The organism is Mycobacterium sp. IS-1496, assembly GCF_001499995.1.
Classification (GTDB): Bacteria; Actinomycetota; Actinomycetes; order Mycobacteriales; family Mycobacteriaceae; genus Mycobacterium.
Window position 1 is genome coordinate 1 of sequence record NZ_LQIU01000032.1, and the last position, 50076, is coordinate 50076.

General features: G+C 69.9%; 45 protein-coding genes. 16 read left to right on the forward strand and 29 right to left on the reverse strand.

What is annotated here, in order from left to right; all coding sequences use genetic code 11:
* On the forward strand, positions 1–105 hold a 105-nt coding region (locus AU195_RS26485; protein WP_502687354.1), incomplete at its 5' end, for a hypothetical protein.
* Positions 106–162: 57 nt separating this feature from the next.
* On the opposite strand, the gene AU195_RS16625 is transcribed toward AU195_RS26485, so the two are convergent.
* From AU195_RS16625 to AU195_RS16670, 10 genes are read right to left on the reverse strand one after another with little or no spacing between them, the layout of a single operon-like run.
* Positions 163–1074, reverse strand: coding sequence for an LLM class F420-dependent oxidoreductase (locus AU195_RS16625; RefSeq protein ID WP_059160165.1), 912 nt, complete (start codon positions 1072–1074; stop codon positions 163–165).
* A 29-nt stretch (positions 1075–1103) separates the two neighbouring features.
* Positions 1104–1946, reverse strand: coding sequence for an alpha/beta fold hydrolase (locus tag AU195_RS16630; RefSeq protein WP_059160205.1), 843 nt, complete (start codon positions 1944–1946; stop codon positions 1104–1106).
* A gap of 5 nt (positions 1947–1951) precedes the next feature.
* Entirely contained in the window at positions 1952–3220 is a 1269-nt protein-coding gene (locus tag AU195_RS16635) for a vWA domain-containing protein (RefSeq protein ID WP_059160166.1), read from the reverse strand.
* Positions 3220–3897: an SRPBCC family protein gene (locus AU195_RS16640; protein ID WP_059160167.1), complete on the reverse strand. Its 678-nt coding sequence runs from the start codon at positions 3895–3897 to the stop codon at positions 3220–3222. The genes AU195_RS16635 and AU195_RS16640 overlap by 1 nt, the downstream gene beginning before the upstream one ends.
* 16 nt (positions 3898–3913) lie before the next feature.
* On the reverse strand, positions 3914–4804 hold the full coding sequence (locus AU195_RS16645; protein ID WP_082703089.1) for an AAA family ATPase: 891 nt from the start codon (positions 4802–4804) through the stop codon (positions 3914–3916).
* Positions 4791–5561 carry an XdhC family protein gene (locus AU195_RS16650; protein ID WP_059160168.1) on the reverse strand — a complete coding sequence of 257 codons (771 nt, stop codon included), beginning with the start codon at positions 5559–5561 and terminating at the stop codon, positions 4791–4793. Before AU195_RS16650 ends, AU195_RS16645 begins: the two co-directional genes overlap by 14 nt.
* A gap of 2 nt (positions 5562–5563) precedes the next feature.
* A complete protein-coding gene (locus tag AU195_RS16655) occupies positions 5564–7954 on the reverse strand; it encodes an aerobic carbon-monoxide dehydrogenase large subunit (RefSeq protein ID WP_059160169.1) in 2391 nt (796 codons plus the stop codon).
* Positions 7951–8526, reverse strand: coding sequence for a (2Fe-2S)-binding protein (locus tag AU195_RS16660; protein WP_059160170.1), 576 nt, complete (start codon positions 8524–8526; stop codon positions 7951–7953). The genes AU195_RS16655 and AU195_RS16660 overlap by 4 nt, the downstream gene beginning before the upstream one ends.
* 2 nt (positions 8527–8528) lie before the next feature.
* On the reverse strand, positions 8529–9404 hold the full coding sequence (locus tag AU195_RS16665) for an FAD binding domain-containing protein (RefSeq protein ID WP_059160171.1): 876 nt from the start codon (positions 9402–9404) through the stop codon (positions 8529–8531).
* 59 nt (positions 9405–9463) lie between these two features.
* The gene (locus tag AU195_RS16670) at positions 9464–10624 is read right to left on the reverse strand and encodes an XdhC family protein (RefSeq protein ID WP_059160172.1); all 1161 of its coding nucleotides are present in this window, start codon (positions 10622–10624) and stop codon (positions 9464–9466) included.
* Positions 10625–10659: 35 nt separating this feature from the next.
* Between AU195_RS16670 and AU195_RS16675 the strand changes: the two genes are divergently transcribed.
* On the forward strand, positions 10660–11616 hold the full coding sequence (locus AU195_RS16675; RefSeq protein WP_059160173.1) for a LysR family transcriptional regulator: 957 nt from the start codon (positions 10660–10662) through the stop codon (positions 11614–11616).
* Between the two features lie 5 nt (positions 11617–11621).
* Here the strand turns inward: AU195_RS16675 and nhaA are convergent, their stop codons facing one another.
* A complete protein-coding gene (nhaA, locus tag AU195_RS16680) occupies positions 11622–13463 on the reverse strand; it encodes a Na+/H+ antiporter NhaA (RefSeq protein ID WP_059160174.1) in 1842 nt (613 codons plus the stop codon).
* On the reverse strand, positions 13460–14623 hold the full coding sequence (locus AU195_RS16685; RefSeq protein WP_059160175.1) for a glycoside hydrolase family 76 protein: 1164 nt from the start codon (positions 14621–14623) through the stop codon (positions 13460–13462). The genes nhaA and AU195_RS16685 overlap by 4 nt, the downstream gene beginning before the upstream one ends.
* Positions 14624–14714: 91 nt before the next feature.
* Between AU195_RS16685 and AU195_RS16690 the strand changes: the two genes are divergently transcribed.
* The gene (locus AU195_RS16690; RefSeq protein ID WP_059160176.1) at positions 14715–15257 is read left to right on the forward strand and encodes a TetR/AcrR family transcriptional regulator; all 543 of its coding nucleotides are present in this window, start codon (positions 14715–14717) and stop codon (positions 15255–15257) included.
* Positions 15254–16822 carry an MFS transporter gene (locus tag AU195_RS16695; protein WP_059160177.1) on the forward strand — a complete coding sequence of 523 codons (1569 nt, stop codon included), beginning with the start codon at positions 15254–15256 and terminating at the stop codon, positions 16820–16822. Before AU195_RS16690 ends, AU195_RS16695 begins: the two co-directional genes overlap by 4 nt.
* Here the strand turns inward: AU195_RS16695 and AU195_RS16700 are convergent.
* The 5 genes from AU195_RS16700 to clpB form a co-directional block, all read right to left on the reverse strand.
* Entirely contained in the window at positions 16724–17380 is a 657-nt protein-coding gene (locus AU195_RS16700) for a TrmH family RNA methyltransferase (protein WP_059160178.1), read from the reverse strand. The genes AU195_RS16695 and AU195_RS16700 overlap by 99 nt on opposite strands.
* Positions 17373–18269 carry a hypothetical protein gene (locus AU195_RS16705; RefSeq protein WP_059160179.1) on the reverse strand — a complete coding sequence of 299 codons (897 nt, stop codon included), beginning with the start codon at positions 18267–18269 and terminating at the stop codon, positions 17373–17375. The genes AU195_RS16700 and AU195_RS16705 overlap by 8 nt, the downstream gene beginning before the upstream one ends.
* Positions 18270–18275: 6 nt before the next feature.
* Positions 18276–19052, reverse strand: coding sequence for an SDR family NAD(P)-dependent oxidoreductase (locus tag AU195_RS16710; RefSeq protein WP_059160180.1), 777 nt, complete (start codon positions 19050–19052; stop codon positions 18276–18278).
* A 15-nt stretch (positions 19053–19067) separates the two neighbouring features.
* A complete protein-coding gene (ttfA, locus tag AU195_RS16715) occupies positions 19068–19934 on the reverse strand; it encodes a trehalose monomycolate transport factor TtfA (protein WP_059160181.1) in 867 nt (288 codons plus the stop codon).
* 197 nt (positions 19935–20131) lie between these two features.
* The gene (gene clpB / locus AU195_RS16720; protein ID WP_059160182.1) at positions 20132–22678 is read right to left on the reverse strand and encodes an ATP-dependent chaperone ClpB; all 2547 of its coding nucleotides are present in this window, start codon (positions 22676–22678) and stop codon (positions 20132–20134) included.
* Positions 22679–22839: 161 nt separating this feature from the next.
* Between clpB and AU195_RS16725 the strand changes: the two genes are divergently transcribed.
* Both AU195_RS16725 and AU195_RS16730 read left to right on the forward strand, forming a co-directional pair.
* Positions 22840–23463: a CYTH domain-containing protein gene (locus AU195_RS16725; RefSeq protein ID WP_059160183.1), complete on the forward strand. Its 624-nt coding sequence runs from the start codon at positions 22840–22842 to the stop codon at positions 23461–23463.
* 31 nt (positions 23464–23494) lie between these two features.
* Positions 23495–24160, forward strand: a complete 666-nt coding sequence (locus tag AU195_RS16730) for a GAP family protein (protein WP_059160184.1) — start codon at positions 23495–23497, stop codon at positions 24158–24160.
* Here the strand turns inward: AU195_RS16730 and AU195_RS16735 are convergent.
* On the reverse strand, positions 24117–24785 hold the full coding sequence (locus AU195_RS16735; RefSeq protein ID WP_059160185.1) for a TetR/AcrR family transcriptional regulator: 669 nt from the start codon (positions 24783–24785) through the stop codon (positions 24117–24119). The two genes, AU195_RS16730 and AU195_RS16735, sit on opposite strands and share 44 nt — an antisense overlap.
* 97 nt (positions 24786–24882) lie before the next feature.
* On the opposite strand from AU195_RS16735, the gene AU195_RS16740 reads away from it, so the two are divergent.
* Genes AU195_RS16740 through AU195_RS16750 form a run of 3 tightly spaced genes read left to right on the forward strand, consistent with a single transcriptional unit; the run spans position 24883 to position 28014 of the window.
* Positions 24883–25881: a hypothetical protein gene (locus AU195_RS16740; RefSeq protein ID WP_059160186.1), complete on the forward strand. Its 999-nt coding sequence runs from the start codon at positions 24883–24885 to the stop codon at positions 25879–25881.
* 16 nt (positions 25882–25897) lie between these two features.
* The gene (locus AU195_RS16745) at positions 25898–27064 is read left to right on the forward strand and encodes an FAD-binding oxidoreductase (protein ID WP_059160187.1); all 1167 of its coding nucleotides are present in this window, start codon (positions 25898–25900) and stop codon (positions 27062–27064) included.
* Positions 27065–27111: 47 nt separating this feature from the next.
* On the forward strand, positions 27112–28014 hold the full coding sequence (locus tag AU195_RS16750; protein WP_059160188.1) for an aldose 1-epimerase: 903 nt from the start codon (positions 27112–27114) through the stop codon (positions 28012–28014).
* On the opposite strand, the gene AU195_RS16755 is transcribed toward AU195_RS16750, so the two are convergent.
* The 5 genes from AU195_RS16755 to AU195_RS16775 form a co-directional block, all read right to left on the reverse strand.
* Positions 28011–28400: a heat shock protein transcriptional repressor HspR gene (locus AU195_RS16755; protein ID WP_059160189.1), complete on the reverse strand. Its 390-nt coding sequence runs from the start codon at positions 28398–28400 to the stop codon at positions 28011–28013. The genes AU195_RS16750 and AU195_RS16755 overlap by 4 nt on opposite strands.
* Positions 28401–28402: 2 nt before the next feature.
* Positions 28403–29581 carry a molecular chaperone DnaJ gene (dnaJ, locus tag AU195_RS16760; RefSeq protein WP_059160190.1) on the reverse strand — a complete coding sequence of 393 codons (1179 nt, stop codon included), beginning with the start codon at positions 29579–29581 and terminating at the stop codon, positions 28403–28405.
* A gap of 32 nt (positions 29582–29613) precedes the next feature.
* The gene (grpE, locus tag AU195_RS16765) at positions 29614–30258 is read right to left on the reverse strand and encodes a nucleotide exchange factor GrpE (protein ID WP_059160191.1); all 645 of its coding nucleotides are present in this window, start codon (positions 30256–30258) and stop codon (positions 29614–29616) included.
* On the reverse strand, positions 30255–32123 hold the full coding sequence (gene dnaK / locus AU195_RS16770) for a molecular chaperone DnaK (RefSeq protein WP_059160192.1): 1869 nt from the start codon (positions 32121–32123) through the stop codon (positions 30255–30257). Before dnaK ends, grpE begins: the two co-directional genes overlap by 4 nt.
* A gap of 175 nt (positions 32124–32298) precedes the next feature.
* On the reverse strand, positions 32299–35460 hold the full coding sequence (locus AU195_RS16775; protein WP_082703091.1) for an ATP-binding protein: 3162 nt from the start codon (positions 35458–35460) through the stop codon (positions 32299–32301).
* Positions 35461–35576: 116 nt separating this feature from the next.
* Between AU195_RS16775 and AU195_RS16780 the strand changes: the two genes are divergently transcribed.
* Positions 35577–36131: a hypothetical protein gene (locus AU195_RS16780; RefSeq protein WP_059160193.1), complete on the forward strand. Its 555-nt coding sequence runs from the start codon at positions 35577–35579 to the stop codon at positions 36129–36131.
* 52 nt (positions 36132–36183) lie between these two features.
* Positions 36184–37593: a glucose-6-phosphate dehydrogenase gene (gene zwf / locus AU195_RS16785; protein ID WP_059160194.1), complete on the forward strand. Its 1410-nt coding sequence runs from the start codon at positions 36184–36186 to the stop codon at positions 37591–37593.
* Positions 37594–37605: 12 nt separating this feature from the next.
* On the opposite strand, the gene AU195_RS16790 is transcribed toward zwf, so the two are convergent.
* A complete protein-coding gene (locus AU195_RS16790) occupies positions 37606–38067 on the reverse strand; it encodes a lipoprotein LpqH (RefSeq protein ID WP_059160195.1) in 462 nt (153 codons plus the stop codon).
* Between the two features lie 152 nt (positions 38068–38219).
* Here AU195_RS16790 and AU195_RS16795 point away from each other — a divergent pair, with 152 nt between their 5' ends.
* The 4 genes from AU195_RS16795 to AU195_RS16810 are packed head-to-tail and all read left to right on the forward strand — an operon-like array spanning position 38220 to position 40839.
* Positions 38220–38840 carry a TIGR03085 family metal-binding protein gene (locus AU195_RS16795; RefSeq protein WP_059160196.1) on the forward strand — a complete coding sequence of 207 codons (621 nt, stop codon included), beginning with the start codon at positions 38220–38222 and terminating at the stop codon, positions 38838–38840.
* 10 nt (positions 38841–38850) lie between these two features.
* Positions 38851–39780, forward strand: coding sequence for an LLM class F420-dependent oxidoreductase (locus AU195_RS16800; RefSeq protein WP_059160208.1), 930 nt, complete (start codon positions 38851–38853; stop codon positions 39778–39780).
* Positions 39781–39820: 40 nt separating this feature from the next.
* Positions 39821–40297, forward strand: a complete 477-nt coding sequence (locus tag AU195_RS16805; RefSeq protein ID WP_059160197.1) for a hypothetical protein — start codon at positions 39821–39823, stop codon at positions 40295–40297.
* 26 nt (positions 40298–40323) lie between these two features.
* Entirely contained in the window at positions 40324–40839 is a 516-nt protein-coding gene (locus tag AU195_RS16810; protein WP_059160198.1) for a hypothetical protein, read from the forward strand.
* Between the two features lies 1 nt (position 40840).
* Here the strand turns inward: AU195_RS16810 and AU195_RS16815 are convergent, their stop codons facing one another.
* The 5 genes from AU195_RS16815 to AU195_RS16835 form a co-directional block, all read right to left on the reverse strand.
* Positions 40841–42706, reverse strand: coding sequence for an Hsp70 family protein (locus AU195_RS16815; RefSeq protein ID WP_059160199.1), 1866 nt, complete (start codon positions 42704–42706; stop codon positions 40841–40843).
* 30 nt (positions 42707–42736) lie between these two features.
* On the reverse strand, positions 42737–44239 hold the full coding sequence (locus tag AU195_RS16820) for a dynamin family protein (protein ID WP_059160200.1): 1503 nt from the start codon (positions 44237–44239) through the stop codon (positions 42737–42739).
* Positions 44240–44306: 67 nt separating this feature from the next.
* The gene (gene iniA / locus AU195_RS16825) at positions 44307–46157 is read right to left on the reverse strand and encodes an isoniazid-induced dynamin-like GTPase IniA (protein ID WP_059160201.1); all 1851 of its coding nucleotides are present in this window, start codon (positions 46155–46157) and stop codon (positions 44307–44309) included.
* A gap of 95 nt (positions 46158–46252) precedes the next feature.
* Positions 46253–47302, reverse strand: a complete 1050-nt coding sequence (locus tag AU195_RS16830; RefSeq protein WP_059160202.1) for an IniB N-terminal domain-containing protein — start codon at positions 47300–47302, stop codon at positions 46253–46255.
* A gap of 269 nt (positions 47303–47571) precedes the next feature.
* Positions 47572–48084, reverse strand: coding sequence for an Rv0340 family IniB-related protein (locus AU195_RS16835; protein WP_059160203.1), 513 nt, complete (start codon positions 48082–48084; stop codon positions 47572–47574).
* Positions 48085–48342: 258 nt separating this feature from the next.
* Here AU195_RS16835 and AU195_RS16840 point away from each other — a divergent pair.
* The coding region (locus tag AU195_RS16840; protein WP_059160204.1) for an Hsp70 family protein at positions 48343–50076 on the forward strand (1734 nt) is incomplete at its 3' end.

Here is a 50076-nt window from a genome sequence, read left to right on the forward strand (position 1 = left end):
AATCAGCCCCCACCCACGGTCGCCCCCTACCGAGGTCCCACCGGGGAACGCGCCGACTGGTGGTGGTACCCGCCATATCAACCCCCACCACCAACCCACAACTGAGCTGAAAGTAGTTGACGCTCAGCGGCATTCGCTGCTACCGCATCACCGCTGCGCTGCCTACTTCTTGAGCCCCAGCGCATCGGCGAGTTCGCGTAGCGCCGGCCGCGGATCGGCCATCGGGTTGTCGCCGAGCACCTGCAGCACCACGTGGTCGGCGCCGGCGTCGAGATGCGCCGTCACCGAGGCGGCGGCCTCGTCGACCGACCCCATGCCGACGATCCCGCGGGCAAGCCGGTCCGACCCGCCGCGCACCAGGTCCGATTCGTCGAACCCTTGGCGCAACCACGAATTACGGTAGTTCGGCAAGCCGCTGTAGACGTCGAGGTGCTGGTGCGCGCGACGCAACTGGTCGGCATCGTCCCCGCCGATCGCGACAGCCTGCTCTGACACGATCCACTTGTCGGGCCCGAGGATGTCGCGAGTGGTGCGGGTCTGCTCGGGCGTGACGAGGTATGGGTGGGCGCCGTCGGCGTGCGTGCCGGACAGTTCGATCATCTTGGGGCCGAGCGCGGCGAGCAGCGGGGCCGGCCGCGGCGCGCCGGGCTCGATCGCCTCTGTTACCGCGGCCATCTTCTCGAGGTAGGTGCGCATGGTCGCCAGCGGTTTCGCGTACGTCCCGCCCATACCGTGCTCGACCAGCGGGGCGTGGCTCACGCCGAGCCCGAGCACGAAGCGGTTCGGATGCAGCGCACCCAGCGTGCGGCCGCCGGTCTCGGCCGCCGAGGGCAGCCGGATGTGGATGTTCGCGATGCCGGTGCCGATCACCAGGCGGTCGGTCGCGGCCAGGAACGCCGCCGACTGGGTCAGGCACTCCTTGCCCGTCACCTCGGGGATGAACAGCGAGCCGAAGCCGAGCGCCTCGATCTCGCGCGCGACGTCCTGCGCGTCGGTGATCGACCAGGTCTCGCTGGCCCACCAGACACCGATGCGCGCGGGGAATTCGATGGTCGGCCTGCTGGATTCGCTCACCGACCCAACCTAACCGGACCGCGAGGAGGTCAGGCGGTCGGGTGGGCGGCGAACCACTCCAGCATCAGCCCGGCGAGCTCGTCGGGGCGTTCCTCGGGGATCCAGTGCGAGGCACCGGACATGACCTCGAAGCGGTACTCCCCGGAGACGTAGTTGGCGGTGTCGTAGGCGCCCTTGGCCAGCAGCGCCGGGTCGTTGTCGCTCCAGACGAACATCGTCGGGACGGTGATCTTGCCGCCGGTGGCGCGCGGATCCATCAGCGGCATCCCCCGGTACCAGTTGATGCCCGCGGTCAACGCGCCCGGTTCGAGCATCGCGGCGATGTCGCGTTCGGCGCGTTCTGGGGTCTGTCGGAAGCGGGTCAGCCAGCCCTTCGCCAACTTGCCGCCCTGCCCGAGCAGTACCCGCTCCGGCAGCCAGGGCAGCTGGAAGAAGTACATGTACCAGGACGCCAGACCCTGTCTGCTGGTGGGAATCGCCTTGAGGAACGCCCCCGGATGCGGCACGGACACGGGAACCACGGTGGCGAGCCGCTCGGGCATCTCCGCGGCGACGCTCCATGCGACCGCGGCGCCCCAGTCGTGGCCGACGAGGTGGACGCGCTGCGCCCCGCTGGCGTCGATCAGCGCGCCGACGTCGGCGACCAGTTCGGGGATGCGGTAGTCACGGCGCCGCCTCGGCCGCGCGCCGGGCGAGTATCCCCGCTGGTTCGGCGCCAGGCACCGGTAGCCCTGCGCGGTGAGCCGCTCGATGATCGCGTCCCAGCTGCTGTTGCGCTGCGGGAATCCGTGCAGCAGCACCACCACCGGACCGTCGGCCGGTCCCTCGTCCCGAACGTCGAACACCAGCCCGTCGCGCCGAAATTGATCCATGGCGCTCAGCATGGCATCCGGTGCCGGGCAGCGGGCCGACTTCGCCCCCGCATCCCCGCCCCGGATCGGTCGCCGGATGGCGAGGATTCGCCGAGCACCTCGAACAGGTCCCGAAGCGCGCTGATCGAATGGGCCGGCATGAACTCATCGCAGAACGGCAGCGCCGCGGCCATCGAGCCGGCCAGCGGACGATAATCGGCGTGGGCGGCGCGCGGATTGAGCCACACCACGCGATACGCCCGGCGACGAACCCGGGCCAGCGCACGCACGAGGACGTCCGGAGCGTCACTGTCCCACCCGTCCGAAGCGATGATCACCACCGCCCCGCGCAGGACGGCGCCGTGGGGACCCGACACCAGTTCGCCGATACTGCGCCCGACGTGCGTGCCGCCGTAGCGGTCGGCCACCGTCTCGTTGGCCCGGGCCAACGCCAGCTCCGGCGACCGGTGGGACAGGACCGCGGTGAGCCGGGTCAGTGAGGTCGAGAACGCGAACACCTCGGGTCGGAGGCGGTCCCGTCGCATCATCACCGCCCGCATGAGGTGGAGGTAGACCGTCGCGTAGGCCTGCATCGAGCGGCTGACGTCGCAGATCAACACGATGCGGCGGTCGCGGTGCCGTCGACGGGTGCGGGTGAGCCGGATGGTCTCCCACCCGGTGCTGCGGGACGCCCGCACGGTGCGACGGAGGTCGATGCGATCGCCGCGCGGGTGCGCTCGACGGCGCAGGGTGCGGCGGCGCGGCCAGTAGGGCGAGGCGTCCTCCAGCCATTGGCCGAGCAACCGTAGATCCTCGGGTTCGAACCGGTCGAACGGCTCGTCGGCGCGCGCGATGATCCGGCTGGGCAGCACGTCGGGCAGCGTGATCGCGCCCTCCGATCCGGCGGCCGCGCGGATGTTCGACGGCCGGGTGATCCACGGCAGGCCGTCGACATCCTGGGGCGCACCCTGCCCGGGCCGGGCTGCCGGACTGGACGTGACCGGGTCGGTGGACCGGTGTTTCATCCCGGGCGGGTCGAGGCCCAGCACGGCCTCTGCGAACACCGCCTCGAAGACGCGGTCGAACGTCTCGAGATCGTCGGCGCGGTTCACCAGGGTCAGGCGCGCGGCCCAGTACAACTCGGTGCGCCGGCCGGGCCGCAGCGCCCGCATCGCGTGCACGAATTCCGCCGGCCCGCTGGCCGATACCACCACCCCGCCGCCGCGCAGCCTCGCGACCAGGGCGACGGCGAACGCCGCCAGATCGACTCCGCGCAGCAGCAGGGGTGCGCTCATCACCGACGTCGGCGCCGCGTCACCACCAGCAGCACCAGGAGCAGCAGCAGCGCGCCGACGGCGGGCGGACCGTACTTCTTGACAGCACCGCCACCGGCGAGGTCGAGCAGGTCGATCGGAGGCGCCTCGACCGCCTCGACCGGCGCGGCCGGCGCCACCGGCTGCCCGGGCGCGTCGCCGTCGGCGGCGCCCGTGGGGGCAGCGACCGCCTGGCCGGCGGCGGGCGGTGTCGCCTCGCCCGCCAGCTTGGCTTCCAGCGATTCGACGAACTGGCCGAGCAGCTTCTCCGACACCTGCTGCAGCATGCCGCTGCCGAACTGCGCGAGCTTGCCGACGATCTTCAGGTCCGTGTCGACGGTGACTCGGGTGTGATCGCCTGCGGGGTGCAGTTGCGCGGTGACCGTGGCGGCGGCGTTTCCCGTGCCGCGCGCTTCCTTGCCGCGACCGTCGATGACGGCGCGATGCTCGGCCCGGTTCTGCTCGACGAAGTGCACCTTCCCGTTGAACTCACTGGTCACCGGTCCCACCTTGACCTTGACCTTGCCCATCACGTCGTCACCGTCGCGCCCGGTCATCGACGCTCCCGGCATCAGCGGGATGACCTGCTCGAGGTCGGTCAGCACATCCCAGGCCCGCTCGATCGGCGCACTCACCGTGAACTCGTTGGCGATCTTCATCGACTTCCTTCCTGCCTCATGTCCAACTGTGGTCGACGAGCGCATCGCGCAGAACGGCACGATCGTCGGGCGTCTTGGCCAGGGCGCTGAAGCCGGCCAGCACGGTGTCGGTGGACTCGACGAGTTCGGCCACCCCCAAGGTGACCAGGGCGGCCACCCAGTCGATGGTCTCCGCGATCCCCGGAGGCTTGTCCAGGTCGAGATCCCTTGCGACACCGACGAATTGCGCAGCCTGCTCGATGAGCGCGGTGGTCGCGCCCGGCACGGTCCGACGGAGGATGGCCACGGCCCGTTCCGGCTGCGGATAGTCGATCCAGTGGTACAGACAGCGCCGCCGCAGAGCGTCGTGCAGATCGCGGCTGCGGTTGGAGGTGAGCACGGCTATCGGCGGCGCAGCGGCGACGAAAGTGCCGATCTCGGGAACCGTCACGCTCGCCTCGCCCAGGAACTCGAGCAGAAGTGCCTCGAATTCGTCGTCGGCACGGTCGATCTCGTCGATCAGCAGCACCGGCGGTGTCGGGCCGGAATGCCGCACGCACCGCAGGATGGGCCGGTCAGCGAGATACTTCTCGGTGTACAGGTCGGATTCGGTGATCTTCTCGCCGCGCGCCTCGGCCAGGCGGATGCTCAGCAGCTGCCGCTGATAGTTCCAGTCGTAGAGCGCTTCTCCCGCGGTCAGCCCCTCGTAGCACTGCAGCCGGATCAGGGGTGCGCCGACCACGTCGGCGAGGGTCTTGGCCGCCGTGGTCTTCCCCACCCCCGGCTCACCCTCGAGCAGCAGCGGGCGGCCGAGCGTCGTCGCCAGATAGATCGCGGAGGCGGTACCGGTGTCGAGGAGGTGGTCCCGCCGGTCGAAACGGGCGATGACGTCGGCGACGTCGGCGAAGGGTGGGTCAGTGGCAGTGATGATGGTCCTCCGCTGCGCCCACCTCGGCCACCCGCGGCGCCGCTGTGTCGACGTGGATGGCCGCGATCAGTTCCGCCGCAATGGACACCGCGATCTCGGCCGGGGTGCGCGCGCCGATCGGCAGACCGACCGGGGTGTGCACCCGCGCCCGCTCGACGTCCGTCAGGCGCAGGCCGTCGAGCACCGCGGCACCGCGCACCCGGCTGGCCACCAGCCCGATGTAGCCGACACCGGCATCGAGTGCGGCACGGATCATCTCGGCCTCCGGTCCGCCGTGGCTGGCGATCACGACCGCGGTGGTGTCGGCCAGCTCACCGGCCGAGCGGGTCACCTCGTACCCGAGGACGGCGCACACCTCGGCCAGCGCCTCGGCGATCGGCGTGGCGCCACAGATCCGCACCAGCGGAGCAGGCACCTGCGGGACCAGGAAGATCTCCAGGGCTCCACCGGACAGGCACGGGTTGACCACGACACACGCGCCGGGGGCATCGGGGAAGTGCACGTCTCCGTCGGGCAGCACGCGCAGCAGTACGCTCTGGTTCGACTGCAGCGCCCCGAGCGCCGCCTTGCGCACCGAGTTCTTCGCGCACTCACCGCCGACGAAACCCTCGATGGTGCCGTCGGACAACAGGATCGCCTCGTCGCCGGGGTGCGCCGACGTCGGCTGCTGGGCCCGCACCACGGTGGCGCGGACGAACGGGGTGCGCGTACGCAGCAGCTGCTGCGCGCGGTCGTGCATCGTCGTTGCGGATCTCATGATCAGATGGGCGGAGTCGGCCGGCCCTGCATGGCCTCCCACACCCGCGACGGGGTCAGCGGCATGTCGGCGTGGCGAACACCGAACGGCGCCAACGCATCGACGACCGCGTTGACCACCGCGGGTGGGGAACCGACCGTGGCGGACTCACCGATCCCCTTGGCGCCGATCGGGTGGTGCGGGGACGGGGTGACGGTGTGACCGGTCTCCAGGTTCGGCACCTCGAGGGCGGTGGGGATCAGATAGTCCATCAACGACCCACCGAGGCAGTTGCCCTCTTCGTCGAACGCGATCATCTCCATGAGCGCCATCCCGATCCCGTCGACGATGCCGCCGTGCACCTGACCTTCGATGATCATCGGATTGATCCGCGTGCCGCAGTCGTCGACGGCGAGGAAGCGCCGCACCTTGACGACCGCGGTGCCCGGATCGACGTCGACCACGCAGAAGTAGGCACCGTACGGGTACGTGAGATTCTCGGGGTTGTAGCAGATCTGGGCGTCCAGCCCACCCTCGATGCCCTCCGGCAGGTCGCCGGCGCCGTGCGCGCGCATCGCGATGTCCTGGATGGTCACCGACGCCGCCGGGTCGCCCTTGACGTGGAAGGCGCCCTTGTCCCACTCGAGGTCTGCGACCGACGCCTCCAGCATCCCCGAGGCGATGATCTTCGCCTTGTCCCGGACCTTGCGCGCCACCAGCGCGGCCGCCGCGCCCGACACCGGGGTCGACCGGCTGCCGTAGGTGCCCAATCCGAACGGGGTCTGGTCGGTGTCGCCGTGCACCACCTCGATGTCGTCGGGCGGGATGCCCAGTTCCTCGGCGACGATCTGGGCGAACGTCGTCTCGTGGCCCTGCCCCTGGGTCTGTACCGAAAGCCGGACCACGGCCTTGCCGGTCGGATGTACCCGTAGCTCACAGCCGTCGGCCATGCCGAGGCCCAGGATGTCCATGTCCTTGCGCGGGCCGGCGCCGACGGCTTCGGTGAAGAACGCCATCCCGATGCCCATCAGTTCGCCGCGCTGACGTTTCTCCGCCTGTTCGGCCCGCAGCTGCTCGTAGCCGATCATCTCCATGGCCTTGCGCATGGTGGTCTCGTAGTCGCCGGAATCGTAGGTCCAGCCGGTCTTCGACCGGTACGGGAACTGCTCGGGCTTGAGCAGGTTCTGCAGCCGTAACGTGGCGGGGTCCATCTTCAGCTCGTAGGCCAGGCAATCGACCAGCCGCTCAACGAAATACACCGCCTCGGTGATGCGGAACGAGCACGCGTAGGCCACCCCGCCGGGTGCCTTGTTGGTGTAGACGGCGGTCATGTGGCAGTACGCGGCCTCGATGTCGTAGCTTCCGGTGAACACTCCGAAGAAACCCGCCGGATACTTCGTCGGCGCCGCAACACCGTTGAACGCGCCGTGGTCGGCGAGCACGTTCGAGCGGATGGCCAGGATCCTGCCGTCGCGGGTGGCGGCGATCTCGCCGACCATGATGTAGTCGCGGGCGAATCCGGTCGAGGTGAGGTTCTCGCTGCGGTCCTCCATCCACTTGACCGGCTTACCGAGCAGCAGCGAACCCACGATGGCGCAGACGTATCCGGGATAGATCGGCACCTTGTTGCCGAAGCCGCCGCCGATGTCGGGCGAGATCACCCGGATCTTGTGCTCGGGCAGCCCGGCGACCAGGGCGTACAGAGTGCGGTGCGCGTGCGGCGCCTGGGTGGTCGACCACAGCGTGAGCTTCCCGCTGACCGGGTCGAGGTCGGCGACCGCCCCGCAGGTCTCCATCGGCGCGGGATGCACCCGCGGGTAGACGATCTCCTGTTTGACCACGACGTCGGCCTTGTCGAACGCCGCGTCGGTGGCGGCGGCGTCGCCGGTCTCCCAGTCGAAGCAGTGGTTGTCGGTCTTGCCGTCGAGGTCGGTGCGGATCACCTCCGCATCGGGATCCAGCGCCCGACGGACGTCGATCACCGGGTCGAGGGGTTCGTAGTCGACGTCGATCAGCTCGACCCCGTCCCGGGCCGAGTAGCGGTCCTCGGCGACGACGAAGGCCACCTCCTGGCCCTGGAACCGCACCTTGTCCGTGGCGAGTACGGCCTGCACGTCGTTGGACAGGGTCGGCATCCACGCCAGGCCCTTCTCCGCCAGGTCCGCCCCGGTGACGACCGCCTTGACCTTCGGATGCGCCTGCGCGGCCGAGGTGTCGATGCTCGCGATGCGCGCGTGCGCGTACGGGGAGCGAAGGATCGCCAGGTGCAGCATGCCGGGCAGCTGGACGTCGTCGACGTAATTGCCGCGCCCGCGGATGAAACGCGGATCCTCCTTGCGCAGCATCCGGCCGTATCCGCACGGCTTCCTGTCGTTGTCCGCCTGCGCCTCGGGGCGCTCCTCCACCGCCGTCATGATGGGCTTCCTGTCTCGATGAGATGGTCACCGGCCACCGGGCCGAAGGTGTCGTCGGTCTGCGCCTGCGGCGCGAATTCGTCTGCGGACGGGGCCGGTTCGACGACCCGGCCGCGCGCGTGCTCGGCGGCCCACTGCACCGACCGCACGATCGTGGTGTATCCCGTGCACCGGCAGATCTGCCCGGAGATCGCTTCGCGGATCTCGTGCTCGGTGGGATCGGGGTTGCGGTCCAGCAGGGCGCGGGCGGTGATCATCATGCCCGGGGTGCAGAATCCGCACTGCAGGCCGTGGCACTGCATGAACCCTTCCTGCACCGGGTCGAGCGTCCCGTCGACCTCGAGTCCCTCGACCGTGCGGACGTCGTGGCCGCCGGCCATCACGGCCAGCATCGTGCACGACTTCACGGGTTCGCCGTCGACCAGCACCACGCAGGTCCCACAGTTGCTGGTGTCACAGCCCCAGTGAGTTCCGGTGAGCCGCAACTGATCCCGCAGGAAGTGCACCAGCAGCATCCGCGGTTCGATGTCGGCGCCCACCTGCTCGCCGTTCACGGTCATGGTCACCTGCATGCTCAGGCCCTCTCTCGGATGCGCTGTACCGCGGTGCGCAGGTTGCGGACGGTCAGTTCGGAGGCGAGGTGGCGCTTGTACTCGGCGCTGCCCCGCACGTCCGAGTCGGGTGCGCACGCCTCGGCGGCCCGGCGGCCCACCTCGGCGAACGTGTCCTCGCCTGCGGTCCGCCCGACCAGTGCCGCACCGACGGCGGCCAGCGCCTCGGCATCGGGGTTCACCGCGGTGAGGCCGATGCGGGCGGCGGTGATGGTGTCACCGTCCAGCGTGACCATCGCCCCTGCGGCCGTGACCGCCCAATCACCCACCCGACGTTCGACTTTCGTGTAGGCGCTGGAGGTGTTCGGTGTCAGCGGTACACGCACCTCGATCAGGATCTCGTTGTGCGCCAACGACGTCTCATACGGCCCTTCGAGGAAGTCGTCGATCGGTATCTCGCGCTGGCCGGACGGCCCGCGGGCCACGCAGACCGCACCGAGGGTCTGACAGACGGTGGTGAGGTCTTCGGCCGGGTCGGCCTGACACAGCGACCCGCCCAGCGTGCCGCGGTTGCGGACCACCGGGTCGGCGATCATGCGTTCGGCGTCGGCGAAGATCGGGCACGCCTCGGCCAGCTCAATTGATTCGAGGACCTGCCTGTGACGCGTCATCGCACCGATGTGCACGGCCTTCGCGCCGACGGTGATGTAGCCCAGTTCGCGGGTCAGGTCGTTGATGTCGACCAGGTACTCCGGATTGGCGATGCGCAACTTCATCATCGGCAGCAGGCTGTGCCCGCCCGCGACGATCATCGCGCCGTCCCCGAGCCGGTCCAGCAGGCCGATCGCGTGGTCCACGCTGGTGGCTCGTTCGTATTCGAAGGGACCGGGGACCTGCATGTGACCGCCCTCACAATTCGTCGGAAGGGCCTTCAGTGTCAGCCCGCCCGACGCGGGCGTCAATACCGGGTTAAGGAATCACTTAACTCACTGTCTTTGCCCTGCTCGTGGTGGATCCGGCCGTCGGTGTCGGTGAGCCTGCGCCCGGTTCCGCCCCACCGGACGGCGATGATCTCGGCGGCGATCGAGACCGCCGTCTCCTCGGGCGTGCGGGCCCCGATGTCGAGGCCGATGGGGCTGGCCAGCCGGCCGAGTTCGGCGTCGGTGAGACCGGCCTCGCGCAGCCGGGCCAACCGGTCGGCGTGCGTGCGGCGCGACCCCATGGCGCCGATGTAGGCGACGTCGGGCAGTCGAAGGGCGACCTCCAGCAGCGGGACGTCGAACTTGGGGTCATGGGTCAGCACGCAGATGACCGTCCTCGCGTCGACGGCGCCGGCCTCGACCTGTGCGGTCAGGTAGCGGTGCGGCCAGTCGACGACGACCTCGTCGGCGGTGGGGAAGCGGGCGGCGGTGGCGAACACCGGCCTGGCGTCGCACACCGTCACCCGGTAGCCGAGGAACGATCCCTGCTGCGCCACGGCGGCGGCGAAGTCGATGGCGCCGAACACCAGCATCCGCGGTCGCGGGGCGTAGGCCGCGACGAACACCTCCATGCCCGCACCGCGCCGCTGGCCGTCGGGTCCGTAGGTCAACACCTCGTTGCGACCGGCGGCCAACAGCCCTCTGGCGTCGTCGGTCACCGCCGCGTCGGCCCGCGGTGATCCGAGCGTGCCGCTCGCAACGTCGGGACGAACCACCAGGCGACGCCCCACCCGGGTGGGATCGGGGTGGGCGATGACGGTGGCCAGCGCGACGGGACGGTGCGACTCGATGTCCTCGACGACGGCGTCGAGGTCGGGGAACGTCGCCGGTGAGACGGGTTCGACGAACACGTCGAGAATGCCGCCGCACGTCAACCCGACCGAGAAGGCGTCGTCATCACTGACGCCGTAACGCTGCAGCACCGGTATCCCGCTGCCGACGACGTCACCGGCCAGTTCGTACACCGCGCCCTCGACGCACCCGCCCGACACCGAACCGGTAACCGTGCCGTCGGGTGCCACCACCATCGCGGCGCCGGGCTGGCGCGGGGCCGACCGGAAGGTGCGCACCACCGTCGCCACACCCGCCGTGCCGCCGGTCCGCCACACTGCTGACAGGGCGCTCAGCACGTCTCTCACGCTGCCCAATGTAGGCCCACCGTAGGCTGCACACCGTGACACCCGCTCAGCTCCGGGCTTATTCGGCGGTGGTGCGGCTGGGTTCCGTGCGCGCGGCCGCCGAGGAGCTCGGCATGTCGGACGCGGGCGTCTCCGTGCACGTCACGCAGTTGCGCAAGGAGCTCGACGATCCGCTGTTCAGCCGGACGTCGGCGGGGTTGGCGTTCACCCCGGGAGGCCTTCGGCTCGCCAGCCGCGCCATCGAGATACTGGGGCTTCAGCAGCAGACCGCGATCGAGGTGACCGAAGCCGCCCACGGCAGACGGTTGCTGCGCATCGCCGCGTCGACGATGTTCGCCGAACACGCCGCACCCGGCCTGATCGAGCTGTTCTCCTCGCGAGCCGACGACCTCTCGGTGGAGTTGTCGGTGCATCCGACGAGCCGGTTCCGCGACCTGATCGAGTCACGGGCGGTCGACATCACGCTCGGCCCGGCGCCCGCCGACCCGGGGCCCGCGCTGGTGGTCCGCCCCTTCCTCAAGTACCAGATCATAGCCGTCGCCGGCCCCGAGAACACCGCGGGCCGGGGCGTCCAGACAGCTGAGCGACTGCGGGAACAGGACTGGATGCTGGGTCCGTCGGCGGGCAGCGTCGACGGTGAGGTCGCCACGATGTTGCGGAACCTGGCGATCCCGGAGTCCCGGCAGCGCATCTTCCAGAGCGAGGCGGCTGCGCTCGAGGAGGTGCAGCGCGTCGGCGGTCTGACGCTGACCCTCGGTTTCGCGGTGTCGAAGGATCTGTCGTCGCGGCGGCTGGTGCAGATCAAGGGCCCGGGCCTGCAGTCGTCCGGGGAGTGGTTCGCGTCGACGCTGACCCCGGCGGCGCGCCAACCGGCGGCCTCGGAACTGGTGCGGTTCATCACCACACCCCGCTGCACACAGGCGATGATCCGCGGCAGCGGCGTCGGGGTCACCCGGTTCAAGCCCAAGGTGCACGTCACGCTCTGGAGTTGAGGGGGCTAACGGCCCGCCTCCAGCGCGCGGATCAGGCTGGCCGCATCCCACGGCCCCTTGTGGCGCTTGCCGTTGACGAAGAACGTCGGCGTGGAGTTGAGGTCCATCACCTCGGCGTCCTGCGCATCGTCGCGCACCCGGTGCAGCACCTTCGAGGCGTGGACCCGCACGTCCTGGTCGAACTGCTCGATGTCGAGTCCGACCGCGACCGCGTAGCGGTACATGTCCGACCATTCCAGATCGTCCTGGTGGGCGAACAGTTCGCGGCCCATCTCGAAGAACTTGCCCTGCAGCGCGGCGCCCTCGCTGGCCCGGGCGGCGTCGAACGACCGCGGGTGCGCGCGTTCGAGCGGGAAGTGGCGCCACACATACAGCAGGTCGTCGCCGAAGTGGGCACGCACCTCGTCGATGGCGCCGGTCGCGCGGCCGCAGAAGGGGCACTCGTAGTCGCCGTACTCGACGAGGACGAGCGGGGCGTCCGGATCGCCCCGGATGTGGTCGCGGTCCGGATCGACGTCGCGCACCAGGGTGAGCCCCACCGGTTCCGGCGGACTGACCCAGTCGGTGAGCCGGAACAGCGCCCAGCCCAGCGTGAACGCCAGGACCGAGGCGATCAGCACGCCGACGCGCGCTTCGTCCTGACGGGCCGGATCCTCGATCGCGACGTCGACGATGAACAGCGAGATTGTGAAACCGATCCCGGACAGCGCCGCTCCCCCGGCCACCCGCCGCAGTGACAGACCCGGCGCGAGCTGCCCCCAGCGGGTGGCGCTCACGAGTGCGGTGGCCGCGGTGATCCCGACGAACTTCCCGATCACCAGCCCGGCCACGATGCCCCACGTCAGCGTCGAACCCATTGCGGCGGTGACGGTGTCCTCGTCGAGGTGCACGCCGGCGTTGGCGAGCGCGAAGATCGGCAGCACCACGAACGACACGTACGGCCCGACGGCCGCCTGCAACCGCTCGTTGATCGAGATCGATTCGCGCAGACCACGGGTCACCGCGCGGGCGTACTGGGGATTCGGTGACTGGCGGAACGCCCGGACCAGGTCGACGGTCTGCTCGACCTGTCTGCGCTCGGGAGTGAAGACCGGGATGAGCACCGCGACGGCCACACCGGCCAGCGTCGGGTGCACGTGCGCGAGGTACAGCGCGATCCACAGCGCGAAACCCAGTACGGCATAAGCGGGTCCGCGCAGCGTGGGCAGCCGGCGCACCAGGGCCAGCGCGGCGATGAGCAGTGCGGCGACCGCCAGCGGCCCGAGTTTCAGGTCGTCAGTGTAGAACAGCGCGATCGCGCCCAGGGCACCGACATCGTCGACGACGGCCAGCGTCAGCAGGAAGATCCGAAGGCGGGCAGGGAATTTGGGTTTGATCACCGCCAGCGCTCCGACGAGGAAGGCGGTGTCGGTGGAGATGACCACACCCCACGCCTGCGCGTCGTCCCCGGAGGGGTTGAAGGCGAGGAAGATGACGGCGGGCACGATCAGTCCGGCGATGGCCGCCACGACGGGCACCGCGGCCCGCGACCGGTCGGTCAGTTCACCGATCACGAACTCGCTCTTGACCTCCAGTCCGACGATGAAGAAGAAGAACGCCATCAGTCCGTCGTTGACGAGGTGCTTGACCGACAACTCGGCGCGGTACTCGCCGAAGCTCACCGCGACATGGGTGTCCCAGAACGTCGAATAGGTGTCCGCCCAAGGTGAATTCGCCCACAGCACGGCCAGCACGGTGAAGGCCAGCAGCAGCGCGGCGGCGCGGTTGCCGGTCGAGCGTGGGGTCTTCGGGTCCCGGCTGAAGCGGCTGGGCAGCGAACCGATGGTGCGTGCGGGCGCCTCGGTCACGTCTCGGTGGGTCCTGTTTCGGTTTCGGCAGGCCCCCCGCCGGAGGGTTGATCGCTGACCGAGTGGGCGGCCTCCATGAGCATCCATCCCGAGAGTTGCACGGACAGATCGCGCTCGGGGATCTCCGAGGCGTTGACCGCGCCCTCGACGGATTCGGCCTGCCGGCCGACGGCGGTGGGCAGTTCCGCGGTGCGCTCCCAGGATGCGCCGAACAGCGGGAGCCCATCGACGGTCTGCCGGTTCACCCACGCGGCCTCGGCGGAGGTGAGCACCAGCCGTCGTGCGGTGTCGCGGGCCGCGACGTCCTCGGCCGTGTCGCCCGGGAGCGTGGTGGCGACCAGCGCGAGGTAGCGGGCGAGGATGCCGTTGAACAGGCCACCGTCCCCGCCGCCGGTGCCCTTGATGGTCCCTTCGGGAGCCATGTGTTCGGCGACGGCCCCGACCAGCCGGTGCACCCGCAGGGCGTGCTCTCCGTCGCCGATGCGGGCCGCGAGCTCCGTTTCCAGGCCGAGGACCACGCCCTGGCAGTAGGTGTACTGCGCCCGCACGAGCGATCCACCCTTGATCCCGTCGAACACCAGATGGGTCTCCGGGTCGATGAGCACCTCGTCGATCCAGTCGGCCATCTGCTGGGCGCGCCGCAACCGGTCGCCCTGGGCGGTGACGTATCGGGCGAGGAAGATCCCGGCCGGGCCGTTGGCGGGCGCGTTGAAGAACTGGTCCTGTTTGCGCCATGGGATGCCGCCGCCGTCCTCCGGCACCCAGGAGTTGAGGAACTGTTCACTCAGCGTCTCGAGCGCACGGGGTTTCGCCACCCCGGCAAGCCGGCCCGCGCGCTCCAGGGCCAGCGCCAGCCACGCCATGTCGTCGTAGTAGTCGTTGGTCCAGCGGCCGATGTTGCGCAGGCGGTGCGCGCGGATCTGCCGGACGATGCGCCGCCGGCGCTCCTCATCGGGTGCGCGGACCTGCGCGTCGACGAGGCAGTCCAGCAGATGGGCCTGCCACCAGTAGTGCCACGTGCGGAACTGCTTGTGCGGTCCGGCCGCCGGCCAGGCCACCACACCGAGCTGTGTGCCCGGCAGCCCCCAGAGGCGTCGCAGATGCCGTTGGGTGATCGCCGCCTCGGCGCTGGCCGCCCGGTTGGCCCACAGCTGATCCATGGGTCGATCCTGCCTCACCGCTCCCGTCGCGGAAACCGGTCCGCACAGAAGTGATGAGACAAAAGTGTCTCAGATGAGATACTCTCGCTTCATGGCGACGGATCGGGAGGCTCTGCTGCGCGCTGCCGCGGACTTCCTGGGGCGTCGGCCGAACGCGACGGTGGACGAGATCGCGGCCGCGGTCGGGGTGAGCCGGGCGACGTTGCACCGGCACTTCGCCGGGAAACCGGCGTTGATGGCCGCACTGGACGACCTCGCGATCGCCGAGATGCGCACCGCGGTCGACGCGGCGCGGCTGTCGGAGGGTTCGGCCGCCGACGCGTTGCGCCGGCTGGTCACCGCCTGTCGGCCGGTGTCGCCGTATCTGGCGCTGCTCTACAGCCAGAGCCAGGACATCGACGATGACCAGTCCATGCAGGGCTGGGCCGAGTCCGACGCCGCGATCACCGCACTGTTCGAACGCGGCCAGCGCTCCGGTGAGTTCCGTCCCGACCTGACCGCGGCCTGGCTGACCGAAGCGCTCTACAGCCTGGTCGCCGGCGCCGGTTGGTGCATCCAGGTCGGCCGCGCGGCCGGCCGCGACTTCGAGCGCATGATCTCCGAACTACTGCTGACTGGAGTGCAGACCTCATGACCCGCCGCTGGCTCGCCCTGGGTGTGCTCACCCTCGCGGTCCTCCTCATCGGCATCGACGGCACCGTCCTGGCGCTCGCGACACCGTTCATCAGCAGCGATCTGCACACCTCCGCGACCGAACTGCTGTGGATCGGCGACATCTACTCGTTCGTGCTCGCCAGCCTGCTGATCACGATGGGCAGCCTCGGGGACCGCATCGGCCACCGCAAGCTCCTGCTTAGCGGGGCAACGTTTTTCGCGGTGGTCTCCGTGGCCACCGCGTACGCCCCCACCGCCGAGGCGCTGATCGGCGCCCGCGCGCTGCTCGGCGTCGCGGGGGCGACGTTGGCGCCGGCCACCCTCGCGCTGATCCGCGGCATCTTCACCGACGCGCGCCAGCGCTCCATGGCCGTCGGCATCTGGGCGGCGGCGTTCTCGGCAGGCGCCGCCCTCGGCCCGGTGGTGGGTGGCGTTCTGCTCGAACACTTCTGGTGGGGATCGGTGTTCCTGATCAACGCGCCCGTGATGGTCGTGTTGCTGATCGGCGGGCTCACCCTGCTGCCCGAGCACCGCAATCCCGAACCTGGGCCGTGGGATCTGCCCAGCGTCGGGTTGTCGATGGTCGGCATCCTGAGCGTGGTCTACGCGATCAAGGAGACCGCAGCGCACGGCCCGCGGTTGAGCGCGCTGGCGGCCGCCCTCGTCGGCGTGCTCGCGCTGACGGTGTTCGTGCGCAGGCAGTTGCGGCTGCCCAGCCCGTTGATCGACGTCCGGCTTTTCGCCAATCGCGCGTTCTCGGGTGTCGTCGGGGCGAATCTACTCTCTGTGCTGGGCCTTTCGGGTCTGGTCTTCTTCCTGTCGCAGTACTTCCAGCTGGTGCAGGGGTACAGCCCGCTGGGCGCCGGACTCGCCGAACTTCCCGCGGCGGTGACCGCGACGGTGTTCGGGGTGCTGGCCGGGTTCGCGGTGCGCCGCTGGACCCAGCGCGCCGTGCTGACCACGGGTCTCGCCCTGGTAGGCGTCGCGATGGCCACGCTCACGACCATCCACCCGACGTCGCCGTACCCGCACCTCGGCATCGCCCTGTTCGTCGTCGGCGTGGGACTGGGCCTGGCGTTCACCGTCGCCAGCGACGTCATCCTGGCCAGCGTTCCGCGCGAACGCGCCGGCGCGGCGGCCGCCGTCTCCGAAACTGCCTACGAACTGGGCATGGCACTGGGCATCGCGGTCATCGGGTCGATCCTGACCGGCGTGTACCGGACTCTCGTTGTGCCGCCGGGTCTTTCACCCGCCGCGGCGACACAGGCCCGCGACTCGCTGGCCGCGGCCACCGACGTGGCCGCAGGCCTGCCGCCCGCGCAGGGCGGTGCGCTGCTCGACGCGGCGCGCGAATCCTTCAGCAGCGGACTGGCGATCGCGTCCGGTGTCGGTGCGGCGCTGATGCTGACCTCGGCGGTGACGGTGTGGGTGTTGCTGCGCGAGCGGTTACCAGGCCCTGCCGAGGTCGGCGTGCTGGACGATCCAGGTGTGCATGGCGATGCCGGCGGCGACAGCCGCGTTGATACTGCGTGTCGAGCCGAATGAGGCGATCGACACCGTCAGCCGGGCACCGGTTTTCGCGTCGTCGGTGATGCCGGGCCCCTCCTGACCGAAGATCAGCAGGCAGTCGCGCGGCAGCTCGGTGTGCTCGAGCGGGACGGCTCCTGCGACGTTGTCCACCGCGACGGCGGTCAGGCCCGCCCCGGCCGCGAAGTCGAGCAGTTCGGCCGTGCTGTCGTGGTGCCGCAGCCGCTGGTAGCGGTCGGTGACCATGGCGCCCCGGCGGTTCCAGCGGCGGCGGCCGACGATGTGCACGGTGTCGACCGCGAAGGCGTTGGCGGTGCGCACCACCGAACCGATGTTGGCGTCGTTGCCGAAGTTCTCGATCGCGATGTGCAACGGGTGCCTGCGCCGGTCGATGTCGGCGACGATCGCCTCGCGGGTCCAGTAGCGGTAGGCGTCGACGACGTTGCGGGTGTCGCCGTCGCGCAGCAGGTCCGGGTCGTAGCGTGGATCGTCGGGCGGGTCGCCGGGCCGTTCCCGGGCCCACGGTCCGACGCCGGGGCCCTCACCCCACTCGGTCGGGCCGGGCGCCTCAGTCACCGGTGGTCCACAGCGCGGCGTGGGTCCCGATCACCGACACCGAGGCGAACAGCAGCGCCTGGTTGATCTCGCCCTGCGTGCACAGCGAGGCGCGCAGGTTCACCGCGTCGCGCGACGCCTCCGGGAGCACCAGCACCGACGCCCCGTACGCCGCGCACGCGAAACTGAGCCCCTTACCAGGCAGCGTGGGCGCGACGACGATCATCAGCGGGCCGCCGCGGCGGGCGGAGTCCTCGCGGTACCGGCTCGCCAGACCGTCGATCTGCAGCCCGAGCAGCATGTAGCCGTTGCCGCTGAAGGCCTCCGGGTCGCCCAGTGCGGCCTGGTTCAGCTGGGCGCCGTCGGCACGGAACGCGTCGAGGCTGGTGGTCTTCATCGTGAGGCCGGTCTCGGTGTCCTTGGTGGGCAGCAGCCCGACCGGGAACGCCGCGGCGTAGGCGACGGTGGTCCCGGCCATCCTGTCCTGCGGCGAATACGCGTAGATGCCGCGCACCTGGTTCTGGTCCCGCTGCGGGCCCAGACACACTGTGCCGCTGAGTCGGTCGGGGCTCGGCGCGGACAGCGGGTTGACGTCGAGCGCGTCGACGTTGTCGCAGCCACCGAGCCCGTTCGCCTCGATCGGATGCACCAACGCTCCGTAGAGGCCGAATCGCAGTGATTCGGGTGCGACCGGCTTACCGTCGCCCGAGTGGGCGGCGTCGACGTCGACGAGGACGTGGTCAGCCTCGAACCGCAGATTCGACACGGAGATGTTCCACCCCGAAACCGCCAGCGACTCACCGACTTTCGCGGTCGGCGCGGCGTACGTGTCAGACGTGCCCTCGGCTTCCGAGCAGCCGCTGACCGCGACGAGCAGAACCGTCGCGACGACGGCGATGAGCGCGCGCATCGGCGATCAGGTGCGGCCGCGGCCGCGGCCCACGGTCCTGGTCATGGCGCGGACGAGGCTGCGCGGCACCAGCCGGCTGACGGTGGTCATGGCCTTGTACTGCACGCCGGGCACGATGACGACCTTGTCCTTGGCGACGTCGGCGATGCAGTCACCGACGACGTCGTCGACCTCGAGCCACATCCACGACGGCGTCCCGGACATCTCGATGCCGGCGCGCTGGTGGAATTCGGTGCGGATGAACCCGGGACACAACGCGTGCACCCCCACCCCGGTGCCGCCGAGCCCGTTGGCCAGCCCCTCGGAGAACGCGATCACCCACGCCTTCGACGCCGAGTACGTCGACCCGCGGCCGGGCAGCAGACCCGCGGCGCTCGCGACGTTGATCACCGTGCCGGCGTGCGCGTCGAGCATCGGCGGCAGGGCGGCGTGGGTGAGCTGCATGACCGCGGTGACGTTGACGTCGAGCTGGGATTGCAGCAGCGGGTAGTCGGCGGTCCAGAACTCCCCGGCGGTGCCGAAGCCGGCGTTGTTGACGAGCACCCGGACGCCTTGGGCCAACCGCTCGGCGACCTTCGCGCGGTCATCGGCGTCGGCGAGGTCGGCCGGCAGCACCTCGACGGCGGCGCCGGTCTCGGCACGCAGGCCGTCCGCGAGGGCTTCCAGGCGGGTGACGTCGCGGGCGACGAGGACGAGGTCGTAACCGTCGGCGGCGTAGCGGCGGGCGAAGCCCTCACCGAGGCCGGAGGTCGGTCCGGTGATCAGAGCGACAGGACGTGGCATCGCGTCTGGGCGCGCTCAGCGCTGGAAGTTCGGCGACTGGTGCCCGTTGCGTGCCGGCGGGGGCCGGTGCGCGGTGTCGGGGCGCGCCGGGGGCGGACCGTCGGGACGGCCGGCCTCCGGACGCTGCGCATACGGGCGGCCCGGGGCGGCGGGGCCGGGACGGCCTGCGTCGGGGCGGCCCTGCGACGGTTCCGGCTGGCGGTGCGGTCCGGGGCTGATCGGCCGGCTCGGTGAACCGCTGCGCCGGGCGACGGCCTGCACGGAATCGGTCTGCGGGATGGGGGGCAGCACGCGCAGCAGGTCGTTGAACTGCCGCACGGTGCGCAGCCCCTCGTCCCACTGGGCGCGGGTGCTGGTGACCGGCATGCTGATCAGCGTCCAGTGCTGCTCGTTCCACATGATCTCGGCGCAGTCGGGCGCGGTGTGGGCGAAGGTGACCATGCGCCGGTCGCAGGCACGGCGGGCCGCGTCGAGGTTGGTGGAGTACACCATCCGGGGCCCGATCGCACCGAGCAGCCAGATGTCGTTCTCGCGCGGCTCCTTGATGCCCTTGAGCCGCATGTCCACGACCACGTTGGTACCGACCTTGCGGTGCAGCGCGATGACGGTGGCGACGTCCTCGAGATCGAAGATGAACACCGCCTCGCCGCGGATCTGGCCGAGCACGACGTTCTTGGCGGTGACGTCGCCGACGGTGGACATGACGCCGCGTTTCCAGCGGGTGAGGATGTCGGCGGATTCGTGTTCGTAGTCGAAGCCGTGCGACTTGGCCCACGACTTCCGGCGTCGGCCGAGCCCGCGTCGACGGTCGATGTCGACGTAAAGAAGCACGGCTGCACCCACGAAGCAGAGCGCAGACAGCGTGAACCAGAGCGGGACCATCGGGCCTAGCCTACTTGCTGGTACCGCTTTCACCCGAACTCAAGTTGGTCACAACCCCGTCTCAGGCGCATGCGTCTCACCGGTCACAGTGGTTGTGCGCGGCGGCGCGGGGCGGACGCGAGAACCCCGCCACGCCGGAGCGTGACGGGGTTCCATGGGGCGACGTCAGCCCAGTTCGAGGGTCTTCGCGCGAGCGCTCAGCCCAGGACCAGGGTTTCGCCGTCGGCGCTGACGTTGACCGGCACGACGTCACCGTCGTGCACGTCGCCGGCCAACAGCATCTTGGCCAGTTGGTCGCCGATGGCCTGCTGCACCAACCGGCGCAGCGGCCGGGCGCCGTAGAGCGGGTCGAATCCCCGGTCGGCCAGCCACTTCTTCGCCGGCAGCGACACCTCGAGCGTCAACCGGCGCTGCGCAAGCCGCTTGGCCAGCTGCTGCAACTGGATGTCGACGATGTGGACCAGCTCCTCGGGGTTGAGCCCGTCGAAGACGATCACGTCGTCGAGCCGGTTGATGAACTCCGGCTTGAACGCCGAGCGCACCGCCGCCATCACCATCTCCTCGGTGCCCCCGGCGCCCAGGTTGGACGTCAGGATCAGGATGGTGTTGCGGAAGTCGACCGTGCGGCCCTGACCGTCGGTCAACCGGCCCTCGTCGAGCACCTGCAGCAGCACGTCGAACACGTCCGGGTGGGCCTTCTCGATCTCGTCGAACAGCACCACCGTGTAGGGCCGACGGCGCACCGCCTCGGTCAGCTGACCGCCCTGGTCGTAACCGATGTAGCCGGGAGGCGCACCGACCAGGCGGGCGACGGAGTGCTTCTCGCCGTATTCGCTCATGTCGATGCGGACCATCGCCCGTTCGTCGTCGAACAGGAACTCCGCGAGCGCCTTGGCCAGCTCGGTCTTACCGACACCGGTCGGGCCCAGGAACATGAACGACCCGGTCGGGCGGTTGGGGTCGGCCACGCCCGCGCGTGACCGGCGCACCGCATCGGACACCGCGACGACGGCTTTGCGCTGGCCGACGACCCGCTTGCCGAGTTCGTCCTCCATGCGCAGCAGCTTGGCGGTCTCACCCTCGAGCATGCGGCCGGCGGGGATACCGGTCCACGCCGACACCACCTCGGCGATGTCGTCGGGGCCGACCTCCTCCTTGAGCATGACGTCCTCGCGCGCCTCCGCCTGCGGCACCGCCGCGTCGAGCTTCTTCTCGACCTCGGGGATGCGGCCGTAGCGCAGCTCGGCGGCCTTCTCGAGGTTGCCGTCGCGTTCGGCCCGGTCGGCCTCGCCGCGAAGCGCCTCGAGCTGCTCCTTGAGTTCGCGCACGATGTCGATGGCGTTCTTCTCGTTCTGCCACCGCGTCGTCAGCTCCGCCAGCTTCTCCTTGTAGTCGGCCAGCTCACCGCGCAGTTTCTCCAGCCGCTCCTTCGAGGCGTCGTCCTCCTCCTTGGCCAGCGCCATCTCCTCGATCTCGAGGCGACGGACCAGCCGTTCGACCTCGTCGATCTCGACGGGCCGGGAGTCGATCTCCATCCGCAGCCGGGAGGCGGCCTCGTCGACCAGGTCGATGGCCTTGTCCGGCAGGAAGCGGGCGGTGATGTATCGGTCGGACAGTGTCGCGGCGGACACCAGCGCGGAGTCGGTGATGCGCACACCGTGGTGCACCTCGTAGCGCTCCTTGAGGCCGCGCAGGATGCCGACGGTGTCCTCGACCGAGGGTTCGCCGACGTAGACCTGCTGGAAGCGACGTTCCAGCGCGGCGTCCTTCTCGATGTACTTGCGGTACTCGTCGAGCGTCGTGGCGCCGACCAGCCGCAGCTCACCGCGCGCGAGCATCGGCTTGATCATGTTGCCTGCGTCCATCGACGAATCACCGGTGGCGCCTGCGCCGACGATGGTGTGCAGCTCGTCGATGAACGTGATGATCTGCCCGGCCGAGTTCTTGATGTCGTCGAGGACGGCCTTGAGCCGTTCCTCGAACTCACCGCGGTACTTGGACCCGGCGACCATCGAACCCAGGTCGAGCGAGATGACGGTCTTGTCGCGCAGACTCTCCGGGACGTCGCCCGCGACGATGCGCTGGGCCAGGCCCTCGACGATCGCGGTCTTGCCGACGCCCGGCTCGCCGATGAGCACCGGGTTGTTCTTGGTCCGGCGGCTCAGCACCTGCACCACGCGGCGGATCTCGGTGTCCCGGCCGATCACCGGGTCGAGCTCGCCTTCGCGGGCACGCGCGGTCAGGTCGGTGGAGTACTTCTCCAGCGCCTGGTAGCTGCCCTCGGGGTCCGGGCTGGTGACGCGGGCGCTGCCGCGGACCTTGACGAACGCCTCACGCAGTGCCTGCGGGGACGCCCCCTGGCCGGTCAGCAGCTTGGCGACGTCCGAGTCCCCGGTGGCCAGGCCGACCATCAGGTGTTCGGTGGAGACGTACTCGTCGTCCATCTCCGTCGCGAGCTGCTGGGCGGCGGTGACCGCGGCCAGCGACTCCCGCGACAGCTGCGGCTGGCTGCTGGCGCCGCTGGCGCTGGGCAGCCGGTCGACGAGGCGCTGCGTCTCGGCGCGAATCGTCGCGGGTTCGACGCCGACGGCCTCCAGAAGGGGTGCGGCAATGCCGTCGTTCTGCGTCAGCAGTGCCATCAACAAATGAGCGGGCGCGATCTGGGGATTGCCTGCGGCACTGGCCGCCTGCAACGCCGAAGTCAGCGCCGCCTGGGTCTTGGTCGTCGGGTTGAACGAGTCCACGACACCTCCGATCGTCTGGTTGGAATGCTTCTCGCCATACTCAACGCGGTCAAGGTTGAGTCTGTTCCGCTCAAGTCTGCCCAGTTTTACCAGATTTGTCGTCGACGGGACACGCCTGTTGATTCCGGTGCGACGCGCGCGGCCCGGTTTAGCGTCATCACATGTCCGACTCCCACTACGGCGACTTCGAGTTCGAGCGGAAGTTCTTCGTCCTCGACGTGCCTGCCGTGGCCGCGTCCGACCCGAGTCCGGTCCTGATCGCCCAGGCGTATCTGTTCGCCGCTGACGGCTATGCCGTACGCGTCCGCCTCCAAGGGGCGGCGCCCCCGGAGGTGGACGCCGACCCCGCCATGCTGGTGAAGGCACTCGGCGTGGAGGCGATCGGCACCATGACCGCCAAGGGCCCCGCCGCAGGCGGCACGCGCTACGAGGCCGAGCGCGAACTCGATCCGCTGGTCGCCGGCCAGATCGTGGCGCGGGCAGACCACGTGGTGACCAAGGTGCGGTCGTCGGTCTGGCTGGGCGAGGACGGCTGGGTGATCGACCGCTTCCTGGGCGGCAACGCACCCCTGGTCCTCGCCGAAGTCGAACGCGACAGCCCCGTGGTCGACCTGGCCATACCCTCGTTCTGCACCACCGAGGTGTCCGAGGACGACCGGTTCCGCAACGAATACCTGGCCCACCATCCGTTCGGCACGTGGGCCGGCGCCTACGGCCGGGAACTCGACCTGCTCGGACCGAGTTTCGTCGACACGTTGGGATGCAATCACTTCGACGGGATCTGATACGCCTCCGGCTTGCTAACCTTCACGCACCATGACGGGTAGTTGGGCGACGGTGCTGACCGAACTGATTCCGCTGGCCCTGGTGATCGCGCTCTCGCCGCTGTCGATCATCCCCGCGGTGCTGATGCTGCAAACGCCGCGGCCGCGCCCGACCGGGCTGGCGTTCATGGCGGGGTGGCTGGTCGGCCTCGCGGCGCTGACGGCGATCTTCGTGGCGGTGTCCGGCGCGATCGGCGGTTTCGAGAAGCCGCCGAGTTGGGCGTCGTGGCTGCGCATCGTGATCGGTGCCGCACTGATCGTCTTCGGGCTGATCCGATTCGCGCGCAGGCACGCCTCGTCACACCAGCCGAAGTGGCTGCGCAGCATGACGACGCTGACCCCCGGTAAGGCCGCCGGCGCCGCGGCCGTGCTGACCGTCGTCAACCCCAAGGTGTTGTTCCTCAGTGTCGCAGCGGGTTTGGCGATCGGCTCGGCCGGACTCGGCGATGCCGTGTGGTTGGCGGTAATCTACTTCGCCGTGGTCGCGGGTTCGACGGTGGCGCTGCCGATCCTGGCCTACGCCGTCTCCGGCGGGCGGCTGGACGGTCCGCTCGCCCGGCTCAAGGACTGGATGGAACGCAACCACGCCACCCTGATGGCGGCGATCCTCGTCGTCATCGGACTTCTGGTGCTGTACAAGGGAATTCACGCCCTATAACGGGGGGCAGCCCCAGCTCCTCGGCGTCGGCGGTGAGGTACCGGGTGACCGTCGGGGCGAGCAGCGGGACCAGTTCGTCGCCCGGCAGTGTGGCCAGTGGCGGGATCTTCATGACGTAGCGCAGCATCGCGGTGCCGACGAGCGTGGTGGCGGCCAGCGTGGCGCGTAGGCGCGCATGCTCGTCACCGCCCAGCACGCCCGCCACCGCGGTCAGCACGTAGGTTCGGATGAAGCTCTGGAACGCCTCGTGCGCCTCGCTGCTGGAGGTGGCCGACTGCAGCATCACCACCATGCTCGGGCCGGTCTCGGATGACTCCCAGATCTGCAGGTACACCCGGACCAGCCGGGCGCCCACATCGCCGCCGGCCTCCGACAGCGCCGCCACCAGCACCTGCGGATCGATGATCAGGCGCAGCGATTCGCGGAACAGGTCGAGTTTCGACCCGAACAGGTACAGCACCATCGAGGGGTCGACATGCGCGTCCTTGGCGATGGCCCGCAGTGTCGTGCGCTCGTAACCGTCGGCCGCGAACCGCTTCCTGGCCGCGGTGAGCACGACCTCTCGCGATACCGGCTCCCCTTGGCGGCGGCCGCGGCGCCGCGGCGTATTCGCAGGTGGGGCCATATCGCGACCTTATCATTTCAACGGCTATTGAATAAACGTCCGCGCGGAGTTACGCTCGGGACGCGAATTTCAACAGCAGATGAAAAGGAGTTGGGCCATGACAACGACGTCGTCCCTCCGCACCCACACCCACCGCGAACCGCCGCCGGCCGCCCGCGCCGCAGGCATCGTCATCGCGCTGACGGCGGCCATTGCGATCGTCGCGCTCGCCTTCGCGCTGCCCGCGGCGAAATCCGGCCCCCACGACGTGCCGATCGGCGTCGCGGGCCCGCAGGCGGCCAACGGTCAGGTGGCCGCGATGCTCGACGAGCGGGCTCCCGGGGCCTTCGCGGTCACCTACTACCCCGGCGAGGACGCCCTGCGCGAGGCCATCGCGGACCGGCACGTCTACGGCGGCCTGGCCCTCGGGCCGCAGGGCCGCACACTGCTCATCGCCAGCGGGGCCAGTCCGGCCGTCGCGCAGGTGCTGACCCAGCTCGGCACCGGCATGGCCGCTCAGACGGGCAGCGCCCCGGTCATCGAGGACGTCGCCCCGTTGCCCGACACCGATCCGCGCGGCACCGGCCTGGCCGCCTCGGCCCTGCCGATCACGCTGGCGGGCATCCTCTCGGCGATCGCCATGACCGTCGCCCTGCGCCGGGAGGTCTGGACGCGGTTGACTGCGGCGGTCGTCTTCAGCGGCGTCGCGGCGTGGACGATCGCGGCACTGCTGTACTACGTCCTCGGCTCGTTCGACCAGAACTTCTGGGGTGTGACGGCGGGCCTGACGCTGGGGCTGCTCGCGTGCGCACTGCCCGTCCTCGGACTGGGTGCCCTGTTCGGCCGGGCCGGGTTGGCCGTCGGCGCGGTGCTCGCCGTCCTGGTCGGCAATCCGCTCTCGGGACTGACCAGCGCGCCCGAGATGCTGCCCCGAGGGTGGGGTGAGTTCGGGCAGTGGCTGCCCCAGGGTGCGACGGCCACACTGCTGCGGTCCACGGCGTACTTCGGCGGGGCCGGGGCGATGTCGGCGGTGGTCGTGGCGGCCTGCTGGGCGGTGGCCGGTGCGGCACTCGTCGCCCTGGCTGCGCTGCGGCAACGGGCGGGCACAGCGGACTGATTTACACTCGCACGACGTGGGACTCGACGACCGTGACGCGCTGGTGGTACTGCGCGACGCGGTCGATCCCCGGCGTGGCTCCGACGCGCTGATCGCCGACTTCTACACCCGCTGGTTCGCCGCCGACCTGTCGGTGCGCGACCTCTTCCCCCCGGACATGGCCCGCCAACGGACGGTGTTCGCCGAGGCGATGACCTGGCTGTTCGGCGAACTGATCGCCCAGCGCGCCGAGGAGCCGGTGGCGTTCCTCGCTCAGCTCGGCCGCGACCACCGCAAATACGGTGTGGTGCAACGGCATTACGACACCATGGGCGAGGCGCTGTACGCCGCGCTGCGCAGCCGGCTGGCCGGGCAGTGGTCCGACCGGCTCGCCGAGGCCGCCCGCGACGCCGTCGCGCTGGCCACCGGGGTGATGCGCGGAGCCGCCGATGCCGAAGACGGCCCGCCGTTCTGCGACGGCACCGTCATCGAGCACATCCGCGCCACCCGCGACGTCTCCGTGGTGCGGCTCGAACTCGACCAGCCGCTGGCCTACCACCCCGGCCAGTACGTCACCGTCCAGGTGCCGCAGTGGCCGCGGCGCTGGCGGTACCTCAGCCCGGCGATCCCGGCCGACCCCGACGGGTACGTCGAGTTCCACATCCGGTCGGTGCCCGGCGGCATGGTCAGCACCGCGATCGTCAACGAGACCCGCGTCGGGGACCGGTGGCGGATGTCGAATCCGCACGGCGGGCTGGCCGTCGACCGCGACGGCGGCGACGTGCTGATGGTCGCGGGTAGCACCGGCCTGGCGCCATTGCGGACGCTGATCATGGACATGACGCGGTTCGGGGTCAACCCGCGGGTGCACCTGTTCTTCGGGGGACGGTTCCCCTGCGATCTCTACGACCTCGTGACGCTGTGGCAGATCGCCTCGACGAACCCGTGGCTGTCGGTCACGCCGGTGTCGGAGTACAGCACCGACCCGCCCTGGGCGGTCGACTATCCCGACCCGTCACCGCCGCGCGGTCTGCACGTCCGCCAGACGGGGCGGCTGGACCAGGTGGTCACCCGGTACGGCAACTGGGGCGACCGGCAGATCCTGATCTGCGGCGGGGTGGCGATGACCGAAGCCACCAAGGCCGCGTTGATCGCCAAAGGCGCTCCCCCCGAACGCATTCAGCACGACCCGCTGACCACCTGATCCGACGGCCCGGCCATCGACCGGCCGCTCCGTGCCACACTGGCGACGTGGCCGAAATCGAACCCGTCACCCTGCATGACCCGTCGTCATCGGTGACCGCGACCTATGTGCCCACCGCGGGGATGATCTGCACGTCGCTGGCCGACGACGGCGTCGAGTTCCTCGGCCAGCGCCGCGGTGTGCAGGCCTACATCACCAGCGGTAAGACGATGGGCATCCCGATCCTCTACCCGTGGGCGAACCGGTTGAGCGCCACGAAGTATGCGATCGACGGTGGCGTGGTGACGCTCACCCCGGGTGTCGCCGGCGTCCGCACCGACGAACACGGCGTACCGATCCACGGCGTGCTGGGCGCCTACCCGGGCTGGGTGGTGGTCGAACAGACCGCCGACACGCTGGTCGCCGAGGTGAACTGGTCCGACCGGCCACGGCTGCTGGCGACGTTCCCGTTCCCGCACGTGTTGACCATGGCGGTGACACTGGCCGACCGCACGCTGACCGTGGAGACCACGGTGACGCCGTCGGCCGCGACGCCGGTCCCGCTCTGCTACGGCTATCACCCGTACCTGCAGATCCCGGACGTCCCGCGCGCGCAGTGGCGGCTGCGGTCCCCGGCGATGCGCCGCCTGGCCGTCGACACCTGGGGCCTGCCGACGGGCGCCACCGAGCCGTGGGCGGGCGGCGACGCGCCGCTCGGCGACACCGAACTCGACGACGGGTTCGACCAGGTCGGCGACGGCGCGGTGTTCGTCCTCTCCGGCGGCGACCGGCGCGTGCAGGTGACGTTCGAAAAGGGTTACCCGGCAGCGCAACTCTTCGCACCGGGCAGCGACGACCTGATCGCCGTCGAACCGATGGCCGCGCCGACCGATGCGCTGCGGCGCGAGAACCATCGGGTCGCCGTCCCGGGGGAACCGGACACGAGCCGGTTCTCCATCAGGATCGCCTAGCGACCGCGGCCCTGCCGCGGCTGCCAGACGACCAGCGCGGTGCTCTTCGTCGGCACCGCGATGTCACGGCGCTGGTTGGCGCGCAGCTCCTCGACCTCACGGACCAGTTCCCTGACGCGGGACTGCAACGCCTCCACCTGGTTGGTCAGCTCGATGATGCGTTTGATCCCCGCCAGGTTGACGCCCTCGTCCTGCGACAACCGCTGCACCTCGCGCAGCAGGTCGACGTCGCGTTCCGAGTACCGCCTGCCGCCACCGGAACTGCGCTGGGGGCTGACCAGGCCGAGCCGGTCGTAGGTGCGCAGGGTCTGCGCATGCATACCGGCCAACTCGGCGGCGACCGAGATCAGGAAGGTCCGGGCTTCGTCGTGTCGCTTGGCCGCCATGATCAGGCCCCCGCCCAGCCGGCCCGCGGGTCGAATCCGCTCGCCCGCTCGGCCTTGGCATAGGCCTCGAGCGCTTCGGCGGCCTCACCCTCGAGGTTCGGCGGAACCGCCACCTTGACGGTGACCAGCAGGTCGCCGTGCCCGCCACCGCGTTTGGGCACACCCCGGCCACGCACCCGCAGGATGCGGCCGTCCGAGGTGCCCTTCGGCACCCGCACACCCACCTTGCCCTCCAGTGTCGGAACCGAAAGCGTTGTGCCCAGGGCCAACTCGTGGAAGCTGACGGGCACCGCCACGGTGAGGTCGTCACCGTCGCGGCCGAACACCTTGTCGGGGCGCACATGGACCGTCACGTACAGGTCGCCCGAGGGCGCCCCGCGCAGACCCGCCTCGCCCTGACCGGCCAACCGGATCCGCTGACCGTCCTCCACACCCGGGGGGATCCGCACGTTGATCGTGCGGGTCCTGGTGGTCACGCCGGTGCCTTTGCACTCGCCGCACGGGTGCTCGATGATCGAGCCGCTGCCCTTGCACTCGGTGCACGGTTCGGAGAATCCGAACGCGCCCTGGTTGCGGTTGACCACTCCGGCGCCGTTGCAGTTCGGGCACACCTTCGGGCTGGTGCCCGGACGTGCGCCGCTGCCATGGCAATTCGTGCACGGGGCCGGGCTGGTCAGCCGCAACGGCATCGCCACACCCTTGGTGGCCTCGAGGAACGACAGCTCGGTCTCGGTCTCGAGGTCGTTACCCCGCCTCGGCCGGCTGGGCCGGGGCGAGGCGCCCCGCCCGAACAGTCCACCGAACAGGTCGCCGATGTTGGCGCCGCCGGTCTGCCCCGCGGCGTCGAACAGATCGTTGAGGTTGAACTCGACTCCGTCACCGCCGCCGCCGAACCCGCCGAATCCCCCACTGCCGCCGCTGAAGCGGCCACGCCCGAAACCGCCGCCGGCGAACAGCCGGCGGGTCTCGTCGTACTCCTTGCGCTTGGCCGGGTCCGACAGCACGCTGTGCGCTTCGGACACGGCCTTGAACCGCTCGGAGGCCGTGGGGTCCGGGTTGGTGTCGGGGTGGAGATCGCGGGCCAGCTTCCGGTAGGCCTTCTTGATCTCGTCCGCGCTGGCGTCAGAGGAGACGCCGAGCTCCTTGTAGAAGTCCTTCTCGACCCACTCGCGTTGGGCCATGCCGCGTCACCTCCTCACCTTTCTCTCGTGGTCTAGTCGTCTGATTCTGCGGCCTCGTGCGGCGCCGCGCCGGCGTTCTCGGCCGTGTCGGCCTCCGGCACCGTGTCCACGACCCCGACGAGCGCGTGGCGCACCACCTGCTCGCCGACCTTGTAGCCACGCCGCATCACGGTGCCGAGGACGGGGTGGGTGCCCTCGCCCTCGTGCTGGACGGCCTCGTGCAGCACGGGGTCGAACTCGTCGCCCTCCTCGCCGTAGGGCGTCAGGCCCAGCCCCTCGAGCGTGCTCACCAGCTTGTCCGCGACCGCCTTGAGCGGGCCGCTGTCGAGGTCGCCGTGGCTTCGCGCCCGGTCGAGGTCGTCGAGGATCGGCAACAGCTGTGCCATCACGCCGGCCTTCGCGCGGTCGGCCGTCAATTGCTGATCGCGCAGTGCCCGCTTGCGGTAGTTCGCGAAATCGGCCTGGACACGCTGCAGGTCGGCGAGCAGTTCACCGGCCTTGTCGGCCTCCTCCGGGGTCTCCCCGGCGAAGGCCTCCGGCGCGGCGTCCGGCGCCGGTCCACTGGGGACCGGGCCGGACGGATCGCGTACCTCACCGGTCACGGGATCGATGCGCCGTTTGTCGGTGACGGTCACCGGCTCGTGCGGATCGCTTCCGCTGTCGAAGGGACGGGTCACTTGTTCTCCCGATCGTCGTCGACGACCTCGGCATCCACGACGTCGTCATCGCTGTTGCCGCCACTGCCTGCCGTGTCCGCACCGGCGCCGCCGGCGGACTGCTCGGCCTGGGTGGCCTCGTAGATCGCCTGGCCGAGGGCCTGGCTCTCGGTGCCGAGCTTCTCCATCGCCGCCTTGATCGCGCCGATGTCGGTGCCGGCCAGGGCCGTCTTGGCCTCGGAGATCGCGCCGTCGACCTTGGTCAGGACATCCTCGGGGACCTTGCTGCCACCCTCGGCTTCGCGCTGCTCCTTGACGAACTTCTCCGTCTGGTAGACCAGCGTCTCGGCCTGGTTGCGGACGTCGGCCTCTTCGCGGCGCTGACGATCTTCGTCGGCGTGCGCCTCGGCGTCCTTGATCATCCGGTCGATCTCCTCCTTGGACAGGCCGGAGCCCTCCTGGATGCGGATCGTGTTCTCCTTGCCGGTGCCCTTGTCCTTCGCGGTGACGTGCACGATGCCGTTGGCGTCGATGTCGAAGGTCACCTCGATCTGGGGCACACCGCGCGGCGCCGGCGGGATGCCGGTCAGCTCGAAGCTGCCGAGCAGCTTGTTGTGCGAGGCGATCTCACGCTCACCCTGGAAGACCTGGATCTGCACCGACGGCTGATTGTCGTCGGCCGTGGTGAAGGTCTCGGACCGCTTGGTCGGGATCGTGGTGTTGCGCTCGATGAGCTTGGTCATCACGCCGCCCTTGGTCTCGATGCCCAGCGACAGCGGGGTCACGTCGAGCAGCAGGACGTCCTTGACCTCACCCTTGAGCACGCCGGCCTGCAGGGCGGCGCCGACGGCGACGACCTCGTCCGGGTTCACGCCCTTGTTGGGCTCCTTGCCGCCGGTCATCTCCTTGACCAGCTCGGAGACCGCGGGCATCCGGGTGGAGCCGCCGACCAGGACCACGTGGTCGATGTCGCCGACCGAGATGCCGGCGTCCTTGATCACCGACTGGAACGGCTGGCGCGTGCGGTCGAGCAGGTCCTGGGTGATGCGCTGGAACTCGGCGCGCGTGAGCTGCTCGTCGAGGAACAGCGGGTTCTTGTCGGCGTCGACGGTGATGTAGGGCAGGTTGATCGAGGTGCTCTGGCTCGAGCTCAGCTCGATCTTGGCCTTCTCGGCGGCCTCACGCAGCCGCTGCATGGCCATCTTGTCCTTGGTCAGGTCGATGCCGCTGGTGCCCTTGAACTTGTCGACGAGCCACGTCACGACGCGCTCGTCCCAGTCGTCGCCACCGAGGTGGTTGTCACCGCTGGTGGCGCGGACCTCGACGACGCCCTCGCCGATCTCGAGCAGCGAGACGTCGAAGGTGCCGCCACCGAGGTCGAAGACCAGGATGGTCTGTTCCTTCTCGCCCTTGTCGAGGCCGTAGGCCAGCGCCGCGGCGGTCGGTTCGTTGACGATGCGCAGCACGTTGAGGCCGGCGATCTGGCCGGCTTCCTTGGTGGCCTGCCGCTGGGCGTCGTTGAAGTAGGCGGGCACGGTGATGACGGCGTCGGTGATGTCCTCGCCGAGGTAGCTCTCCGCGTCGCGCTTCAACTTCATCAGCGTGCGCGCGCTGATCTCCTGGGCGGTGTACTTCTTACCGTCGATCTCGGTGCTCCAGTCGGTGCCCATGTGCCGCTTGACCGACCGGATGGTGCGGTCGACGTTGGTCACTGCCTGGTTCTTGGCGGGCTGTCCGACCAGCACTTCACCGTTGCGCGCGAACGCGACGACGGACGGCGTCGTGCGCGAGCCCTCGGAGTTGGCGACGACGACGGGGTCGCCACCCTCCAGCACTGCGACGACGGAGTTGGTGGTCCCGAGGTCGATTCCGACCGCACGAGCCATGGTGTGTCCTCCTTGTTACCGACTACTACGTTTGTGGGGTCTGAGCGGACCGCACTCAAGCCTGCTCCGCCGGACGCCCGGCTGTCAACTCAGACTTGAGCGGGTTTCACTCAACTTGTCGAAAGGCTCAACGGGTCGTCCGGTGGATTTGTTCCCCGGCGCCGGACAATTGCGTTCAATCGAGGCTGTCCGCCTGCGCGACCAGCCCCTCGAACTCTGCACGTCGCGCCTCGGCGCGGAAACGGGCTGCAAGCCGGTGATGACCATCGAGATCACCGCTACGCCGCGCCAACAGCGCACGGAGCCGTAGAAGAGGCAGACGGTGTAGGACAAAGCCCGGGTCCGTCGGGACCGCCGCCAGTCGTTCGATGGCCTCTTCCGCGCGGGTGACATCATTGCGGTCGCCACGGTTCAGAAGCGCCTCGACCAACACCGCCGTCGCCGGTCCGCGGAAAATCATCTCCCCACTGGCGTACTGCTGACCCAAGACCTCGATAGACGCGGCGATTGCCTCATCGAACATCGCTCGCTCGACGTGCTCGCGTGCGAACTCGATCGCCGTCAATCGCCGGAGAGTCACTGTGAGGCCCTCCCGCTCGAGCATGTCGCGAGCCGTCGCGAGCATCTCGAGTCCCTGCCGCCTATCCCCAGCTGGGCTGTGCAGCAACGCCATCGCCCGGACCATCGTCGCGAAAGTCGTCGCCGTCACGTCTCCCGACCGACGCGCGACCTCAAGGGATTCGACCGTCAGATCGAGGTCGTCGGCGTCGGGAAGAATCGCGTGATTACCCGCGGCCGCGGCGAACTTGTAAACCTGCGCCAGGATGCGAGTGGTGGCGTCGAACGGTCGCGCCATCGCTATTCCCGCATCGATGCCCCGGCGCCAACCGCGACGACCGAGAAACATCAACGAGGCGCCGTGCAGTGTGGTCGACCAAGCGAGGGGTGAGGTGATCACCAGAGCGCCCATGGTGGTATCGCCATTGGCGAGGTCGATGACACGCTGGCTCAGCCGCAGGCTCGCCAGCGCTTCGCCTGCCTCCCACTTCGCCTGCGCGGCACCATAGAGCAACCCGACGGCCATCGCCGGAACTCCCATCGATTCGACGAGGTCGCTGAACTCCGAAGCCATGTCGGCAGCTTCGCGGTGAAACGAGTTGAAAGTCAGCGTGTTGAGATGCCCCGCCATACCGATCGCGAGAGACTTCTTGTCGCCCGCGGCCTCGGTGAGGTCGCGCAATTCGTCGAAGCCGGTATCGGCAGGAGTTCCACCCACTTGGAAAGCGCTGCCGCACAGCAGCGCACGCGGCGCAATCTGCATATCGATGCGACCGGTGTCGCTCGAGGGCATCCGGTCAGCGCACCGCTGTGCGAGTCTCCAGTTCACCCGTGCCGCCCGGATGTCGCGAGTGCCGTACCAGGTCGCCGCGCGCATATACCAACGGTAGGCGTCCTGAAGATCACCGGCCGCGTCGAACTGGGTGGCGATCAGCGAAGCTCCTTCTCCGCTGCCATCGTCGTACTCGTCCTCCAATGCTGCAGCGACTCTTCGGTGGAGCTCAGAACGGGCCGAACGCAGCTGAGACTCGTAGGCCACTTTCCGGATCAGTGGGTGCCGAAACGCGTAGTCCGCTCGCGGCGCCTCGGGTACCCGATCGACGAGTTCCGCGGAGATCAACGGACCGACTTCTGCGTCGGGAGCGATTCGCTCGAGCATCTCGATGCTGAATCGAGAGCCAATCACCGCGGCGGCATGCAGAGTGCGCTTCGCCGTAGGCATCAAGCGGTCGATGCGCGCGCCGATTGCGGCGTGCAGGCTTGCGGGAACCTCGACATCGGCCACATGGTGGTCGCAGCGGTACGCCCCTCGCACGCCCGTGATCTCGCGTCGTTCGGCGAGGTCGCGGACGATCTCCTCGGCGAAGAACGGTATTCCGCCCGAGCGCTCTGTGACGACCGCGGACAAGACTCGTACCGACGGGTCGGCCCCCAGAAGATCCTCGGTCATCACGGACATGTCGGCGTCGCCGAGTGGCCGCAGAACTATCTTGACGCGCCCTGGGATGCCCGCGAGCACACCCTGGTACTCGGGTCGGTATGTGATCACAAGCGCCGCACGGATGCCGGAGAGCGCGTGTGCGATCGCGCCGAGCATGGATTCGCTCAGGGGGTCGATCCAGTGCACGTCCTCGACGACGTAAACCGCCGGTTCGGGCCACGTGGCGACGACGTGGGTGACAAGTTCGACGACCCGCCGGCCGCGTGTGTCCGGCGTCATGTCATGAAGCGTCTCCGTCTCATCCCGTATTCCGAGAAGGTCCTCGAGGAGCAGCACGTCCTCGCGGGCCGCGTGCACGCGCCGGGCGACCTTGATGCGCGCGGCTTCGTTGTCCGCAGGGTCGAGTCCGAACATGGACCGCAGCAGACGAGTGATGACGTGGAACGCGACATCGCGGCTGTGGGACTCGCAGTAGGTGGTGACGACGGCGAAACCGCGCTCCGATGCGCTGACGAGGGTTTCCTGCGTCAGACGGGTCTTGCCGATCCCCGGCGGGCCGACGATCGTCGCGGTTGCGCCGCTGCCCGCCAGCGCGTGGTCGAGGATGCGCACGAGTTCGTGATTCTCGGCATCGCGACCGACGAGACGGGATTGACGACGGTTCCGTCGCTCGGGCGCAATCGACACCAGCGGACATGCCCACACGGTGCTCGCCGAGCCTTTCACGTGTACCGACCGGGGCTCTCCCAGCTCGAAATCTTGGGTCACCAGCAGGGCTGTGGAGCGGCTGAGCAGCACCGTGCCGGGCTCCGCGGCCGCCTCCATCCGCTGCGCCATACCGACGTGCCGGCCGATCGCGGTGTACGACAGTGGTCGGGAGCCGACGCCACCCACCACCACGACACCGGAGTTGAGTCCGACGCGAAGCCGGAAGTCGACACCGTCGCGCTGGGCGGCCCAGGCAGCCAGGGGACACACACCCGCTTGCAGGTCCAGCGCGGCCAGACAAGCTCTGCGGGCGTGGTCCTCCAGTGCCTTCGGCGCACCGAAAAGCGCCATGATCCCGTCTCCGGTGAACTGATTCAGCGTTCCGCCGTACCGGCTGACCGCGGCGCCGGCACAATCGAGCAACTCGGTCATCAACTCGCGCAACCGCTCGGCGCCCAACGACTGCGCGATGTCCATCGAGTGGACCACATCCGCGAAGAGAACGGTGACCTGCTTGTACTCGGCGAGGTCTTCTTGCGGGGTCAGCGCTGATCCACATTCGTCGCAGAATCTCGCCGTCGCGCGAAGCGCCACGCCGCAAGTCGGACACGCCGAGGATGTCGTCGCCATACCGTTCCGGGTCACCTAGGACCAACGTTCTTCAGGATAGGGCTGGGCCACCCACCTGACAGCCGGTTGGCGCGTCACTCCAGCCCCATCCGCCCCACACGCCGTAGGGTTGCGCCATGCGGGCGAGGCTGGCGGTGGCGAGCGTGCTGATGGCCGCCGCGCTGCTCACCGGGTGCCAGGGCGACACCACCGGCACCGCTGTCCGCGGCCCCGACTCGCCGACCGAGCCGACGGTCCCGACTCCCCGGCCGTCGCGCTCCTCGACGCCCGCACCGCCGCCGCGCACCCTCACCCCGGCACCGCCCAGCGCGTCGCCCGCGCCTGCGCCGGCGGCCGAGGTGCTCTCACCGCAGAACGGCTACGTGTTCATCGAGACGAGATCGGGGAAGACGCGCTGTCAGCTGTCGGCCGAGGAGGTCGGGTGCGAGGCGCAGTTCGCCGACGCCCCGGACGTCGGCGGCCTGCCGGCCAACGGTGTGCGGCTTTCGGCGGACGGGCAGGTCGAGTGGGTTCTCGGTAATCTCGGCGACATCCCGGCGGTCACCCTGGACTACCGGCGCTATTCGGCCGTGGGCTGGACCATCGACGCGGGCAGCGAGGGCACCCGCTTCAGCAACGACCGCACCCACCGCGGCATGTTCGTCTCCGTCGAACGGGTGCAGACTTTCTGACTCCTCCGTCACACCGGTTTGAAGACGCACGTCCGCCGGGCATGTTGCTTCAGTGAGCGAACAGCGGCCTGCCCCACACATTTTCGTGCTGTTCGGGGCGACCGGGGATCTGGCGAAACGCAAACTCTTCCCCGGGCTGTACCGACTGGCCGCGGCCGGACGCCTGCCCGAGGACTACGCGATCATCGGATCGGGCCGGCATTCGCCGGGCAGCGACGACGAGTTCCGCGACGCCGTGGGCGGTGGCCTGCGCGACTCGGTCGACCACATCGACGACAAGGTCCTCTCTAACCTATTGCGGCGCTTGTCCTTTCAGACCTCCGACAGTGACGACGGCGCCGATCTCGCCGGGGCGGTCAGGGCCGCGCGGACGCGACTCGGCGACGACGCCCGCACATTGATCTATCTGTCGGTCCCGCCCAGGGCGATGCAGCCGATGATCACGATGCTGGGCCGGGAACACCTCACCGACGGCGCACGCGTGGTGGTCGAGAAGCCCTTCGGCACCGACCTGGGGTCGGCACGCGAACTCGACAAGGCGCTCAAGGACGTCGTCGACGAGGATCAGGTCTATCGCATCGATCACTTCCTCGGGAAGGAGGCGGTGCAGAACATCCTGGCGGTGAGGTTCGCCAACGGTCTCATCGAACCCGCCTGGCACCGCAGCCATGTGGTGTCGGTGCAGATCGACGTGCCCGAGGAACTCTCGATCGAAGGTCGGGGCAGCTTCTACGAGTCGACGGGCTGCTTCCGCGACATGATCTCGACTCATCTGTGTCAGGTGCTCGGATTCGTCGCGATGGAACCGCCGGTGCACCTGGACCCGGTGTCGCTGCGCAACGAGAAGGCCAAGGTCTTCGAGGCCATGCGGCCGCTGGACCCTGATCGCGTGGTGTTCGGCCAGTACGACGGCTACCGCGACGAGGACGGTGTCGACGACGATTCGCAGGTCGAGACCTTCGTCGCGCTCGAGACATTCGTCGACACCGAGCGGTGGCAGGGCGTGCCGTTCTACCTGCGCACGGGCAAAGCCCTCGGCGCCACCCGCCGCACCGTCACGCTGACCTTCCGCAGCCCGCCGATGGCGCTGTTCGGCGCCGAGGACCCCCGCCCCAACCAACTGGTCCTCGAACTCACCGACTCACCCGAGTTCGAGGTGCGACTGCTGGCCAAACGCCCCGGCCCCGACCTCGCGCTGATGCCGCTCGACCTGAGCCTCGGCGTGGCCGGCGAGGGTTCCGACGACACCCCGCTCGAGGCGTACGAACGGTTGTTGCTCGACGTCATGCGCGGAGACCAGACCCTGTTCACCCGCGCCGACGAGGTGGACCGGCTCTGGCAGGTGTGTCAGCCGGTGCTCGACACACCGCCGCCGGTGCACACCTACGCCCGCGGTTCGTGGGGTCCGGAAGAGGCGTTGTCCCTGCCGGGTGCGGCGGGGTGGCGGCTTCCCGACGAGTGAGGGGCGCCGCGCTCAGCACTGCACGGTCATGGAGAAGCGCGCGGTCTGGGCGAGGTCGTGTGGGCGCGCGGTGTACACGCCGTAGGCGGTGCCGCTCAATTCGGTTGTGCGACCGTCGTTTCGGACTGTCTCGATGCTTCCCACGCCGCCCTCCCAGGCGTCACCGGTGAAGCCGCCCAGATTGCGGATCTTCACCCATTTCGCCACCGGCCGCACACCGCCGATGTCGACGACGCCGGTGATCTCCCCCGGCGGATCACCGGCTTCGACGGACAGGTATTCCTGTTGCCGTTCGCAGCGGGGCACGAGTGGCCCCACGGCGGTGTCGTTCACGGTCACGGTGGCGCGGGTGACCGGTGGTGCGGTGGACTCCTGTTCCGAACAGGCGGTGAGCCCAGCCGACAACACGAGGCTCAGCGCAGCGGCCCTGATCAGCGGCCGCCGCGATCGGACGAAGCGACGCGGATTGTCCACCGTGGGTACGGGTACCCCCTTGCGCCGCCGGTGATACCTGTCACGCCGGCCTCGACCGCGGCCGTGTCGCGGACGCGTAGCCGATCGGAGGCCGGGGTACTGCTGAACCCGATGCCCACGTTCTCTCTCGACGGACCAGATGGAGGAACACCATGACCGCCGCCCAGCGGGAACGCGCCGCGCTCGTCGAGGCCATGCGCGCCCAGGGTCCCGATGCGCCGACCCTGTGCGAGGGCTGGAAGACCCGGGACCTGGCCGCTCACCTCTACATCCGCGAGCACCGACCGGACGCGACGGCCGGGATCGCCGTCCCCGCGCTCGCGAAGTACACCGACAAGGTGCAGAACCGCACCGCCCGGTCGACCGACTGGAACGCGTTGCTGGACAGGATCGCGGCCGGGCCGCCGCTGTACTCGCCGTTCAAACTGCTCGATCCCGTCGCCAACCTCGCCGAGATGTTCATCCACTGCGAGGACGTGCGGCGCGCGCAGCCGGGCTGGGAACCGCGCACACTCGACGACGCGACGGTCACGGGTCTGACCCGCACGCTGTCGCTGATGGCCCGGCTCACCCTGGCCAAGGCGCCGGCCCGCGCGGCGTTGCGGACACCGGAGGGCAAGACGCTGGTGACCGCGGGGAAAGGGGCTCCCGTCACCGTGACCGGGCGACCCGAGGAACTGCTGCTCTTCGCCGTCGGCCGCGAGGCACGGGTCGAGTTCGAGGGCGATCCCGCCGCCGTGCGGGCGCTGCGCGACGCACCGAAGGGTCTGTAGGTTGGCCGCCGTGGATTTCCGTGTCTTCGTCGAACCGCAGCAGGGCGCCCGCTACGCCGACCAACTCGCCGTCGCCCGCGCCGCCGAACAACTGGGCTACTCGGCATTCTTCCGCTCCGACCACTACCTGGCGATGAGCGGCGACGGGCTGCCCGGGCCGACGGACTCCTGGGTGACGCTCGCGGGCATCGCCCGCGAGACATCGTCGATCCGGCTGGGCACCATGGTCACCTCGGCGACCTTCCGCCATCCCGGCCCGTTGGCGATCTCCGTCGCGCAGGTCGACGAGATGAGCGGCGGACGCGTCGAACTCGGGCTGGGTGCGGGCTGGTTCGAGGCCGAACACCAGGCGTACGCGATCCCGTTCCCGCCGCTGGGTGAACGGTTCGACCGGCTGACCGAACAACTCGACATCCTCACCGGGATGTGGGCCACGCCCGTCGGCGAGAAGTTCGACTACCGCGGCACCCACTACACCGTCGTCGACTCCCCCGCCCTGCCCAAACCGGTGCAGGCGGTGCCGCCGATCGTGATCGGCGGTCTGGGCGCCAAACGCACCCCGGCGCTGGCGGCGAAGTACGCGGGTGAGTTCAACGTCCCGTTCGTCCCCCTCGACACGTTGTGCACGCAGTTCGACCGGGTGAAGGCCGCTGTGGCCGACGCCGGACGCGAACCGGATTCGATGGTCTACTCCGCGGCCTTCGTCCTGTGCGCCGGCGCCGACGACACCGAGATCGCCCGGCGCGCCGACGCGATCGGCCGCGAGGTCGACGAGTTGCGGGGCAATTCCCCGATGGTCGGCACGCCGACGGAGATCGTCGACAAGCTCGGTCCGTTCGTCGAGGCCGGGGTGGAGCGGGTCTACCTCCAACTGCTCGACATGTCCGACCTCGACCATCTCGCACTGGTCGCCGGTCAGGTGCTGCCCCAGCTGCGCTGACCCGGCGCGCCGTGCCTGGTCGCGGTTAGGATCGGTGCCCGTGACGGGCGCCCGCGACGACGACGAGCAATCCGGCCTGCAGGCGGATGCGTCGACGCCGTGGCACCATTCGACGGGCAAAGTGCTGGGCGCGAGCATCGCCGGCATCGCCGCGTTCGCGCTGATCGTGACCGGGGTGATGTTCGCATCCCGAGAAGGGGACTCGCCGCAGGCGCCGACGGACTTCGTCGACCCGAGCTTCTCGTCGATCACCGCCAGGTCGACCTCGGTGAGCACCTCGACGACCACCACGCGCATCAGCCCGCCCCTGACCACCGACCTGGACCTCCCCCCTGCGAACCCGTCGTCGATTCCACCCCCGCCGTCGCAGACCCCGAGCTCGCAGGAGTCGTCCACGACGCGGGAAGAGGAGTCCGAGGAGGAGAGCTCGGAGCGCGAGGAAGAGCCGTCGGCGCCGACGACGACCCGCAACCGGCCCCGGCTCAACGAGACACGCACGCTTTACCCGCGTCCCTGAGCAAACGACGCCTACTATCGGAGCCCGTGGCGCGACCTCCTGAAGATCCGAACTATTCGGACGACGAGCCGACCCAGTACTCGAACGCGTACAGCGCGGAGCCGACCCAGTACGGCGACTACACCGGCGCCTACGACCAGCCGCCGCCCGAGGAACCACAGCCGTGGTACCGCAAACCGGGCGCCCTGGTCGCGCTCGGCGCGATCGCGGCGCTGCTGGTGGCGCTGATCATCTGGCTCATCGTGCAGTTGGTGTCGGGTGACGACTCGCCGTCCGAATCCACCACGACGACGACCACCACGACGTCCGAAGCGCCCTCGGTGGTTCCTCCGCAGACGGTGACCGAGTCGCCGGCGGAGACGACCACGGCGCCGGAGGAGACCACTGCGCCGGAGACGACGACCACCACGACGCCGCCCCCGACCACGACGACTACGACGGCGCCGACCACGACCACGACGCCTCCGCCCACCACGACGGTGGAGACGAGCACGAGCACGGTGACGATCACGGTCCCGACGCTGGTCCCGCCGGGCGGCTGACCTAGCAGACGGTTTCGGCGTCCGGCACGCACTCCGGCTGGGGCTCGACCGTGGGCTCCGCTGACGGCTGCGGCGCGGGCTCCTGCGTCGGCTGCGGTGCGGCAGTGGGTTCCGGCGTCGGCTCCGGTGCGGGCTCCTGCGTCGGTTCCGGTGCGGGTTCCTGCGTCGGTTCCGGCTCCGGCGCGGGTTCCTGCGTCGGCTCCGGTGCGGGTTCCGGCTCAGGTGCGGGCTCGGGTGCGGGTGCGGGTGCGGGCGCGGGCTGCGACGGTGCGGGCCGCGGCAGCGTGAACTCCGGCAGCGGGAGCCGCGGCAGACCCATCGACGGCGCAGGCGCAGGCGCCGGAGGAGCAGCGGGCACCGGGGCTCGCGGTGCGGGCGCGGGAGCAGGTCCCGCGGGCCGCGGCGCCACCTGCTTCGACGCCACCCGCCGCTCGGCCGCGGTGTTCGGGCTCCGCGGCGACGATGGCTGGACCGCCCTGGGCGCAGGTGCCGGTGCGGCGGCAGCCACGCGCTCGGTGACCGCCGGTGCAGGCGCCCCCTGCTGCGGGGCCTCGACCTGCTGGGCCGGTTGTTCGATCGGCTGCGACGCCACCGGGGCGGTGATCTCCGACGCGCCGGCCTGCACGGCCTCCGCGTCGCCGGTCTGCGAGGTGAGGATCAGACCCGTCGCTGCCAGGGCCGCCAGACAGGCCGCGCCGGCGAACAGCGCCCCCGGCTTGCGGTACCACGGCGAGCCCTGCGGGGAGTCCTCGACCGGTGCCTGGTCGAAGTGGATCCCGGGCCGGGCCATCGCGGCGTCGTAGACCGGCTGCACGTACTGTGTCGCCGCGTCGAAGTCGACGGTCTCGGCGGACCAGGCCAGCGGTATCGCGGCCTCGGTCGCGGGCGCGTCGCTCGCGAAGGCGTCGGGCACGGGGGCGATCGTGGTGACCGCATCCAGCTCCCGTCCGCGGGATGCGATCAGTTCCGCACCCGCGGCCGCGGCGACCTGCGCGTAGGGGCCGGTGATCACCGGTTGCCGCAGCGCCTCCGAAAGACGTTGCGTGACAAGCGGTATGCGCGCACCACCACCGACTGTGGCGACCGCGGCGAGCTGCGCGGGGACCACGCCGTTGCGGTGCAGCACGTCGATGACGGCGTCCACGAACCCGGCGAGCGGGCCGACCAGCAGCGATTCGAGCTCCGGCCGGGTCAGCCGCACGTCGACGTGTGGACCGGTCAGCGCCGTCGCGGTGTGCACGGACAGCCGCTCCTTGGCGGTGCGTGACTCCTCGCGCAATGCGTGCAGCGACGCGACCGCCGACGTCCCGCTCGGGTCCACCTCGAGATCGGCGAGCACGTGCTGCAGCACCGCCTGGTCGATCAGGTCTCCGGAGAAGTCGTCGTAGCGGACGGTCTCCCCGATCACTCGGAACCCGTCGCCCGCGTCGGCCAGCGTGATGCTGGTGCCGCTCGCCCCGAAATCGCACAGGGCGACAATTCCCCGCGCGGGCAGTCCGGGGTTGGCCTGCAGCGCGGTGAGCGCCGCGACGGCATCCGAGACGACGGTCAGCTGCGGCACCACGGCGCGCAACGCCGCCACCGCCGTCGGCGGCCAGTGCGCGGGCACGGCCACGGCCGCCGTGTCGGGCCGCCGGTAGGGGTGGGCGGCGCGGGTGATCGCCTCGATCGCGGCGGCGGCGAGCTGCCCGCCGTAGTGGGCCGATCCGTCGGGCGCGATCAGGGGCACGGGATCGCCGACGCGATCCACGAAACCGGTGATCGTCGACCCGCCCAGCGTGAGCACCGCGGGACGGATGAGCGGGCGTCCGTCGGCGACGGCGACAAGGTTGGCCGCGCCGAGGGATACCCCGAGAGAAATGCGCATACCTCTTTGTCGTCGCCGCGCGGTCAAACGTTAGGCGAATCCACGACCTTTCGCCGCGTACGACGCGACCAGTGCTTCGGCACTGCGGACCGCCGCCCGGCAGGCCCTCGCGGTGAACGGATCGTTGAGTGGATGCTCGGCACGCCTGCGCCACCGCTGCGCCGCGGCGAACGCCGCGCGTGGCCCGTCGTAGGGATCCTCGGGCTGCAGCCCCAGCCGGCTCGCCGCATCGGTGCCCGAGCCGCCGATCAGCCGCCGAAGCGACGCCATTTCGTCGTCGGTCAGGGTCGTCGCCCTCGAACGCAGCTGGCTCAGCAACCGGAGCTCCTCGAACGCGTGGGTGTCGGCGAGAAGCGGATCGATGTCGGCGATGATGTACGGCGTCGCGTAGATCGGGTTGAGCTGGACGAACTGCCGCAGCGACAGCAGCGCAGTATGCGCCTTGAGCAGGTCCGATCGCTGCGCGAACTGCTGGTCGATCACGTCGCGCAACGCCACCAGGCCGCTGCGTTCGAGCAGTTCGTCGGCCAGCGCCACCGAATCCTTCACCCCGGCGCGCAACACGGCGATCGAGATGCGGACACCGAACATGCCGAACCGGTCCAGCAGCGCGGCCCGGGTCGCCGCGTCGACGGGCAACGGACTGTCCTCACGGACGAACCGGTCCACCGACAGCATGGCCTTCGCCAATTCGGCGGGGTCCACGCCGGCGAGCTTCTCCAGCGCGACGAACTCGCTCTGGCGCAGTGTTCGCGCGGTCAGCGCGAGCAGCCCGGACACCGGCACGACGGCCTGGCAGATGCCCGTGCGGTCCATCTCCCCGGTGAACCGGGTGGCGACGTCCTTGGCCGAGAGCATCGCGTCGATGCGCCCGGCGCCGATCTCGTCGGCGCGCGAGGCCACCCCGATGACGCCGAGCGCCCCCGACGAGCCGCCGACCAGTTCACCGATCTGCTTGAGCAGCGCGATGTCGGCGGCGTTGAGCGTGCGGAGCAGGAAGACCACGGCGTCGACCCGCGGCACCCCGTCGTCGGGCACCAGCAGCCGCAGCGTGCGTGCCGACACGTCGCGGGACAGCGACGACGTTCCCGGGGTGTCGATGATCGTCGCGTCGATCAGTTCGGCGGCCGGCCACTCCACGTCGAGGTCGAGCACGTCGTTCGGGTCGAGCCTGGCGAGGTCGAAGGTCAGGCCCCGCTCGTGCGGATCGCGGGCGATCGGCACATTCGAGCGCCGGCCGCCGCGGTGGTTGGCGGTCACCTTCGGGGTGGGTCCGTGGCGGAACCACGTGACGATGCGGGTGGCCTCGGTGGCGTCGGTGGGGGCGATCTCCTCGCCGACGAGCGCGTTGACGAGCGTCGACTTACCGGCCTTCAGCGTGCCGGCCAGCGCGATGCGGATCGGCTGGTTCAGCCGCGCGCCGATGCGCTCGAGTTCGTTGTGCACGTCGGGGCGCTGGCGGTATGCCGGATCGTCCCGGTAGGCCGCGATGGTGCCGCCCAGGATCGCGCGCACGTGGTCGCTTGTGCTCAGGGTTTGCCCAGTCCGTTCCAGTTACCCGACTGCTGACCCATTGAGCTTGCCAGACCCCGCCCGTGGGTCAGGGGGCGGCGACCGGCGCAGCGGCCGGTGTGGCGAGCTTCTCGGCATGCTCGATGACCTGCCGCAGGATGTTGAGCTGCCGTCGCAGCTCCTTGGTGCGGGCGTTGCGTTCGGACTCCTCGAGCTTGGCCGCGGCGATCGTCGCCTGCAGCGATTCGTTGAGTGAGCGGGTCGTCTGGTTGGCGATCTCGCGGTAGTGGTCGCGCAGTTGGCGTTGGATGCCCTTGAGCCGGTCGCGGGACTCCTTGCCGACCACGAACGCCACGTCGTCGACGAACCGCCGCACGTTGGTCTTCGCCTCGCTGCGCACCCGCAGCATCCGGTTCTCCATGTCCTCCTTGTAGGCCTTGCGGCCGAGGACGAAGCCGGCCCCGAGCGACAGCGGGTTGAACATGCCGAGCCCGGCGAACGACGTCAGCATGCCGAACATCAGCACGCCGCCGTACGAGCCGCGCATCCCGGTGACGATCTTGTGGCCCATCTTGAGCGGTTTGGCCTCCAGGTGCGCCAGCGACCGGAATTCGCCGAACTCCGCCCCCATCTCCCTGGCGTCGATCGCGGGCATCCGCACCGCATCCAGCCCGGCCTCCATGAACGTGCGGGCGACCTCGGCGGCCAGCGCCTCCGCCCGTTGATAGGCCCACACGAAGTTGTCGCCGACGGCGGTCGCCACGGCGTCTTCGAGTTCGGCCCCGATCTCGGCCCAGTGCAGCGTCGGATCGCCGGAGTCGATGACCCGTTCGGTGTGGAAGGTGATGTTGCGGAAACGCTGCCGCAGGTCGTGGTCGACGTCGGCGGTCAGGTCGGCGATGCCGTCGTTGAGCACCTGCTGCCACAGCGCCGTCTGCTGCAGCGCCTCCTCCGCCTCCTTCTTGCGACGCTCGAGGTCGGCGGTCAGGGTGCCGCCCGCCTGTGGGTCGTCGAGCGCGGACAGTTCCGACTGCACCGCCATCGCGAGGTGTTCGGCCGCGGCGCGGATCTCGCCGACCACCTGATCGCGGACGCGGTCGCTGTTGCGGGAGAGCACCTGCTCGGAAAGGAACTTCACGATCGCCGGGAAGTTGGACTCCTCGTTGAGTTCCTTGTCGTTGAGCTGGACGGCGTGGCTGCGCAGCGTCGACGACGCGGGGATCACCGGGGTGGCGACACCGGCGCGGTGCAGGTGCGCGGCGTTGGCGTCGAGGACCTGACGCCAGTGCGGATACAGGTCGGTCTTGGTCGCGACGATCGCGGCGACCGGGCAGATCTCCAGCGCCTGCCGGATGAACGTCATCTCCGGCTCGGTGAACTCCTGGCTGGTGTCGCTGATCATCAGCATCGCGTCGGCATCGGGCAGCAGGCCGAGCGTCGCCGACAGGTGGGGTTGGCCGTGGCCGCCGACGCCCGGGGTGTCGACGAACGCCAGGCCGCCCTTGAGCAGCGGGCTGGGCACCGTCACCTCGACGCGCAGCACCTCGCGCCCGCCGGCCTGCGGTGCCCGGCGCAGATCCTTGCCGAGGTCGGTGGTCGGGATCTCGACGAGCTCGGGTTCCTCGCCCTCGGGCCGCGCCACCACCAACCGCGCCGATGGCTGTTCGGCGTAGGACACGACGGTGGCCAGCACCGTCGACTCGTCGTCGCCGACGCGGGCGACCGGCATGTTGAGCAGCGAGTTGAGCAGCATGCTCTTGCCCTGTTTGAGCTGCCCGGCGATCACCACCCGGATCTGGGGGTCGCCGATGCGGGTGCGGGCGCGCGCCAGCCGCGCCACCAGGTCGCCGCGGTCCTGGGTCTCGGCGATCTTGGTGGTGTGCTCGATCAGCTCACCGATGACGCGGCGCGCATCGGCGGTCTTCGCCGGCTGGCTCATGACGCCCTTCTCTCACGCGGAGTTGTTCTCACGGTAAGCGCGCGAACTGGCGGGGACCATGTCGGTCCCCGCCAGTCGCGCTATCCGGTTGTCGGTCAGAACGCGTCCAGACCGGTGTTGGTGTCGTTGTTCGAGGCGACGTCGGTGTCGAACCCGGTGTCGTTGCCCGAGAACAGGCTCGTGTTGGTCTCGTTGCCCGAGCCGATCGCGGTGTCGTTGCCGGAGCCGATGTTCGACTCGTAGCTCGAGGAGTTGTCCTCGATCGAGCTCTCGGTCGAGGTCGAGGTGTTGGTCTCCACCGAGGTGTTGACCGAGTTGTCCTCGACGTTGTCGCTGCCGTAGTCGCCGTCGATCTGCGTGCCGGCGTTGACGTCGTTGTCGGTGATGATGATGCCGCCACCGTTGCCGCCGTCACCGCCGACCGCGTTGCCGCCGCCGATCCCGATCAGGCTGCCGCCGCCGTCGGCGCCGCCGCCGTTGCCGCCGCTGGTGTCGACGTCGTTGAGCACCGGGGCGTCGTTGTCGGCGATCAGGTCGCCACCCGCGGTCTGCGAGTTGTCCTCGACCTCGTTGTCCTTGCCGACGACCACGTTGGAGCCGGAGCCGGCGAGGATGTCGCCGTTGTTCATCGTGTTGCCGTCACCGAGCGCCGCGCCGTCACCGCTGACGATGTCGCCGTCGTTGTCGCCGGCGACTACCACGCCGCCGTCGGTGGCGGTGTTGGAGGTCTTGTCGCCCAGGGTGATGTCACCGAAGCCGAGGTTGAAGGCACCGTTCTGGGCGTTGGCGCCGGCGTCCTGGATGGGGCTGGCGACCGGCACGTTGTTCCCGCTGAGCAGGTCGGTGTCGTTGCGGCTGGCGAACTCGGTGGTCGGCGCGAACGAGGTCTGCGGCGAGAACGGCGAGGCGAAGTTCGAGGCGAGCTGGTGGTGGTCGGCGACCGCCCGCTGCAGGCCGACGATCGGGTCGCCGCCGCCGAGTGCGTAGCCGGCGGGAGCGGCCGTGGCGGCCACCGACGCCAGCTGCGCGGCGGTCACGTTCGGCAGGCCCGCGTCGCGCAGAGCGCCGTCCGGGTCGACGACGAAGGACGCCGCCGAGGCCGGGTTGCGGAACAGATCGAGGATGAAGTCGATGATGCTGGTCATGTGACTGCCTTTCTGTCTTCCCGGGTTCCGGGGAGGTTGTCTCGCCGGCCCTCCGGCGATCTGGACACCACGTTATGGAGTTCGCGACACCCGGCAAACGGGGTTGCCACCCCTGCCTCGTCAGCGCGAGTAGGGGGTGAGCTCCCCACCCGGTTAGGGGATTAGGGGGTACATCAGGGGATTGCGGGAAGAACGGAATATCTGCAGTTCAAACGCCAAAAACCCGCGCGGATGGGAATCCGCGCGGGTTTGGGTGGAGCTGAGCGAGGTCAGTCGAACAGGTCGAACCCGGGGGCGTGGTCGGCCGGCTGCTCCGCGTCGAGCGCCGCGCCCCACACGTCGTCGAGGCTGGTGCCCGCAGGCGCCGCATCGTCGATCACCGGGTCGGCGAACTGCGGCGATGCCGTGTCGACCAGGGCGTCGGGTGAGGTGAGCGCGTCGACGGCCGGATCGAACGCGTCGCTGGTGTCGATGACGGCGGATGCGGTGTCGATGACAGCCGCTGCCGGCGCCGGGTCGGCGAACGCGTCGAAGGCGGCGGTGGCGGCGCCGCTGGACCACACGTTGCCCGCGGCCTCCGCACCGAAGGGGTCCAGGCCGGTCGACGGCGTGGCCATCGGCATGGACTCCGTCACCACCGGAATGAGATTGTCGACGTCGACGCTGGTCACGTCGGTCAGCTGCGCGTCGGCGATGGCGGCGGCCGGATCGGCTGCGTAGCGTGCGGCCGCGTCGGGGTCCCGCACCAGCGACATCACGAAGTCGAGTAGCGAGTTAGCCATCGAGCACCCTTTTCCATTACCGATCCCATGACGAATCGTGACGTTGTCTTGTCCATGCGGGTCGGGAGCCAGTCCCCCGACTGCTTGTCACGATGCTATGCACGCCGGGCGCCGGCGGGATCGGTGCACAGCCCACTCCCGACCCCGGGCCGTTAGGGGGTTCGTCGTTAGGGGGTCCACGCCACTAGGGGGATGTCCCGAGGATGCCGGGGCTCCGGCGTTATTGTGGTCACCGGTCCAGACAGGAGACAAGCCACCATGACCGAACCCCTCGGGTTGTCGATCGGGATGACGAACCTGGTGGCGGCCCGCGTTGGCCGCCCGCCGGTGATCCGACGCGCCATCCTCACCCTGTTCGCCGACCGGGCTCCCGAGGTGGGTGTGCCCGGTGAATGGTCGGCGAACCCCAACGAACCCGGCCTCGTGCTGAGCGGTTTCGTCGACCGGGTCGGCGATCCGGTCCCGCTCGTCGCCGCCGACGGTTCGGCGCACCGCGGGGAGTTGGTGCTCGCCGAGGCGCTCGACGCCATGGCCCGCACGGTCGACGGTGGGTCGCCGATCGCGATCGCGGTCCCCGCCCACTGGGGCCCGGGCACGGTCGGGGCGCTTCGCGGCGCGCTGCGCAACCGGCCGAACCTCGCACCGCACGGCGTGCCCGCCGCGCTGATCCCCGACTCGACCGCCGCGCTCGCCGCGCTGCAGGCCGCGCCCGGGCTGCCCGACCAGGGTGTCGTCGTCCTCGTCGACCTCGGTGGCAGCGGCAGCAGCATCTCGCTGGCGGACGCGGGCGCCAACCTCGACGCCGTCGGCCAGACCGTGCGGTACCCGGAATTCTCGGGCGACGCGATCGACCAGGCCCTGCTCAACCACGTGCTGGTCGGCATCGCCGATGCCGGGTCGGCCGATCCGGCGGGCACCGCCGCGGTCGGTTCACTCGCCCGCCTGCGCGACGCGTGCCGCCAGGCCAAGGAGCGGCTGTCGGCCGAGACCGCGACCGCGGTGCCGGTGGAACTGCCCGGCGTTCAGTCGGACATCCGGGTGACGCGTCCCGAACTCGAGCAGCTGATCTCCGAACCCCTCGGCGGGCTGCTGAACGCCATCGAGGACACGTTGCAGCGCAACCAGATTCCCGTGGCGAACGTGACCGCGGTGGCGACGGTCGGTGGCGGGGCGGCCATCCCGCTGGTCACCCAGCGGCTGTCCGAGCACCTGCGGGCGCCGGTCGTCACGACGCCGGAGTCGCAGCTCAACGTCGCGGCCGGCGCGGCGCTGGTGGCCAATCAGAGCGCGGACGCCGACGCTCCGACCGGGATGGCCGCGGCCGCCGACGCCGCGACGAGCATGGGTCCTGCGGCGTGGGCCGCGGGAGCGGCAGGCCTGGCCGCGGGTGCGGCCGCCGCGGACGGGGCCTCGTCGGCGACGTTCCGCGCGCTGGCCTGGTCGCAGGACGACGCGCCCGCCGGTGAACCGGTGCCCTACGCCGGCGCGGACTACGACCCGTCCGCGACCGGTGCGCGTCCGCCGGTGGCATTCGCACCGGACGACGCCGGATACGGGACCGGTTACGACGACGAGCCGGGACCGCTGCCCTGGTACAAGCGCCCGCCCGTGCTGTTCGGTGCGGCCGCTGCGGCGGTGGTGCTGGCGCTCGGCGGGTTGGCGGTCACGCTGACCGGCAACGAAGGCGATTCGACGCCGGTGACCGAGACCGCGACGACGGTGTCGATGGAGCCGTCGCCGCAGGCCCCGCCTCCGCCGGTCACCACCGTGACCATCGGCCCCGACGGCGTCGCGACCACCACGGTGAGCCAGCCGCCGCCTCCCCCACCGCCGACGACGACGACGCAGACCACGACCACCACCCAGCCGACCACGACGACCACCACGCAGCAGACCACAACGACGACCCAACCGACCACGACCACCACGCGGCCGACCACGACCCAGCCGCCCACGACGACGCAGCCGCCGCCGACCACCACGGTCGCGCCC

What these genes read in the sequence shown, in the direction of transcription:
- AU195_RS16630 (WP_059160205.1), bottom strand. Translation starts at nt 1,946, where the DNA reads ATGGATCAATTTCGGCGCGACGGGCTGGTGTTCGACGTTCGGGACGAG.
- AU195_RS16635 (WP_059160166.1), bottom strand. Translation starts at nt 3,220, where the DNA reads ATGAGCGCACCCCTGCTGCTGCGCGGAGTCGATCTGGCGGCGTTCGCC.
- AU195_RS16640 (WP_059160167.1), bottom strand. Translation starts at nt 3,897, where the DNA reads ATGAAGATCGCCAACGAGTTCACGGTGAGTGCGCCGATCGAGCGGGCC.
- AU195_RS16650 (WP_059160168.1), bottom strand. Translation starts at nt 5,561, where the DNA reads ATGAGATCCGCAACGACGATGCACGACCGCGCGCAGCAGCTGCTGCGT.
- AU195_RS16655 (WP_059160169.1), bottom strand. Translation starts at nt 7,954, where the DNA reads ATGACGGCGGTGGAGGAGCGCCCCGAGGCGCAGGCGGACAACGACAGG.
- AU195_RS16660 (WP_059160170.1), bottom strand. Translation starts at nt 8,526, where the DNA reads ATGCAGGTGACCATGACCGTGAACGGCGAGCAGGTGGGCGCCGACATC.
- AU195_RS16665 (WP_059160171.1), bottom strand. Translation starts at nt 9,404, where the DNA reads ATGCAGGTCCCCGGTCCCTTCGAATACGAACGAGCCACCAGCGTGGAC.
- AU195_RS16685 (WP_059160175.1), bottom strand. Translation starts at nt 14,623, where the DNA reads ATGGATCAGCTGTGGGCCAACCGGGCGGCCAGCGCCGAGGCGGCGATC.
- AU195_RS16690 (WP_059160176.1), top strand. Translation starts at nt 14,715, where the DNA reads ATGGCGACGGATCGGGAGGCTCTGCTGCGCGCTGCCGCGGACTTCCTG.
- AU195_RS16695 (WP_059160177.1), top strand. Translation starts at nt 15,254, where the DNA reads ATGACCCGCCGCTGGCTCGCCCTGGGTGTGCTCACCCTCGCGGTCCTC.
- AU195_RS16705 (WP_059160179.1), bottom strand. Translation starts at nt 18,269, where the DNA reads ATGCGCGCGCTCATCGCCGTCGTCGCGACGGTTCTGCTCGTCGCGGTC.
- AU195_RS16710 (WP_059160180.1), bottom strand. Translation starts at nt 19,052, where the DNA reads ATGCCACGTCCTGTCGCTCTGATCACCGGACCGACCTCCGGCCTCGGT.
- ttfA (WP_059160181.1), bottom strand. Translation starts at nt 19,934, where the DNA reads ATGGTCCCGCTCTGGTTCACGCTGTCTGCGCTCTGCTTCGTGGGTGCA.
- AU195_RS16725 (WP_059160183.1), top strand. Translation starts at nt 22,840, where the DNA reads ATGTCCGACTCCCACTACGGCGACTTCGAGTTCGAGCGGAAGTTCTTC.
- AU195_RS16730 (WP_059160184.1), top strand. Translation starts at nt 23,495, where the DNA reads ATGACGGGTAGTTGGGCGACGGTGCTGACCGAACTGATTCCGCTGGCC.
- AU195_RS16735 (WP_059160185.1), bottom strand. Translation starts at nt 24,785, where the DNA reads ATGGCCCCACCTGCGAATACGCCGCGGCGCCGCGGCCGCCGCCAAGGG.
- AU195_RS16740 (WP_059160186.1), top strand. Translation starts at nt 24,883, where the DNA reads ATGACAACGACGTCGTCCCTCCGCACCCACACCCACCGCGAACCGCCG.
- AU195_RS16755 (WP_059160189.1), bottom strand. Translation starts at nt 28,400, where the DNA reads ATGGCGGCCAAGCGACACGACGAAGCCCGGACCTTCCTGATCTCGGTC.
- dnaJ (WP_059160190.1), bottom strand. Translation starts at nt 29,581, where the DNA reads ATGGCCCAACGCGAGTGGGTCGAGAAGGACTTCTACAAGGAGCTCGGC.
- dnaK (WP_059160192.1), bottom strand. Translation starts at nt 32,123, where the DNA reads ATGGCTCGTGCGGTCGGAATCGACCTCGGGACCACCAACTCCGTCGTC.
- AU195_RS16775 (WP_082703091.1), bottom strand. Translation starts at nt 35,460, where the DNA reads ATGGCGACGACATCCTCGGCGTGTCCGACTTGCGGCGTGGCGCTTCGC.
- AU195_RS16780 (WP_059160193.1), top strand. Translation starts at nt 35,577, where the DNA reads ATGCGGGCGAGGCTGGCGGTGGCGAGCGTGCTGATGGCCGCCGCGCTG.
- AU195_RS16795 (WP_059160196.1), top strand. Translation starts at nt 38,220, where the DNA reads ATGACCGCCGCCCAGCGGGAACGCGCCGCGCTCGTCGAGGCCATGCGC.
- AU195_RS16815 (WP_059160199.1), bottom strand. Translation starts at nt 42,706, where the DNA reads ATGCGCATTTCTCTCGGGGTATCCCTCGGCGCGGCCAACCTTGTCGCC.
- iniA (WP_059160201.1), bottom strand. Translation starts at nt 46,157, where the DNA reads ATGAGCCAGCCGGCGAAGACCGCCGATGCGCGCCGCGTCATCGGTGAG.
- AU195_RS16830 (WP_059160202.1), bottom strand. Translation starts at nt 47,302, where the DNA reads ATGACCAGCATCATCGACTTCATCCTCGATCTGTTCCGCAACCCGGCC.
- AU195_RS16835 (WP_059160203.1), bottom strand. Translation starts at nt 48,084, where the DNA reads ATGGCTAACTCGCTACTCGACTTCGTGATGTCGCTGGTGCGGGACCCC.